This is a genomic window from Propioniciclava flava, from assembly GCF_004126535.1.
Classification (GTDB): domain Bacteria; phylum Actinomycetota; class Actinomycetes; order Propionibacteriales; family Propionibacteriaceae; genus Propioniciclava; species Propioniciclava flava.
In genome coordinates this window covers 1-57,671 of record NZ_PPCV01000001.1, presented here as the reverse complement: position 1 = coordinate 57,671, position 57,671 = coordinate 1, and the positions used below count along the sequence as shown (strand labels likewise).

55 protein-coding genes, 1 tRNA gene, 1 other RNA gene, 3 pseudogenes and 1 riboswitch (1 of these 61 running past the window's edge) are annotated in these 57,671 nt (G+C 66.6%); of the genes and pseudogenes, 11 read left to right on the top strand and 49 right to left on the bottom strand.

Features of this window, described 5'->3' with window-relative positions; genetic code table 11:
• The 8 genes from C1706_RS00300 to C1706_RS00265 form a co-directional block, all read right to left on the bottom strand.
• Positions 1-88: the 5' end (the start) of an alpha/beta hydrolase family protein gene (locus tag C1706_RS00300; protein WP_129457214.1), read on the bottom strand. The gene continues 707 nt to the left of window position 1, outside the view; 88 of the gene's 795 nt are visible here — the first part of the coding sequence; its start codon is at positions 86-88; its stop codon lies off the left edge, out of view.
• Positions 85-930, bottom strand: coding sequence for an MFS transporter (locus C1706_RS00295; protein WP_129457213.1), 846 nt, complete (start codon positions 928-930; stop codon positions 85-87). Before C1706_RS00295 ends, C1706_RS00300 begins: the two co-directional genes overlap by 4 nt.
• 3 nt (positions 931-933) lie before the next feature.
• Positions 934-1,248, bottom strand: coding sequence for an alpha/beta hydrolase family protein (locus C1706_RS14820; protein WP_164987362.1), 315 nt, complete (start codon positions 1,246-1,248; stop codon positions 934-936).
• A gap of 36 nt (positions 1,249-1,284) precedes the next feature.
• On the bottom strand, positions 1,285-1,932 hold the full coding sequence (locus C1706_RS14815) for an alpha/beta hydrolase (RefSeq protein WP_129457211.1): 648 nt from the start codon (positions 1,930-1,932) through the stop codon (positions 1,285-1,287).
• 101 nt (positions 1,933-2,033) lie between these two features.
• Entirely contained in the window at positions 2,034-3,119 is a 1,086-nt protein-coding gene (locus C1706_RS00280) for a LacI family DNA-binding transcriptional regulator (RefSeq protein WP_129457210.1), read from the bottom strand.
• 2 nt (positions 3,120-3,121) lie between these two features.
• The gene (gene ku, locus C1706_RS00275) at positions 3,122-3,925 is read right to left on the bottom strand and encodes a non-homologous end joining protein Ku (protein ID WP_129457209.1); all 804 of its coding nucleotides are present in this window, start codon (positions 3,923-3,925) and stop codon (positions 3,122-3,124) included.
• A gap of 48 nt (positions 3,926-3,973) precedes the next feature.
• Positions 3,974-6,535, bottom strand: a complete 2,562-nt coding sequence (locus tag C1706_RS00270) for a DEAD/DEAH box helicase (protein ID WP_129457208.1) — start codon at positions 6,533-6,535, stop codon at positions 3,974-3,976.
• Positions 6,536-6,538: 3 nt separating this feature from the next.
• The gene (locus C1706_RS00265; RefSeq protein WP_129457207.1) at positions 6,539-6,994 is read right to left on the bottom strand and encodes a DUF6912 family protein; all 456 of its coding nucleotides are present in this window, start codon (positions 6,992-6,994) and stop codon (positions 6,539-6,541) included.
• A gap of 82 nt (positions 6,995-7,076) precedes the next feature.
• Between C1706_RS00265 and C1706_RS00260 the strand changes: the two genes are divergently transcribed.
• Entirely contained in the window at positions 7,077-7,535 is a 459-nt protein-coding gene (locus tag C1706_RS00260; protein WP_129457206.1) for an Rv3235 family protein, read from the top strand.
• A 4-nt stretch (positions 7,536-7,539) separates the two neighbouring features.
• Here C1706_RS00260 and secA read toward each other — a convergent pair whose 3' ends face one another.
• The 3 genes from secA to hpf form a co-directional block, all read right to left on the bottom strand.
• Positions 7,540-10,197: a preprotein translocase subunit SecA gene (secA, locus tag C1706_RS00255; RefSeq protein ID WP_129457650.1), complete on the bottom strand. Its 2,658-nt coding sequence runs from the start codon at positions 10,195-10,197 to the stop codon at positions 7,540-7,542.
• Positions 10,198-10,302: 105 nt separating this feature from the next.
• Entirely contained in the window at positions 10,303-11,502 is a 1,200-nt protein-coding gene (locus tag C1706_RS00250) for a winged helix-turn-helix domain-containing protein (RefSeq protein ID WP_129457205.1), read from the bottom strand.
• 34 nt (positions 11,503-11,536) lie between these two features.
• Positions 11,537-12,142 carry a ribosome hibernation-promoting factor, HPF/YfiA family gene (gene hpf / locus C1706_RS00245; protein WP_129457204.1) on the bottom strand — a complete coding sequence of 202 codons (606 nt, stop codon included), beginning with the start codon at positions 12,140-12,142 and terminating at the stop codon, positions 11,537-11,539.
• Positions 12,143-12,360: 218 nt separating this feature from the next.
• Between hpf and C1706_RS00240 the strand changes: the two genes are divergently transcribed.
• Entirely contained in the window at positions 12,361-13,758 is a 1,398-nt protein-coding gene (locus C1706_RS00240; protein ID WP_241653350.1) for an ammonium transporter, read from the top strand.
• A complete protein-coding gene (locus C1706_RS00235) occupies positions 13,755-14,093 on the top strand; it encodes a P-II family nitrogen regulator (protein ID WP_129457203.1) in 339 nt (112 codons plus the stop codon). The genes C1706_RS00240 and C1706_RS00235 overlap by 4 nt, the downstream gene beginning before the upstream one ends.
• Positions 14,094-14,236: 143 nt before the next feature.
• On the opposite strand, the gene C1706_RS00230 is transcribed toward C1706_RS00235, so the two are convergent.
• The 7 genes from C1706_RS00230 to C1706_RS00200 form a co-directional block, all read right to left on the bottom strand.
• The gene (locus C1706_RS00230) at positions 14,237-14,944 is read right to left on the bottom strand and encodes a ComF family protein (protein ID WP_129457202.1); all 708 of its coding nucleotides are present in this window, start codon (positions 14,942-14,944) and stop codon (positions 14,237-14,239) included.
• Between the two features lie 23 nt (positions 14,945-14,967).
• On the bottom strand, positions 14,968-16,668 hold the full coding sequence (locus tag C1706_RS00225; RefSeq protein ID WP_129457201.1) for an LpqB family beta-propeller domain-containing protein: 1,701 nt from the start codon (positions 16,666-16,668) through the stop codon (positions 14,968-14,970).
• Complete coding sequence (mtrB, locus tag C1706_RS00220) at positions 16,653-18,218, bottom strand: MtrAB system histidine kinase MtrB (RefSeq protein WP_206660913.1); 1,566 nt, start codon at positions 18,216-18,218, stop codon at positions 16,653-16,655. The genes C1706_RS00225 and mtrB overlap by 16 nt, the downstream gene beginning before the upstream one ends.
• Positions 18,215-18,919 (bottom strand): MtrAB system response regulator MtrA, encoded by a 705-nt coding sequence (gene mtrA / locus C1706_RS00215; protein WP_284690538.1) that lies wholly within the window; start codon positions 18,917-18,919, stop codon positions 18,215-18,217. The genes mtrB and mtrA overlap by 4 nt, the downstream gene beginning before the upstream one ends.
• A gap of 9 nt (positions 18,920-18,928) precedes the next feature.
• The gene (locus tag C1706_RS00210; RefSeq protein WP_129457646.1) at positions 18,929-19,474 is read right to left on the bottom strand and encodes a YqgE/AlgH family protein; all 546 of its coding nucleotides are present in this window, start codon (positions 19,472-19,474) and stop codon (positions 18,929-18,931) included.
• 106 nt (positions 19,475-19,580) lie between these two features.
• Positions 19,581-19,951, bottom strand: a transfer-messenger RNA (tmRNA) gene (gene ssrA, locus C1706_RS00205).
• A gap of 66 nt (positions 19,952-20,017) precedes the next feature.
• Positions 20,018-20,599, bottom strand: coding sequence for a DUF1707 and DUF4870 domain-containing protein (locus C1706_RS00200; protein WP_164987361.1), 582 nt, complete (start codon positions 20,597-20,599; stop codon positions 20,018-20,020).
• Positions 20,600-20,677: 78 nt separating this feature from the next.
• Here C1706_RS00200 and C1706_RS00195 point away from each other — a divergent pair, with 78 nt between their 5' ends.
• Entirely contained in the window at positions 20,678-21,046 is a 369-nt protein-coding gene (locus tag C1706_RS00195) for an FKBP-type peptidyl-prolyl cis-trans isomerase (protein ID WP_129457199.1), read from the top strand.
• A gap of 91 nt (positions 21,047-21,137) precedes the next feature.
• Here the strand turns inward: C1706_RS00195 and smpB are convergent, their stop codons facing one another.
• The 16 genes and pseudogenes from smpB to C1706_RS00115 all read right to left on the bottom strand — a co-directional run bounded on the left by smpB (position 21,138) and on the right by C1706_RS00115 (position 35,178).
• Positions 21,138-21,614 carry an SsrA-binding protein SmpB gene (smpB, locus tag C1706_RS00190; RefSeq protein ID WP_129457198.1) on the bottom strand — a complete coding sequence of 159 codons (477 nt, stop codon included), beginning with the start codon at positions 21,612-21,614 and terminating at the stop codon, positions 21,138-21,140.
• A 146-nt stretch (positions 21,615-21,760) separates the two neighbouring features.
• A complete protein-coding gene (locus tag C1706_RS00185) occupies positions 21,761-22,936 on the bottom strand; it encodes a M23 family metallopeptidase (RefSeq protein WP_129457197.1) in 1,176 nt (391 codons plus the stop codon).
• A 322-nt stretch (positions 22,937-23,258) separates the two neighbouring features.
• Entirely contained in the window at positions 23,259-24,161 is a 903-nt protein-coding gene (gene ftsX / locus C1706_RS00180) for a permease-like cell division protein FtsX (protein ID WP_206660911.1), read from the bottom strand.
• Between the two features lie 22 nt (positions 24,162-24,183).
• Positions 24,184-24,870 (bottom strand): cell division ATP-binding protein FtsE, encoded by a 687-nt coding sequence (ftsE, locus tag C1706_RS00175; protein WP_129457196.1) that lies wholly within the window; start codon positions 24,868-24,870, stop codon positions 24,184-24,186.
• Between the two features lie 117 nt (positions 24,871-24,987).
• Entirely contained in the window at positions 24,988-26,100 is a 1,113-nt protein-coding gene (gene prfB, locus C1706_RS00170) for a peptide chain release factor 2 (RefSeq protein WP_129457195.1), read from the bottom strand.
• A gap of 150 nt (positions 26,101-26,250) precedes the next feature.
• Positions 26,251-27,042 (bottom strand): ABC transporter ATP-binding protein, encoded by a 792-nt coding sequence (locus tag C1706_RS00165; RefSeq protein WP_129457194.1) that lies wholly within the window; start codon positions 27,040-27,042, stop codon positions 26,251-26,253.
• Entirely contained in the window at positions 27,039-27,560 is a 522-nt protein-coding gene (locus C1706_RS14725) for an ATP-binding cassette domain-containing protein (RefSeq protein WP_129457193.1), read from the bottom strand. The genes C1706_RS00165 and C1706_RS14725 overlap by 4 nt, the downstream gene beginning before the upstream one ends.
• Positions 27,514-27,828, bottom strand: a pseudogene (locus C1706_RS14890) (ATP-binding cassette domain-containing protein); the annotation flags it as partial. The pseudogene C1706_RS14890 and the gene C1706_RS14725, both read right to left, overlap by 47 nt.
• Positions 27,825-28,400: an ABC transporter permease gene (locus C1706_RS00150; RefSeq protein ID WP_129457192.1), complete on the bottom strand. Its 576-nt coding sequence runs from the start codon at positions 28,398-28,400 to the stop codon at positions 27,825-27,827. The pseudogene C1706_RS14890 and the gene C1706_RS00150, both read right to left, overlap by 4 nt.
• A gap of 5 nt (positions 28,401-28,405) precedes the next feature.
• Complete coding sequence (locus C1706_RS00145) at positions 28,406-28,600, bottom strand: hypothetical protein (protein WP_129457191.1); 195 nt, start codon at positions 28,598-28,600, stop codon at positions 28,406-28,408.
• Positions 28,597-29,159 (bottom strand): annotated as a pseudogene (locus tag C1706_RS00135) (ABC transporter permease subunit). The gene C1706_RS00145 and the pseudogene C1706_RS00135 overlap by 4 nt, the downstream one beginning before the upstream one ends.
• A 178-nt stretch (positions 29,160-29,337) precedes the next feature.
• A pseudogene (locus C1706_RS14885) lies at positions 29,338-29,559 on the bottom strand (hypothetical protein); the annotation flags it as partial.
• A gap of 47 nt (positions 29,560-29,606) precedes the next feature.
• The gene (locus tag C1706_RS00130; RefSeq protein ID WP_129457188.1) at positions 29,607-31,136 is read right to left on the bottom strand and encodes an ABC transporter substrate-binding protein; all 1,530 of its coding nucleotides are present in this window, start codon (positions 31,134-31,136) and stop codon (positions 29,607-29,609) included.
• A 139-nt stretch (positions 31,137-31,275) separates the two neighbouring features.
• Positions 31,276-31,345, bottom strand: a riboswitch (cobalamin riboswitch).
• Between the two features lie 463 nt (positions 31,346-31,808).
• Positions 31,809-32,795, bottom strand: a complete 987-nt coding sequence (locus tag C1706_RS00125; protein WP_241653384.1) for a DUF3644 domain-containing protein — start codon at positions 32,793-32,795, stop codon at positions 31,809-31,811.
• 62 nt (positions 32,796-32,857) lie between these two features.
• Positions 32,858-33,925, bottom strand: a complete 1,068-nt coding sequence (locus tag C1706_RS00120; protein ID WP_129457186.1) for an ApaLI family restriction endonuclease — start codon at positions 33,923-33,925, stop codon at positions 32,858-32,860.
• A gap of 14 nt (positions 33,926-33,939) precedes the next feature.
• Entirely contained in the window at positions 33,940-35,178 is a 1,239-nt protein-coding gene (locus C1706_RS00115) for a DNA cytosine methyltransferase (RefSeq protein ID WP_129457185.1), read from the bottom strand.
• Positions 35,179-35,412: 234 nt separating this feature from the next.
• On the opposite strand from C1706_RS00115, the gene C1706_RS00110 reads away from it, so the two are divergent.
• Together C1706_RS00110 and C1706_RS14880 are read left to right on the top strand one after the other, a co-directional pair.
• Positions 35,413-35,967: a TetR/AcrR family transcriptional regulator gene (locus C1706_RS00110; RefSeq protein ID WP_206660909.1), complete on the top strand. Its 555-nt coding sequence runs from the start codon at positions 35,413-35,415 to the stop codon at positions 35,965-35,967.
• A 275-nt stretch (positions 35,968-36,242) separates the two neighbouring features.
• Positions 36,243-38,042, top strand: coding sequence for a recombinase family protein (locus C1706_RS14880; RefSeq protein ID WP_431830676.1), 1,800 nt, complete (start codon positions 36,243-36,245; stop codon positions 38,040-38,042).
• Here the strand turns inward: C1706_RS14880 and C1706_RS00100 are convergent.
• The 4 genes from C1706_RS00100 to C1706_RS00085 all read right to left on the bottom strand — a co-directional run bounded on the left by C1706_RS00100 (position 38,002) and on the right by C1706_RS00085 (position 42,108).
• A tRNA-Val gene (locus C1706_RS00100) sits at positions 38,002-38,075 on the bottom strand. The genes C1706_RS14880 and C1706_RS00100 overlap by 41 nt on opposite strands.
• A 71-nt stretch (positions 38,076-38,146) precedes the next feature.
• On the bottom strand, positions 38,147-38,551 hold the full coding sequence (locus C1706_RS00095; RefSeq protein ID WP_431830675.1) for a DUF3052 domain-containing protein: 405 nt from the start codon (positions 38,549-38,551) through the stop codon (positions 38,147-38,149).
• A gap of 144 nt (positions 38,552-38,695) precedes the next feature.
• Entirely contained in the window at positions 38,696-41,458 is a 2,763-nt protein-coding gene (gene aceE / locus C1706_RS00090; protein ID WP_129457184.1) for a pyruvate dehydrogenase (acetyl-transferring), homodimeric type, read from the bottom strand.
• A gap of 107 nt (positions 41,459-41,565) precedes the next feature.
• Entirely contained in the window at positions 41,566-42,108 is a 543-nt protein-coding gene (locus tag C1706_RS00085) for a PHP domain-containing protein (RefSeq protein ID WP_241653383.1), read from the bottom strand.
• A gap of 351 nt (positions 42,109-42,459) precedes the next feature.
• Between C1706_RS00085 and C1706_RS00080 the strand changes: the two genes are divergently transcribed.
• From C1706_RS00080 to fabF, 5 genes are all read left to right on the top strand, one after another.
• On the top strand, positions 42,460-43,647 hold the full coding sequence (locus tag C1706_RS00080) for a PucR family transcriptional regulator (RefSeq protein WP_241653348.1): 1,188 nt from the start codon (positions 42,460-42,462) through the stop codon (positions 43,645-43,647).
• 89 nt (positions 43,648-43,736) lie between these two features.
• The gene (locus tag C1706_RS00075; RefSeq protein ID WP_129457183.1) at positions 43,737-44,681 is read left to right on the top strand and encodes an ACP S-malonyltransferase; all 945 of its coding nucleotides are present in this window, start codon (positions 43,737-43,739) and stop codon (positions 44,679-44,681) included.
• Positions 44,682-44,685: 4 nt separating this feature from the next.
• Entirely contained in the window at positions 44,686-45,678 is a 993-nt protein-coding gene (locus C1706_RS00070; protein ID WP_241653347.1) for a beta-ketoacyl-ACP synthase III, read from the top strand.
• 69 nt (positions 45,679-45,747) lie between these two features.
• Entirely contained in the window at positions 45,748-45,990 is a 243-nt protein-coding gene (locus C1706_RS00065; protein WP_129457181.1) for an acyl carrier protein, read from the top strand.
• Between the two features lie 94 nt (positions 45,991-46,084).
• Complete coding sequence (fabF, locus tag C1706_RS00060) at positions 46,085-47,341, top strand: beta-ketoacyl-ACP synthase II (protein ID WP_129457180.1); 1,257 nt, start codon at positions 46,085-46,087, stop codon at positions 47,339-47,341.
• Between the two features lie 76 nt (positions 47,342-47,417).
• Here fabF and C1706_RS00055 read toward each other — a convergent pair whose 3' ends face one another.
• The 11 genes from C1706_RS00055 to C1706_RS13890 all read right to left on the bottom strand — a co-directional run bounded on the left by C1706_RS00055 (position 47,418) and on the right by C1706_RS13890 (position 56,577).
• The gene (locus C1706_RS00055) at positions 47,418-47,915 is read right to left on the bottom strand and encodes a DUF3145 domain-containing protein (RefSeq protein ID WP_164987357.1); all 498 of its coding nucleotides are present in this window, start codon (positions 47,913-47,915) and stop codon (positions 47,418-47,420) included.
• Positions 47,916-48,030: 115 nt separating this feature from the next.
• Entirely contained in the window at positions 48,031-49,713 is a 1,683-nt protein-coding gene (gene recN / locus C1706_RS00050) for a DNA repair protein RecN (RefSeq protein ID WP_129457179.1), read from the bottom strand.
• Entirely contained in the window at positions 49,713-50,648 is a 936-nt protein-coding gene (locus C1706_RS00045) for an NAD kinase (protein ID WP_129457178.1), read from the bottom strand. The genes recN and C1706_RS00045 overlap by 1 nt, the downstream gene beginning before the upstream one ends.
• Positions 50,649-50,657: 9 nt before the next feature.
• Positions 50,658-51,398, bottom strand: a complete 741-nt coding sequence (locus tag C1706_RS00040) for a TlyA family RNA methyltransferase (protein ID WP_129457177.1) — start codon at positions 51,396-51,398, stop codon at positions 50,658-50,660.
• Positions 51,395-51,646, bottom strand: a complete 252-nt coding sequence (locus C1706_RS00035; RefSeq protein ID WP_129457176.1) for a hypothetical protein — start codon at positions 51,644-51,646, stop codon at positions 51,395-51,397. The genes C1706_RS00040 and C1706_RS00035 overlap by 4 nt, the downstream gene beginning before the upstream one ends.
• Before the next feature lie 9 nt (positions 51,647-51,655).
• On the bottom strand, positions 51,656-52,207 hold the full coding sequence (locus tag C1706_RS00030; protein ID WP_164987356.1) for a CbiQ family ECF transporter T component: 552 nt from the start codon (positions 52,205-52,207) through the stop codon (positions 51,656-51,658).
• Between the two features lie 62 nt (positions 52,208-52,269).
• Entirely contained in the window at positions 52,270-52,962 is a 693-nt protein-coding gene (locus C1706_RS00025) for an energy-coupling factor ABC transporter ATP-binding protein (RefSeq protein ID WP_241653346.1), read from the bottom strand.
• Positions 52,963-52,970: 8 nt separating this feature from the next.
• Complete coding sequence (locus C1706_RS00020) at positions 52,971-53,594, bottom strand: biotin transporter BioY (protein WP_129457173.1); 624 nt, start codon at positions 53,592-53,594, stop codon at positions 52,971-52,973.
• A gap of 102 nt (positions 53,595-53,696) precedes the next feature.
• A complete protein-coding gene (locus C1706_RS00015; protein WP_129457172.1) occupies positions 53,697-54,698 on the bottom strand; it encodes an HAD-IIA family hydrolase in 1,002 nt (333 codons plus the stop codon).
• The gene (locus C1706_RS00010; RefSeq protein WP_164987355.1) at positions 54,695-55,414 is read right to left on the bottom strand and encodes a hypothetical protein; all 720 of its coding nucleotides are present in this window, start codon (positions 55,412-55,414) and stop codon (positions 54,695-54,697) included. The genes C1706_RS00015 and C1706_RS00010 overlap by 4 nt, the downstream gene beginning before the upstream one ends.
• Positions 55,411-56,577 carry a hypothetical protein gene (locus C1706_RS13890; protein ID WP_164987354.1) on the bottom strand — a complete coding sequence of 389 codons (1,167 nt, stop codon included), beginning with the start codon at positions 56,575-56,577 and terminating at the stop codon, positions 55,411-55,413. The genes C1706_RS00010 and C1706_RS13890 overlap by 4 nt, the downstream gene beginning before the upstream one ends.
• Between the last annotated feature and the right edge of the window lie 1,094 nt (positions 56,578-57,671).

Sequence of the window (57,671 nt, the reverse complement as noted above, 5' to 3'; positions counted from 1 at the left end):
GGGCGGGCCCCGACACAGCATCGGGCAGGGACAATGTGCCGCGAAGTACCAGATCCTCGACGGTGGTCTCGAACGGGCGAACAATCATCGCTGTCCCTCCTCCATGGCACCCTGAGTGCCGGTCACGAGTCGGGCCGGAGAGGCACCGAGCGGCTCCATTGTCGCCTCCGAGTCGAACTGGTTGGCAGCGCCCTTGCGGAAGCCGACCCAGCCGATCGCAAACCCGGCCGCAGCAAGGACGGCGATGCCGAGGTAGAGGCCCTTAGCGTTGAAGGCCAGCAGCATCGGCGTCACCGCGTTGAGCCCGGCCGCCGCGAACCGCGAGATGCCATAGATGAACCCCTGAGCGGTGCCGCGCATCAGGGTCGGGAAGGATTCCTGCGTCCACACCTTCATGATGGTCTCGAAGCAGAAAGCCCCGGCGACGGTGGCCAGCAGCACCGAGGACAGCACCGTCGCGAAGGTGAATCCGAACAACACGGGGATGAGGTTGGAGAACACGATCAGTTTGCCGCGGTTGTCGTCAGTCGCTGCCTCGGAGATGCTGGCCAAGGCGACGGGAAGGTCCGCCCCCACGCCGAGGCCGATGACCGCGATTCCGAGGAACATGATCCCGAAGTTCAACGAGAGGAACGGGGCGATGGATCCCAGCACGATGAGGACCATCGTCACCAGGAACACGGTGCGGCGTCCGAACCGGTCACCCAGTCGTCCGCCGAGCAACGAGCCGACGGCCACGCCCAGCGCCAGGGCTGCGGTGAGGAATCCGACCTCGTTGGCGCTCAGCCCGGGCTGGCCCGGTTCCATCGACTGGAACAGCACCAGCGCGATGCCGATACCGGTGGTGGCGGCGTCCACGAACGTCGCCATGCCACAGACGAACGCCACCCACCACGGGTGAGGCGTCTTGGCGGTGGACACGACTGACATGGGTTACTCCTTCGTAACGGCCACTGGGGCCTCGGTGTTGGGTTGCGGGAGGTCGCGCAAGGCGTCCTCGAGGAAGGTGAGGGTGGTCTCGACCTGGGGCAAGTCAGCCCCGGGTAGCCAGTTGAGATGCCCGTGCACGACTCCGTCGACGCACAGTTCGCGGACGATGACCCCGGACTCGCGCAGGGTGCGGGCGAGGGTGCTGGTGGAGGCCCGCAGGTCGTCGTACTGACACTCCACTAGTGCGGTGGGCGGCATCTCGATCAGGGGAAGGGCACCCGGATCCAGGGCGTTCGGGTCGTCTAGGTCCTCGCGCACCGTCTGCACCCAGCGCGCATAGGCTGCGGTGTCGAATCAGACGCCAGCGGGCAGATCCGCTAGGGCACGGGCGGTCGTGGGGTCCGGGGCAGAGATGCTTGCGTGATAGAGCCCGTAGAGCCCTAGGAAAGCTGTTGCCGCGGGTGTGCCCGGTGTTCGCTCCGCCACCGACGCGCTCAGGGCCAGGCTGGCGCCCGCGCTCGCGCCCCCGGCTGCAGGGACACCGGCCATGCCCAGCGACTCCCCCGCGCTCGCCAGCCAGGCCCAGGCGCGCCGGGCGTCTCGTAGGGCGTCCGGGTAGGAACTGGTCGCGTAGCCGACGCTCGCGACGATGATTTGCGCGTGCGAGGCCAACTCCAACGCGAGCACATGTGCCTCGCCCCAGTCGAGGGAGCCGTGGGTGAAGCCACCACCGTGGAACCACACGAGTCCCGGAAGGCCTCCCGTGATTCCGCGAGGCCGGTAGAGACGCACCGGGACGGTTCCGGTTGTCGTGTCGGGGAGGTGGAGATGCACCGTGTCGACATCCTGGGGCGGACGCCACCCCTGCTGTGAACGCAGGAAGGTCTCGGGGAGGTGAGGTTGCCCCAGGCCCAGGCGCGCACGCAGGAACGGCGCCAGCAGCACTGGTCCGCCCAGGGGCACTTCAGGCCCCTCGCCCGCTGTGATGCGCTGTTCCACCATCGTTGGCTTCTCTCCTCATCGGCGCCCCACTGCGCCTGCTAAATCGTTATAGCAGGACGATGGTATCTCCCGGGAAGGGGGGTCGCAACTAGGCGGCGTCGTTAGGGAAGCGGCGGCGGCGCGATGGTGCCCGTCCGCCCCAACGGCATGGGCAACAGTTCAACCGTCGGTGAAGGTGCATCCTCCAACACTCGTAGGGCGGCGTGTCGGCCCATGCCCTCCAGGGGCAACGCCAGCGAGGCCAGAGGCGGATCGGTGATGTCGGCCAGTTGGCTCCCATCGAACGACACCAAGGAGAGATCCTCCGGAACGCGCACCCCGTAGCGGCGCAGAGCCCGCATCACACCCAGGGCCAGCCGGTCATTGGCACAGATGATCGCTGACGGCAGCGCTGCACCCACGAGCGTTTCGGCTGCGGCTTGCCCATCGGCGATGTCCCAACCCGTGACGGGAATCGACTCGGCGAGGGCGAGCCCGCTCTCGGCCAGTCGCGCGGTGATCCCCTGAACGCGCAAGTCCAACGCCAGAGGATGCAGGCCTCCCCATTCCTGCCCGCCGCTCATCCCGTCCGGGAAACTACCCAAAAAGGCGATGCGATCACGATGCCCAGCCGTCAGCAGCACCTGCGCTGCGGCCCGCCCCGCCCCCAGTTCGTCCGGGACGACAGCCGTCACGCCCCGATCTGCTACCCCGGCAGGGGGAAGGCAGTTCAACAACACCAGCCGTACTCCGGCAGGCAACTCCGGAATCGCCACATGGCGGGTGAACATGGACGCATAGATCACGCCGTCGATGTGACGATCCACCAGTTGCTCGATCAGCCGACGCTCCATGTCTGCATTGCCCTGCGTTTCGACAGCGAACATGAGCGCGCCATGCGCGTCCAGTTCGCGTAGCGCGCCGCGGACCATGGCGTTGGCGACCGACGTGCTGGAGATGAAGTCCGAGACGAAGGCGTACGCGCCCGAGGTCCCCGTCCGCAAGGTCCGGGCGGTCGCGTTGGGACGATAGCCCAGTTCCTCTGCAGCCCGCCGGACGCGTTCCTTGGTCTCCTCGGGGATCCGCTGGTCGGTCCGTCCATTGAGCACGAAGGACGCCGCTGACGTCGACACCCCCGCCGCAGCCGCCACGTCCGCGAGCCGGACACGTCGGGTCGCCCCTGCCCCGCCTGGTTCCTGAATGTTCACCCTCAGCCTGCCTTCGCGGCAGCCTCCCGCCTCTTCTTCGCGGCCTCCACCGATGCCTTGAGGGCGGCCACGAGGTCCACCACCTCACCGGTGCCCTCACTCGTGGTGGTCGGTTCGGGCACAGGAGTGTCCCCGAGCTTGGCCGCCACCACCTGCTCCAGCGCGTCACGATAAGAGTCGGTGAACTGGCTGGGATCGTAGGGCGCCGTGAGTTGGTCGATGAACATGCTGGCCATGTCGACTTCGGCCGGGCTGGCGGCGACATCCTCGCGGGGCGCCGCGAACTGACCATCACGTAGTTCATCTGGCCACAGCAGTGTCTGCAGCAAGAGCAGATCGCCGTGCGCTCGGATGAGCGCCAGCGACTCACGCGACCGCAGCGCCACCTTCACCACGGCCGCCTTGTGTGAGCGGGCCAGCCCCTCGCGCAGCAAGACGTAGGGCTTCGCGCCGGGGCCGTCGGCTTTGAGGAAGTACGCCTTGTCGTAGGCCGCCGGGTCGATCTCGTCGGCGTCGACGAATTGCACGATCTCCACTTGCTTGGCTGTGGGCAACGGCAGCTCGTTGAAGTCGGACGCCTCCAAGATCACCATGCGCCCATCGGCGGTTTCATAGCCCTTGCCGATCTCGGCGAAGGGGATCTCTTGGCCGCACACCTCGCAGACCCGCTTGTACTTGATGCGCCCGCCGTCGGCTGGGTGCACCTGGCGAAACGAGATGTCCTTCTCCTCGGTTGCCGCATACAACGTGACCGGGATAGTGACCAGGCCAAACGATACGGCGCCTTTCCACGTGCTTCGGGGCATGGCGCCATTCTGGCAGGCGCATCGTCACGCTGTAACCCGGCACAAGGCTCACCACTGCGTCCGGTGTCGCACCGTCAGACCTGCGGCGTCGCCGAACGGCGAAGACCAGCGCAGTGCACGCAGCGCTCCCGCTCCCTCGGGCGATCCCGTGAACAGCACCTCGCCGGGCCCCACATGGCGATGCCAGGACGCGAGAAACGCGTCCACACAGGCCCTGTTCACCCCCAGCACGGCGGGAACCTGATGCCAGATCTCGGTGTCAGGCCGCGGCGACCCGCTTTCGTACCATCGCGGCGCACGATCCTCCCAGCCAGGCCGTGAAACGAGGTAGCGAGGGTGCTCGATGACTCCCAACACCTCGTCGAGGGCCTCAGCGAAGACCTGCGACGCTGCGGCGTCATCGTCGATGCCGGGTGGCACGTCCAGGCGGATGCGTGTCTCACCGTCGGCGGCCACCGACACCGTCACCCCCTCGGCGCCACGGGGCGAGAGACCTCGTTCCTGCAGCGCATCGGCAACGGCCGCGCCGAAGTCGCGCAGCGATGGTCCAGCCACCGCCTTCGCGCGCATCGCGACCGCCCGTCGACGCGTCAGTATCCCCGCGAGCACCGCGCAGATCGTCGTCACGACGAGGGCCGCTGGCCACAGCGACCCGCCCGCCAGGCCACCCACCACCGCAGCAACGACCCCCACCACGAGCACGCTGAGGGGGACCGTGCGGGTCCCCACGGGCGTGAGGACGGGCAACGGGTGCGGCGCACGCCGCCCAGAAACCCTGAGGGTGGCCACCGCGTTCACCCGGTCGGGCGAGACTCGCGCCCACGCCGCGCGGATCCCCTCGGCATCCGCTGAACGCGACAGGGCACGCGCGTTGAGGTTCGGCAGGGATTGTGGCGGCAGGTCCGGGCCCAGCGTCGAGTCCAGGTGGGCAGGGCCCTCCACGACGTCCCCGTACTCGTCCACCGAGAACCAGCCCGCATGCTTGCGTACCAGCCTGCGATAGTCCGCGTCGCCTTGGGGACGCTCGGAGGCCACACAGGTAACGGTCCAATTGACGGCGACCTTGTCCGGGCGTGCTGGATCCGTGCGCAGGGACCGCCCCCGGGTCTGCACGATCGCGGTCGATGTGGTCGCCGATGTCAGATCGATGACGCCGGTGACCGATCGCGCATCCCAGCCCTCCCCCAGGAGGCCCCGAGTCCCGATGAGGACACGGGTCCACCCGGACTCCAGTGCGCGTGTCGCCGCCCGGAGCCAGCCCGCGGAGGTGCCCTCGATCACCACGACCTCCGATCCTGCGCTCGTTCCGGTGAGCCCGGGCAACAGGTGTGCCATAACCTCTGCCTGCGCCCCGATGCTGCTCCCGGTCACGCCCACCGGTCGCGCCCCCGCGATCCTGGGGTCGGCGACGAATGTCTCCAGCAGCCAGCGGACCGACCCGGATTCGGGGGCGAGGACACCGTCCACATCTGCGGGCAAGGCAGCCGCGGACGCATGGTCGGTCAGGACAAGGAGGCGAGCGTCAGGATCCTCGGCCAGCGTCTGGGCCACGATCTCAGCCGCCGCCAGCGTCTTCGCTGCACTACGGGACAGCACACGGTCAACGAGCGGCTGACCTGCGACGATGCCGTGGCGGGTCAGCCGGAACCCCACACCCGGCAGCAGGCCACCCAGGCGACGAGCGCGTTCCCGCTCCGGCTCCGTGCCTTCACGCAACGCCATGAGCCAACCCGAGGCCAGGAGCAGCCAGTCCTCCAGGGTAGGCGGACGCCGGTGCCGCTCCGCCACGTGGGCGTGTTCGGGAAGATCGAGATGCCCGGCCAACGCCAACCGCACCGCCGCATCCGCCGTCTCGCGAGGCAGGTCGCGCCCGTCATGCAGCGCCAGCCAGGTGAGGAGGGGAATGCCTGCGCCATCGGTGCGCAGCAGTTCGGTGACCAGTTCGCTGGCGCGCAGCGCCCGTGCGTCCAGCCATGCGGACTCCGGGGCTGTCGGGGTCGTGAACCAGGCCAACTCGGCGAAGGGGGCCAGGTCACCCTCGGCGACCAGCGCGGGTATGCCCGCCTGATAGGTGATGGACCCAAACAACCGACCGACCCGCTGCGCCTGGACCGGCGTCAGCAGCGCGGGTGGGGTGGCGGTCAGCGCGAGAACCTGTGCGTCGGGCAAACCGCAGACGATGTCGTCGAGGAGGGCGCCCCACACTTGAAGCAGATGATGGCACTCGTCGAGGATCAGGGTGATCGGGCCGGCCTCACGGAGCCGCTCCACCAGCGCGATGCCGTTGGGGTGCAGCCGCGCGGTGCCCTGCACGGCGTCGGATTCTGCGTCGAACACGGCCAACGACTGATACGTCAAGGCGGTGAATCGGGTCGGCAGCGTCCGGTCGGAGCTTGTTGGCCCGCCGGCGACGTCTTCCCACGCCTGACGCCATTGCTCGACGATGGCCAGGTTGGGGCCGAACACGACGACGGGTCTCCCCCACCTCAGGGCCGCCGAGACGCCCACGAGCGTCTTCCCGGCGCCCGGGGGCAGGACGATCCAATGACGCTGATCCTCGCTGGCAGCGATGGCGTCCAGCGCCTCGCGTTGGTGACGCCGTAGCCGCACCGATCAGACCAGGCCTTCCCATTCGGATGGGCCATGCCACAGCAGTTCCGTTGTACGCAGGAGGTCGGTGACCGCCTCGTCCTCCCACGCCGCCTCGAGCGTGCTCTCAGGCAGGATCGCGTGCACAGCGGTGGCCGCCTGTGCCCCGACCGGGTTATCGGCGAAAAGGCTCTCGATGGACTCCCAGGAAACGCCGTCGGCGGCCACGGCTCCGAACTCGGCCGGCTCGATGCCGTCTGCCGCGAACTGTCCCACGGCCACCAGCCGACGGCCGTGACGCAGCAGTCCTTCGATGCCTGCTAGCTCCAGCAAGGTGAGATCCGCGTCCTCGGAATCGGCCACCGGAAGGTCGAAGGTGTCCAGGAAGGACGGCGTCGCGGCGAACCCCGTCACGTCGCGGATGCCCGACTGCGCCCACTGCGCAAGCCCTGCCGGGTCGAGGGGCACGAAGACAAGCATGGGACCAGCATGGCACGTCAGCTTCCACACAGGCGCAGCCGATCGCTGGCTCGGCTGCTCTCCACCGCACCAGACTGCCCGCATGAGTACCCGCCCCCCACTCACCCGGCTCAGCGTTCCGCGCCACCTGATCGACGTGTCGGCACCAGGTGCGGCGGGGCACGACGCGGCCCTCGTGTCGCAAGTTCCCTCAGCCATCACCCACGAGGTCCCCGATCCGGCGCTTGGGCAGATCGCTGCCCGCTTCGCCCGGCTCGTCACCGAGGCGATCACGGGGCGTCGCGCCCCCGCGCAACTGGTGCCGGTGCTGGGTGCACGGTCGGCCGCCGTCCTGCACGGCTTGGGTGCCGTGTCGAGGGATGCCCGCGTGCGCGGCGTCCGGTGGCAAAGCCCCCGCCCCGGTGTCATTGAATCGGCGATCCAACTGGGCTCTCGCAACGGCCTGTGGGCTGTGGCGGTCCGTTTGGAGTATCACCAGGCCAGGTGGCGGGCCGTGGCCCTCGAGGTGGCGCCGCCCGGCGAACGCCACCCCCGTCGATGACGCGTCAGCGACGCTTCTTGGCTCGGCGAGCGGCCCGGTTGGCAGGCTGCTGCGCGCTTCGGCCCGGGGTCGCTTGAGGCGCCTCGTCCTGCTTGTCCACCTCGACGCCCCCGTCATCGCTGGGCCCGGAGTACGTCAACGCTCGCCGAGGAATGTCCTCCGGAGCGCCGGACGCGTCCGTGACGACGCCGACTTGCGGGCCCGTTTGGGTCTGGACTTCGAGATTGAACAAGAACCCGATCGACTCCTCCAAGAAGGCGTCCATCATGGCGTTGAACATGTCCCCGCCCTCGCGCTGGTACTCCACCAGCGGATCGCGCTGGGCCATGGCGCGCAGGCCGATGCCTTCGCGCAGGTAGTCCATCTCGTAGAGGTGCTCGCGCCACTTGCGATCCAGCACCGTCAAGACGATGCGGCGTTCGACCTCACGCATCACCTCGGCCCCCAGCGCCTCTTCTCGTGCGTCGTAGGCGGCATCGGCGTCAGCGACGAAATCGGCGACGAGTTCATCGGCGGTGAGCTGGGTCTCTTCATAGTCGGCGATGTCGAGCCCGACCGGGTACAGCGTCTTGAGTTGCGCCCACAACGCCTCGAGATCCCAATCCTCGCTGAATCCCTCGGTGTGCTGCCGGACGACTTGCTCCACGACGCGGGCCGTGGCAGAGCGCAGTTGCCCATCGACGTTCTCGCCCTCCAGCACGCGGCGGCGGTCCCCGTAGATGGTGTGGCGCTGGCGGTTCATGACGTCGTCGTACTTCAAGACGTTCTTGCGCATCTCGAAGTTCTGGCTCTCGACCATCTCCTGCGCGCTGGCCACGGAGTTGGTCACCTGCTTGTTCTCGATCGGAACGTCGTCGGGGACGTTCAAGATGGTGAGCACGCGGTCGATGAGGTCTGCCTTGAACAACCGCATGAGGTCGTCCTCCAGCGACAGGTAGAACCGCGACTCGCCCGGATCTCCCTGGCGGCCGGAGCGACCACGCAACTGGTTGTCGATGCGCCGGCTCTCGTGGCGCTCCGAACCGACGACGTACAGCCCGCCCAACTCGACGATGTCGGCGTGCTCCAGTTCGGTCTCTTCCTCCAGTTCGGGATACACCCGCGACCAGGCCGCCTCGTATTCGGCGGGGGTTTCTTGCGGGTCAAACCCCTGCGCGCGCACCTGGGCATCGGCGAGGAACTCCGCGTTGCCGCCCAGGATGATGTCGGTACCACGACCGGCCATGTTGGTGGCGACCGTGACGGCCGCCTTGCGCCCGGCCTCGGCGATGATCGCGGCCTCACGGGCGTGGTTCTTCGCGTTCAGCACCTCGTGCTTGACTCCGGCACGGGTGAGGCGCTGGCTCAACAGTTCGGACTTGGCAACCGAAGCCGTACCCAACAGCACGGGCTGCCCCGCCTCGTGACGCTGCACGACATCGTCCACGATGGCGTCGAACTTGGCGCCCTCGGTCCGATAGATGAGGTCAGGCTGGTCCGCGCGGATCATCGGCTTGTTGGTGGCGATCGGCAAGACGGCCAGCCCATAGATCTTTTGGAACTCGCTCTCCTCCGTCTTGGCGGTACCGGTCATCCCGGAGAGCTTGTCGTACATGCGGAAGTAGTTCTGCAACGTGATCGTGGCCAGCGTCTGGAACTCTTCCTTGATCTGCACGTTCTCCTTGGCCTCCAACGCCTGGTGCAGACCCTCGGAGTACCGGCGTCCGGCCAGCGTCCGGCCGGTGAACTCGTCGACGATGACGACCTCGCCCTCGCCGGTCACCATGTAGTCCTTGTCGCGCTTGAACAGTTCCTTGGCGCGGACCGCATTGTTCAGGTAGCTGATCAGTGGAGTGTTGGCCGACTCGTAGAGGTTCTCGATGCCAAGACGGTCTTCCACCAATGCGATGCCGGGTTCCAGGACGGAGACGGTCTTCTTCTTCTCGTCGACCTCGTAGTGCGTGTCGCGGATCATCTTGGTGACCAGGCGAGCAAAGACCGGGTACCAACGATGGTTGTCCTCCGCCGGGCCCGAAATGATCAGGGGCGTGCGCGCCTCGTCCACCAGGATCGAGTCGACTTCGTCCACGATCGCGTAGTGGTGACCCCGCTGCACGCAATCCTCCAGGGACAACGCCATGTTGTCGCGCAGGAAGTCGAAGCCGAACTCGTTGTTGGTCCCGTACGTGATGTCGGCCCCGTAGGCGACGCGCCGCTCAGCGGGCGTCATGTGCTGAAGGATGACGCCGGTCTCCAGGCCGAGGAAGTGATGGATGCGCCCCATCTGATCCGACTGGTACTTGGCGAGGTAGTCGTTGACGGTGACGACGTGCACACCCTTACCGGTCAGCGCATTGAGGTAGCTGGGAAGCGTCGCGACCAGGGTCTTTCCTTCACCGGTTTTCATCTCGGCGATGGTGGCCTGATGCAGGGCGGCCCCGCCCATGATCTGCACGTCATAGTGTCGCTTGCCCAAGACGCGCTTGGCCGTCTCTCGGACGGTCGCGAAGGCCTCGGGCAGCAGCTTGTCGAGATCCTCACCGTTGTCGAGTCGTACGCGGAACCCGGCCGTTTGGCCGCGCAGTTCCTCGTCGTCCATCGCCTCGAAGTCGGGTTCGATGAGATTCACCTGCTTGGCGATCCCCTCGAGGCGCTTGATGGTGCGTCCCTCACCCAGGTGCATCAGCTTGTCGAACAGCCCCACGTTTCCGCGCTTTCCGTCGTCATGTCGCGGACGCCGTGGCTCGGCGTCCCTTGTCCATCGTAGGGGTTGCCTGCTCGGGAATGGTCAAAGGCACTTCGCCAGGGCTGACGACAGCGTGCCGACGGGCTCCACCTGCACACTCCCCAGGCCCAGCCATCCCGCCATCGCCACCAGTTCGTGCGCCAGCATTCGCGCGGTGGGTTCGCCGTTCGACCCAGGCTCCAGCCAGGCTGAGCGCACGCGCAGGACGCCAGCAGCGCGATCCGCCTTGAGGTCCACCCGCGCTGCGGGAGCGTCGCCGGCAAAGAACAGGTAGACGTAATACCCGTAGCGTCGCTGCTGTGCGGGAAGGTAGATCTCAATGCGGTAGCGCGTCCCAAAGAGCTTCTCCAGTCGTTCCCGCTCGAAAACCAGCGAGTCGAAGGGACTCACCAACGCCGCAGCTTCCCACGAACGGGGACGCCGTGCCTCATGCCACAGCCAGTGCGGATCGTTGACACCCGCGATGCTGACGGGTTCCAGTTCTCCCCGGGCCTCCAAGCGCGCGATCGCAGCCCGCACCGCATCCTTCTTGAGGTAAAAGTAGGCGCTCAGCGCTTCCAGGTCGGCCACGCCCAGCGCACGGGCCGCCCGGCCAACCAAGAGGTCGTGCGCCTCGCGATCCTGAAGCCCGGACGCCGCATGAAGGGCGCGCGGCAGGACGCGTTCGCTGCGGTCATAGAGGCGTTCGAAGGCGGTCGTGCGCCCCTCGACAGCCACCTCGCCGATGTCGAAGAGGTACTCCAAGACGTGTTTGGCCTGCGACCAGTTCCACCCCCAGTGCCGCTGCCCGCGCACCTCGTCGCCACTGAGGGCTCGCGGCGTCACCGGACCGTGGGCGTCCGTGTGCGCGAGAATCTGTGACCGCAACTGGGGCCGCTCCGCCATGATCTGCTGGGCCTGACGCCCTGGTCTGCTCTTCAGGCGTTCCATGCGCCAGCGCAGGGCCGGATACAGGCGGGCGTCGATCAGGCTCGCGGCATGACCCCAGTACTCAAACACTCGTCGCGGGCTCGTCTCGCTGGCGCGTCGAAGCAGGTCGACGTCGTAGGCGCCCAGCCGCGTGAAGAGCGGCATGTAGTGGGCACGCACGGCCACATTGACCGAATCGATCTGGAATTGCGCCACGCGATCGATCTCGGTCTGCAGGTGACGCATCGTCACCACCGAGGGCCTCGGTCGACCGACCCCTTGGGCCGCCAGCGCGATGCGCCGGGCCGCCGCGAGCGTGAGTCGGCCGGGCATCAGAAGCACTCCGATGCCCGGCCGACACGGGTGATCATCGCGGCGTGACGTCCAGGTGGATCACGCCATAGTCGTAGGCCTTACGGCGGTAGACGACGCTCGGGGCGGATGTCTCGGCATCAACGTACAAGAAGAAGTCGTGGCCGACCAGTTCCATCTCGTCCAGGGCCTGGGCCAACGTGAGCGGCGACGTCGAGAACACCTTCTCGCGCACGACCAGGGGACCGTCGCCGGTGACTTCCAGGCCCGCGACGCGGCGCACCTCCACGGCCTCCTTGGCGGGCGCACCCTCAGGTGCCGGGAGCGGGGTCTCCAGCGTCTCGGCGAGCCGCAGCCCGCGGTGCACCTTGCGACGGTCGGCTGCCTTGCGCAGTTGCGACTTCATCTTGTCCAGCGCGTGCTCGAAGGCGACGTACTTGTCATCGGCGGACGCCTCGGACCGGATGACCGGCCCCTTTCCGATGAGGGTGATCTCGACACGCATCGCCTGGTCGGGTTGCTTGGTCTGCGTGGCGGATACCTGCACCTCGACCCGTTGCACTCGGTCGCGGAACCGTTCGATCCCTTGGATGCGCTCGGTTGCCTTGCCTCGGAAATCCTCCGAGATAGTGCACCGACGGCCGGTGACGATGACGTCCATGTCAACCTCCTAGTTCGGGTTTGCAGGGGGCACCTCATGCGGGCTGGAGAGCGTTCTCCCCGGTTCCCGATCAGGAGCCTTGCGCAGACCCTAGCGCGTACAGCTGTCACATTCACGTGGTCGGGCGAGCTCGTCTCACCCACGTCGTGAGCCGCACACGCCACGGCACCCCATCGCGCCGACAACATGACCGTAACCTCGGTTAACACTCCTGGAACATGGCGCTCATCGTGACGCAACACTGGTCCGCGAATCTCATCTCCATGACATACGAAATCAGTGCGGGCGATACCGCCTGGGTCCTGACCAGCGCGGCTCTCGTGCTGTTGATGACCCCCGGTCTCGCGTTCTTCTACGGGGGCATGGTCCGCGCCAAAGGCGTGCTGAACATGCTCATGATGAACTTCGTCACCATGGGCACCGTCGGTGTCCTGTGGGTCCTCTACGGCTACTCGATGGCCTTCGGCAACAGCATCGGCGGGGTCGTGGGCAACCCCCTCGACTTCGCCGGCTTGTCCAGCTTGATGAGCGAGGACGCCGTCGTCGGCACCGTCCCGGCTTTGGCCTTCGTGGCCTTCCAGGCCTGCTTCGCCATCATCGCGGTGGCGCTCGTGTCGGGCGCGATCGCCGACCGCGCGACCTTCAGCGGCTGGGTGGTGTTCACCGTCTTGTGGGCCACGTTGGTCTACTTCCCGGCAGCCCACTGGGTTTTCGCCTTCGACGGAACCACCGCTGAGTTCGGTGGCTTCATCGCCAACAGCATCAAGGCGATCGACTTCGCCGGCGGCACGGCGATCCACATCAACGCAGGCGCGGCAGCCCTGGCCTTGGCCATCGTGGTCGGTAAGCGGCTCGAGTTCGGCGTCCGCCCGATGCGTCCGCACAACATGACCCTCGTGATGCTCGGTGCGGCCCTGCTGTGGTTCGGCTGGTTCGGGTTCAACGCCGGCTCAGCGTTGGGCGCCAACACCACCGCTGCGGTGGCCTGGGTCAACACGCTCGCCGCAACCGCCGCAGCCATGCTCGCCTGGCTCGCGGTGGAGAAGATCCGCTACGGCCACCCGACCTCGCTGGGCGCAGCCTCTGGCCTCGTCGCCGGCCTGGTGGGCATCACGCCTGCCGCTGGCTCGGTGAGCCCCCTGGGCGCCGTGGCCATCGGTGTCATCGCCGGTGTCGCTTGCTCCTACGCCATCGGCTTGAAGAACAAGCTCGGCTACGACGATTCGCTCGACGTGGTGGGCGTCCACCTGGTGGGTGGCGTGGTCGGCACCCTGCTGATCGGGTTCCTCGCTGACCCGGGCTCCCCCGCCGGTGTCGCTGGCCTGTTCTATGGCGGCGGCTTCGACCAACTGCTGCGCCAGTTCGCCGGCGCCATCATCGTGCTGGTGTACTCCTTCGTGGTGACCTTGCTGATCGGTTACGCGATCAAGAAGACCATCGGCTTCCGCGTCAGCACCGCCGTCGAACTCGGCGGGATCGACATCGCCGAGCACTCTGAGGTCGGCTACGACCTCTCCCCGGTCTACTACTCGGCCCTGGGAGGCGTCCGACGCAGCCTGCTGGTCGATCCGGCCGAACTACCTGAATCCGAACTCGTCAAGGAGGCGACGAAGTGAAGCTCGTCACAGCCATCATCCAGCCCGTCAGCCTCGACGATGTGCAGCGCGCACTCATCCGCTATGGGGTGAAGGGGATGACCGTCTCGGAGGTCTCCGGGTACGCCCGCCAGCGTGGGCATCGCGAGATGTACCGCGGCGAGGCCATCACGGTGGACTTCATCTTGAAGGTCAAGCTCGAGATCTTGTGTGAGGACTCCGAAGCGGAGTCGTTGCTCACGATCATCGCCGACGCGGCCCGTACCGGCCAGGTCGGGGATGGGAAGGTCTGGGTCACCCCGGTCGACACGGTCGTCCGGGTCCGCACCGGAGAGTTGGGCGTCGCGGCCATCTAGCCACAGACGTACCGCAAGGGCCGGGGTCTCTCCTGAGATCCCGGCCCTTGCGCGTTCCCCCGTCGACCTCCTCGGACGCCAGCCGCGTCGAGTGGCGTTGAGTTCGCTCCCTCGTGACGGGCGACTCGGCCTGCCCCGGGCGCTCAGCCACCGCTTCGGCGCGGTGTGGCGGCCAGCGCGGCACATCCCAAAACGGACGCACGCGCGGCGCGCAGCGCACGTACCGCCTCCCTGATCGAGGCCCCGGTGGTCACGAGGTCATCCACCACCACGACCCGGCGCCCGTGCCAGTCCCCTGCTGCCACGAAGGCGCCGGCCAGGTTCTGCGAACGCCGCTGTGCCCCCAAGCCAGCCTGGTCGCGCACCCCACGGGCGTGGCGTAGCCTCGCCCCCACACCCACCTGCACCCCGACGCCCTGCAGCGTCACAGCGGCGGCTCGTGCCAAACCCCGGGTGGTGTCCCACCCCCGCTCCCTGATGGCGCGCGGAGCTGAGGGAACCGAGACCAGGTACACGCCCGACGCGAGAGCGGGGGCAGCGTGCGCGATCGTCAAGGCCAACACCTCTCCCAGGGGTTGTGCCAGCCACCAGGCGCCCCGCTCCTTGAACGACACCAGGCACTCGCGCCACGGTTCCGCGTAGGTGGTGGCCGCCCACACCGCCACGCCCTGTGGCGCGCCGCCACCCAACTCACCGGCAACGTCGCGTGGAGCGGCGTGTGCCCAAGCCTGTGCGCAACCACGGCACAGCCGTGCGGCGGGTTGCCCGCACCCCGGGCACACCGATCCCCACAGCAGGCAGGCGGCAGCTTCCGTCACCGAGGACAGTTGTTCGTGTATCCCGGGTCTCACGTCGAGACGTTAGGCCCGGGGCGTCAGCCCGGGTACAGGACGCTCGAGGCACCCGACAGGTGCAACGACCACCGGAAGTCGCTGTTGTAGCGCCACACGTCGCCTCCCGCCGTGCGCACCATGGGAGGCACCCCCGGCGCTACAGCGAGTTGCTCGGCGTCCACGACCGCGGTGGGCCCGATCGCAGCGACACTCGAGCCGTCTTGGGCGATCGCGAACACCCCGGTCGTCCGCCCCTCGCCGACGAGGGCGAGCAGCGAGTCGGGTGTTCTCCATCCGACATCGATCACCGACGTGGGCGTCGCCTGGGACGTCGCGACGCTCAGCTCACGCCACGCCCGGACCGCGACCCCCTCGCCCCGGTCGATGCGGGCGACGCCCAGCACATGTTGCCCCGAGGGGCGGGTGATGATGATCGCTACCCGTATGCCATCGGGCGCGATCCGAAACGTCTCAATCTTCCCCTCCCCCAGCGCTGACGTGTCGAGTTGCACCCACGTGTTGTCCGCGATCTGGAGCGACCAGTGTCCTTGGTCGTCGTTGACCCACAAGAAGCCTTGTCGGTCGAAGTCAGGGCGTCGCAGGCCGATGCCGGTCGCGACCGTGCGGGACGCATTCTCCGACAGGGGCGCGACGACGAGCGTCGTACGATCCTGCGTCACGGCGGCCGCCGACACGGCGTCAGAACGTACCGCTGCGGTGACCGCTCCGGTGATGCCGGGGGCGACGACGAGGTTGGCGTTGCCGCCACCCCCCTCCATGGCGCGCACCAAGACGCCGTCGGTGACGGCGAAGAGTTGTCGACTGCCTTGCCGCGGTGCGGGATCGGCATCAGGAAAGGCGGACACGGGAATGGTGCGCCCGTAGGGTGGCAGCGTCCACGGTTCGGGTTCCCCTTCCCACGTCACCTCGATGGCCGTCACGGTTTCGAACTGGGCGAAGGTTCGGGTGAGTTGCGTCAGCAACGTGGTGCGGGCAGCCGCGGCGGGCGGTGCCCCGGCACCCCGTAGCGTGATGGCGGCCATGCCGGTCGAGGACACGGACACATGGCTGAGGCTGGCGCTCACGTCTGTGGGGCGCACAGCGGGTTTCAACCAGTCGGTGGGGCCTTCTAGCACCGCCTGCACGGCCCCTTCATAGGCTTGGGAGCCGCGGGGGTAATAGCGCGGGTCGGGCACCAGCCAGCGTCCCCCTGGTTCGAAGAAGTAGGGCGTGACGCGGGAGAAGGCGCTGGCGAACAGGTACTCGGAGATGGTCAATCCCTCGGGTGGCGTGCTGATGCGCCACCGCCCCTCCGCGTTCTTGACGAGCCCGAAGTCTTGGTCCACGGTGCCGGTGGACTGCCAGTAGGCGCCTGTGGCGTCGACCGTCCCTACCAAAGGCGCCCGGAGGGTGGCGGTCGTGTCGGTCGCGACCACCGGGTTCCCCTCGGCGTAGACCCGGACGCCTGCCTCAGGACGCCAGCGCTGGGCGGCCTCCGTCGTGAGGTAGGCGCGGGCGACGGCGTACTGCGGTTGCCAGGACGCCTGGGCATGCAGGAATCCCTCGACCACCTCGACGGGCGTCGCGTTGGGCCCGGGCGGGGCGGGTGCGATCTCCACGCCGGAGTTCACGTGCCCAGGGTCGGCGGAGACGCGTTCGACGGGGCCAGACGTGGGGACGCCGCTGCATCCGGTCAACAGCAGACAGGCGCCCACCAGCAGTGCGGTCAGCTTCTTGGCCATGAGCCCTCCACGTCCTTGGGGACCGCCGACAGGGGCGAACCGGACAGGGGTTCGCCGGGGGCCAGCGGCAGGGTCAACCGGAACTGGGCGCCGCGCCCTACCCGGCCCCAGGCGTTCAGCCAGCCACCGTGCAGTTGGGCGTCTTCCAGGGCGATGGACAGCCCTAGCCCAGAGCCACCCACGGTCCGCTGACGGGAGGGGTCTGCGCGCCAGAAGCGCTGGAACACTTGATGGGCTTGGACGGCGGAGAATCCGACGCCGTGGTCGCGCACTGTGACGGCGACGGCGTCGTCGCCCATGCGGACGGTGACCACGACATCGTTGCCTTCCCCGTGCTCGATGGCGTTCGACACCAGGTTGCTGATGATGCGGCGAACCCGGCGCGGGTCGGCTTTGATGCGTGCTTGGGCGGGCACGTCCAAGACGACGGTCGTCCGATAGGAGTCCGCCAGGGCGTCTTGTGCCCGGACCTCGGTGGTGACGAGGTCGACCATGTCCACCTCGTCGATCATGAGTTCGGCGGCCCCCGCATCGAACCGGCTGATCTCCAGGAGTTCGGTCAGCAGCGACTCGAACCGGTCGAGTTCACGGTGGAGCAGTTCGGCAGCGCGTGCCGTGACCGGATCGAACGTGGCTCTGGCGTCGTGGAGCAGGTCATCGGCCATGCGGACGGTGGTGAGGGGGGTGCGGAGTTCATGGCTCACGTCGGACACGAACTGACGCTGCACCAAGGAGAGGTTCTCCAACTGCTGGATTTTGCGCCCCAGTTCGTCGGCCATGTGGTTCATCGAGCGCCCCAGGCCGGCCAGGTCGTCGGTTCCGCTGATCGTCATGCGTTCGTCGAGGTTTCCGGCGGCGATCCGTTCTGACGCCTCGCGCGCACCCCGGATGGGACGCAGGGCCTGGAGCGAGATGAGATACATGATCGCGGTAATGAGGGGGACGAAGACGACGGCCGCAGCGAGGGAGGACTGCTGGACGACAGCGAGGGTCTGCTGTTCTTGTTCCATGCTGAAGATGAAGTACACCGGGTAGCGTCCGCTTCCCGATGCCATGAGCGCACCGCCGACGACGAGGCCGGGCTTGGTTTCGCGTCCGTCGGTGAACACCACCGCGGTCGGGGTGGTGTAGAGGTCTTGTCCGCCGTCGCGTACGGCGGCCCGAATGGAGTCGGGCACGGACGCAACGGAGACGCCTGCCGAGGTGATGTCGGAGACGGGGCCGCTGATGACCACCTCGTATTGGTTGCCGACGCTGCCGCGGTTGGCGGCGCCGCGCCCCAGTTCGGTGAGGCGCTCATTGACCGAGGACGTCCGCAGGTCGGCGTCGCGCAGCCCCCCTTGCATGCTTTCGAGGACGGCGGAAGCTTCTGAAACCGATTGGCGAGATTTGGCCTCAAGGATGCCTCGCGACGAGGTGCTGACGAGCAGCCACCCGGTAGCCCCGAAGACAAGGAGGGCCGCCGCCACACTGCTGGTGACGACGCGGATGGACAGCGATCGAGACCACCACCGTTGTGGTGCGCCCAGGAGCCAGCGCAGTCGGCTCACGGCGAGGCCGGTGTCCCTGCGCGGTAGCCAATGCCCCGGACCGTCACGATGATCTCGGGATGCTCCGGGTCGGCTTCGATCTTGCTGCGCAGCCGTTGCACGTGGACGTTGACCAGGCGGGTGTCTCCCGGGTGCCGGTAGCCCCAGACTTCCTGAAGCAGGAGTTCCCGGGTGAAGGCCTGGCGCGGTTTGCGGGCCAGGGCCAGCAACAGGTCGAACTCCAGCGGCGTCAAGGAGATGGGCTCCTCGCCTCGATGCACCGTGTGGGCGTCCACGTCGATGATGATGTCGCCGATCTTCAGGCTGGAGGGGTCCTCGTCGGGGCGGGCGCTGCGGCGAAGGCGGGTCTTGACGCGCGCCAGCAGTTCTTGAGTCTTGAACGGTTTGGGTACGTAGTCGTCAGCGCCCGCCTCCAAGCCGGCGACGACGTCGAGGGTGTCTGACTTGGCCGTCAGCATGACGATGGGCACATTCGACTCTGCGCGCAGGTCTCGGCACACGTCGACGCCGTCGCGCCCGGGCAGCATCAAGTCCAGCAAGACCAGGTCGGGCTTAGTCCGGCGGAACTCCGTCAGGGCTTCGTCTCCGCGGCCTACCCAGTGCGTGTCGAAGCCGGACGCCTGCAAGACGATCTGCAGCATCTCGGCCAGGGCGGTGTCATCATCGACTACCAGGATCCGACCAGCACTCACGGGGCTCACGGCTCCTCCTCAGTTCAGTTCGGGCGTGGGCGTCCACGTCGCCAGCCAGCCTAGTTCCCCACCCTGGCGCCCTAGCACGCGGCGCCACAGCGTTGCGGGATCCGCATCGAACACATCTCCCGCACACAGCGAGACGGCCACCCAGGCGCCACGCGCGACTTCCCCTTGCAATTGATGCGGACCCCAGCCCGCATATCCGGCGAAGATCCGCAGCGCCGAGTAGGCCCCGTCCACCAACTCCAACGGGGTATCGAGGTGCAAGAGCCCAACACGCTCGAACAAGGGACGCCACCCGGGGGGCTCCTCGCGGGGATGCGCCGGGGTTGCGAGGCAGATCGCCCCTTCTTGGGAGACTGGCCCACCATCGAACAGGCAGTGAGGCCAGGTGGTGAGGGGCTCCCAGCCAGGCAGCACTGCGGTCAGCGAAAGATCGCTCACCTCGTTGAGGATGACCCCCAACGCTCCCGACTCATCGACGTCGAGCAGCACGATGACAGAGCCTTCGAACACCCCGTCGGTCGCCTCCGGGCTGGCCACCAGCAGGGTCCCCGGCATGAGGGGCACGGCGTTCACCTGGGGTTCCACGGCTCCATCCTGCCAGGCTGCAACACAGCCCGTGCGCGGCACCCGGGACGGGCGCCGCGCACGGGCTGCCAAAAAGGGGTGGAGGTGGCGGGAATTGAACCCGCGTCCTCACGAGGCGACCCAGGTCTTCTCCGGGCGCAGCCGATGGTGTCGTTCTACTCGGCCCCCGCGCTCGTCATCGGCACGTCGCGGACAGGCCCAGCCCTGGTGAAGTCCCGGTTAGCCGCCAAGGCGTCAGCTAACCAGCAAGCCTCCTAGATGAGGCCAGGAACCGGGCGGAAGGCTACACCCGGGCTGACCCTTCGATCACTGATCAGGCAGCGAGAGCGAAGTCTGCGCGATTGTTGTCGGCAGTTATAGGTTCCCCAGCGTCGTTTACGAGATGTTCTGGGATCCTCGGCCCGCTTCTCCTGGGACTACCGTCCCGAGTCGAAACCAGTCACCCCCCTGTTGAGTTGTCCCCGGATGAACCGGGACGCCCCAGTATACGCGATTCCGCGACCCTGTGCGCACTCAGGGTCGCCGGGATCGCGCCTTCCCCTCGGGGAGGAAACCGATCGTCGGAACCCTCAAGGGACGCCCCGACAAGGCGCGCGCTGCGCTCGTCACCGTGAGCAGCAGCCACACGACCATCTCCACCATGACGAGGATGGCCAGCACCCGCGGTGGGAAGAACAGCATCGTCATGACCATCGTGACGAAAACCACCAGGCCGGAGGTGAGTTGGAGGTTGAAGGCGTGCGCGGCCTCACGGCGCCCCGGCGTCCCCGGCGACGCCACTCCATAACAAACGAGGGGGCCCAAGAACCACGTGAACACGGCGCTGCCATGAGCCAGAAACCCAAGGAGGGTCGCATCAGGCGTGGACACTCGGCGCTGAACGAAGGGCGACGCACGCACCTGGAGCGGCAGCCCCGACAAGGCTGCGGACAGTTCGCGGCGGGTTCGCGCCCGCATCGCCATACCAAGGCGCACATCCAGTTCGCCCTCATTGAGCCGCCCGACGCTGTAGGCCTCCTGCAGCACGGCCTCGGCGTGCGAACGCTCAGCATCACCTACACGAAGGGAAGCAGACGTTCGAGGATCCACCAGCATGGCCCCAGTGTGCCCCCTCTCCCCCGCTAACCCCATCGGGCGCAACCCCCAGCCCACCCCTGCCTCTAGGGTGGCAGCATGGATAAGCCCACAGTAGAGATCCCCGCGACCGACCCGCCCGCCGACCTCCTCATCGAGGACGAAGTGATCGGTACCGGTCCCGAAGCGGTCCCCGGCAAGCAGGTCGCCGTCGACTACGTCGGTGTGGCGTGGTCGGACGGCGCCGAGTTCGACGCCAGCTTCAACCGTGGACAGGCCCTCGTGTTCCCGTTGGGTGCCGGACACGTCATCCGCGGCTGGGACGAAGGCATCGTTGGCATGAAGGTCGGGGGTCGGCGTCGCATCACCATCCCGCCCCACCTGGGATACGGAGCCCGAGGTGCCGCGGGCGTCATCAAGGCCAACGAAACCCTCGTGTTCGTCTGCGACCTCGTCGGGGTGGCGTAAAACCGACGGTGGTGGGGCGGGTCCCCCCGCCCCACCACCGTCGCCGTTCACCCTCATGCCCCGGTCTCATTCCACGGGGCGTACACCGTGGTTAGTGGCGACCCTTGTTGCGCGTGGCGAGGGCACGCTGGGCCTCACGGTTGGCGTCCCGCTCGGCAATGGTCTGGCGCTTGTCCCAGTCCTTCTTACCGGTTCCTACAGCCAACTCGACCTTCGCGTACCCGTCTGAGAAGTAGATGGACAGGGGCACCAGCGTGCGCCCTGAGTTGCCAATCTCGCGCTCCAACTTGTCGATCTGACGACGGTGGAGCAGCAGTTTTCGGTTGCGGATCACGGGATGGTTCGTGTTGGTCCCGAACTTGTATTCGGGGATGTTGACCCCACGGAGCCACACCTCGCCGTCGTCGATCGTCGCGAATCCGTCCGTGAGCGAGGCCCGCCCCGCACGCAGCGACTTCACTTCGGTGCCCACGAGCACCATCCCCGCCTCGACCGTCTCGCCGAGGTGATAGTTGTAGCGCGCCTTCTTATTCTGCGCGACGAGCACGCGCCCTTGTGGTCGTGGCACAACGTCTCCCTCCCCGACTCATGCTGCCCAGACAGCAACACGTCCCACCAGCTTATCGGGCCTCCTCGCCCTTCCCGCCCCACACCCCTCTCACGCGTCGTCGCCGCCCGGATGACCCGGACGGCGACGATGTGCGTGCCTGAAACTCAGGGGATGTAGAGCAACGGGTTCACCGGCGTCCCGTCGAGGCGGACCTCCAGGTGCAAGTGCGGAGTCGTTGACAGGCCGGTACTACCCACGTAGCCAATCAACTGCCCTTGCTCGACTCGCTGCCCCACCCGGGCGACCACCTTCGACATGTGGGCGTACCCGGTGGTGACGTAGCGGCCCTGGGCGTCGTCCCCATGACCAATCATCACGAAGTTGCCGAAGCCGCCGTTCGGGCCAGCCTTCATGACGGTGCCGGCCTTGGCCGCGTAGATCGGCGTCCCCGTCTTCGCACCCCAGTCGTTGCCGTTGTGGTTACGCCAGTACTTCAGGATCGGGTGGAACCGCGGCCCGAACGGTGAGCCTGGGTTTGCGTTGATAGGCCGGATGAATCCACTCGCCGAGAGGGCCTTCCCCGCGCCGCTCGACGATGGTGCAGCGGCCGGTTTGGCCGCCGGGGCGGCAGCCGGAGCCGGAGCACTGGCTGCCTTGGCCGCTGCCTGCCGTGCCGCCGCTGCCCGCTCAGCAGCCGCCTTTTGCTCGGCTGCCCGCTGCGCTGCGGCCTTCTCCGCCGCGACGCGCGCCGCTTCCTCGGCCCGCAACCGGGCGATCTCGCTCTTGATCTCTCCCTGGAGACGCGCCTCGTCGGAGACCAGGGACCGGTAAGCCGACTCGTCGGCATCAAGTTCACCCTGAGCCGCCGCCTGCGCCTGGGCGTTGGCGGTGACGAGTTCCGCGACGGCAGAGCGTTGCTGCTCCTGTTGGCGCTTCAAGCTGGCGACCTGACGCACCACCGCTGCGGCAGCGTCCTTCTCATCGGCGACGCGCGCCTCGGCATCCGCCTGAGCGGCCCGGGCCGCCTCCAACTCGTCCCTCACGGCATCGAGGCGACCCTTGGTGGCTGCCTGGGAGTCGAAGATCGTGGTGTTCCACTGCAGTCGCTGGCTCAGCTCCGCCGGAGTCTGGGAGCCCCAGACCACCGACAGATCACGCAGATCGGACTGCTGCTGGAACGACTCGCGTGCGGCGGAGCCGATCAGCTTGACCTGGGCGTCCACCTCCGCCTGAGCCGTCACAACCCGCGCCTTGGCGGCTTCCAGGTCGGCACGAGCCTGCTTCAACTCCTGCGCCAGTCGCGCATCGTTTTCTTGCGCGGCCGCCAAACGAACTTCCACGTCGGCCAAAGATGCCTGCGCTGCTTGGAGATCATTCTGCGAAGCGATCAAACGATCAGTCGCGGAATTCACTGCCTGGCGCGACTGCGCCACATTCTCTTGGGCAGCACCCTGGCTTTCTTGATTTGCTTTAACTTGATTCTTCAGGCTGTTGAGATCGTCAGCGGCTGCGTGCGGTGCCACCAGACCCGTGAACAGCGCCGTGGCAGCGCATGCGCTGACAACACGGGCTCCCCACGCCCTCCGGACGCCTCCCTGACGGGCGGTCATGTCACTCACTCGTACTCCCTACGGATCCGACGTGTGCGACCGCCCAAGGGACTCAGACCTTCAAGAACCTCCGGGTCGCAACCAACGTCGGGATCATAGAGAGGACGATGGCGACCGCCACAACCCCCACCATGGATATAGCCACGTTATGCCACCCAATCCACGCGAATCCCTGAAGGGCAGGTTTAGCCTTTTCGATGATCGCGAACCGCTGGATCGCCGCCAAGGTGGCGCACGCTAACACCGCTCCGCTGAGGGCCACGGTGAGGCTTTCAAGGAGGCTGGGAAGCATGATGTAGGTCCGCGACGCCCCCACCAGACGCATGATGCCGATCTCGCGGCGGCGGGTGAACGCGGCGACGCGGATGGCGTTGCCGATCTGGAGAGCCGCGGCCAGCAGCAGCAGACCAGATGCCCCCACCGCCATCCAGCGACCCCAGTTCAGCCATTCAAACATCGGGTCCAGCAATGCCTTCAAGTCCTGGACGCTTTGGACGCCCGGCATGACGCTGAGAGAAGACACCACATCCTGATATTCCTCAGGATTCTTCAGCTTGATCCGATACAGGTCCTGCATATCGGTGGCCTTCAGCGTCGACAGGATCGGCGAGTCGGCGTAGGTGACCTTGAACTCCTCGAACACCTCGTCTTGGCTTTGGTAGTAGGTCGCCGCGACCAAGGGGTTGGAGGCGAGTTCAGCCTCGATGGCGTGACGCTCGGCGTCCGTCGTGGCCTGCCCGGGCGTGCACGTACCACCGGTGGTGTCGGCAGTGCACAGGTAGGCGGTCAGCTCGATCTTGTCGTACCAGCGCCCCTTGATCAGGTCGACCTGCTGGGCGACGAGGGTTCCCAGGCCGAAGAGAGTCAAGGAGACCCACATCGTCACCAAGATGGCGACGTTCATACTCGCGTTACGGCGCAGCCCGGAGGCCGTCTCTTTCAGTGTGTGACGCATGTGCTCTTTCCTCCGGTCCAGCTCACTGGTATCCGTAGACGCCCTGCGCCTGATCGCGGACGAGTTCTCCGGAATGGAGCTCAAGCACGCGTCGGCGCATCTGGTCGACGATGGTGGCGTCATGGGTGGCCATGAGGACCGTCGTCCCGTCGCGATGAATACGGTCGAAGACCTTCATGATGCCGACAGACGTGACGGGATCAAGATTGCCGGTCGGCTCGTCGGCCAGGAGGATGCCTGGGCGGTTCACGAAGGCGCGGGCGATCGCCACGCGCTGCTGCTCCCCGCCCGACAACTCCTCGGGGAGGCGGTCACCCTTGTCGGCCAGCCCCACCAACTCCAGCGTCTCGGGGACGAGCGTGCGGATATCGCGCGAGGGGCGTCCGATCACCTGCAGCGTGAAGGCGACGTTCTCGCTCACCGTCTTGCCGGGCAGGAGCCGGAAATCCTGAAAGACGATCCCTACGTTGCGGCGCAGCTTGGGGATGCGCCAGTTGCGCAGCTTCCCCACGTCACGGCCGTTGACCACAACGCTGCCTTCGGTCGCGCGATACTCGCGCAGGACGAGACGCAAGAAGGTCGACTTGCCTGACCCGGAGGGGCCGACCAGAAAGACGAACTCGCCGTCGTCGATGGTGGCCGAGACATCGTGCAATGCCGGCCGCTTTTGGCCGGGGTACGTCTTTGTGACGTGCTCAAACGTGATCACAGGCATCCGTGGCCGGTGTCGACGATGGGGAAGTTTTCTGAGAGCTCTCAGCCGGCCAAGGCCAGCCTAGGTGCTCATGCTCGCCCAGGACGCGGTGGCGGCCCGGCGTGGCGGCCCTCAGGATGCCGCGGATTCTTCGCTCTTGCGCCAGCGGATGCCCGCGTCGATGAAACCGTCGAGATCGCCATCGAAGACCGACTCGGGGTTGCCGACCTCGTAGCCGGTACGTAGATCCTTCACCATCTGGTACGGGTTGAGCACGTAGCTGCGCATCTGGTCGCCCCACGACGCCTTGACGTCACCGGCCAGTTCCTTCTTCTTGGCGTCCTCTTCCTGCTTCTTCAACAGCATGAGGCGCGACTGCAAGACCCGCATGGCGGCTGCCCTGTTCTGGATCTGCGACTTCTCATCCTGCATGGAGACAACCAGGCCGGTCGGGAGGTGGGTGATGCGAACCGCCGAGTCGGTGGTGTTCACCGACTGACCACCGGGGCCCGAGCTACGGAACACGTCGACGCGGATGTCCCCTTCTGGGACGTCGATGTGATCGGTCGACTCGATCAACGGGATCACCTCGACGGCTGCGAACGAGGTCTGGCGGCGTCCTTGGTTGTCGAAGGGGCTGATGCGCACGAGGCGGTGCGTGCCGCCCTCCACCGACAAGGTGCCGTAGGCAAACGGGGCGCTCACCTCGAAGGTCACGGATTTGAGCCCGGCCTCCTCGGCGTAACTCGTGTCCATGAGCTTGACGGCGTAACCATGCCGCTCGGCCCAGCGCAGGTACATGCGCAGCAGCATTTCGGCGAAGTCCGCGGCGTCCACGCCTCCGGCACCCGAACGGATGGTGACCACGGCGTCCCGCTCGTCGTATTCGCCACTGAGCAGCGTGCGCACCTCCAGGGCCGCGATGTCACCGTGCAGTGAACCGAGTTCCTTCTCTGCCTCGGCGAGCGTGTCCGGGTCGCCTTCCTCCTGGGCAAGCTCCACCAGGACGCCGAGGTCATCGAGCCGGGAGCGCAACGAGGTCACGCGATCGAGTTCCGCATTGAGCGCCGAGAGACGCGAGGTCACCTTCTGCGCGTTATCGGGGTCGTCCCACAGATCCGGCGCGGCGACAGCCTGCGACAGGTCAGCGATCTCGGCACGCTTCTTCTCAGGGTCGACCACCACCTCGATGCTCGTCATCGAGCGGTCAAGTTCGGAGATCTCAGTCTGAAAGTCGGTCGCCACGAGGCACAAGCCTACCGTTGATCGCGCGCTCGCCCGCGAAGGGGCCCGCCAGCCTGCTCCCCCTTCTTCCTGCATCCCGGTCTTCCTGCATCCCAGGCTTTCCTAGCTGCGCACTCGCGTTGGCCTGCGGCGGATCGTGAGGCCGCCAGGTCACGGCAGGGTGGGAACGGCCTCCAGCAGTGCCTGGGTTCGCGCATGCTGGGGATGGTTGAGGACCGCACCGGTGGGCCCCGACTCGACGATGACCCCCTCGTCCATGACGGCGATTCGATCGCAGACCAGCGCTACTGCTCCCAGGTCATGCGACACGAACAACACGGCCCGGCCACGCTCGCGGGCCCCTCGACGCACCAAGTGGAGGATCTCTTCGCCGACGCGAAAGTCCAACGCGGAGACGATCTCATCGGCGATCAGCACCTCGGGATCCACCAGCAAGGCCCGGGCCAAGGCCGCCCGTTGAAGCTGTCCACCAGACAACTGCCCGGGAAGCCGGTCCAGGTGTGAGGCCTGGAGCCCGACCGCAACCAGGGCGTCCGCAGCGAGGGAGCGGGCTGCGTCCCCGGTGGCGTGCCCTTGGCGTCGGACGACCGGCACGATGCTGCGCCGCAACGGCAGGGACGGATCGAAGGCTGAGTAGGGATCTTGCACCACCCATTGCAGACGGGGCCGCAGCCGGGCCACTGCGCGCGCAGAACTCGCAGCCAGGTCGGTCCCGTCGCGAAGGATCACGTGTCCGGCATCGGGACGCAACAACCCGACGCCGACCCGTGCGAGCGTCGACTTTCCGCACCCCGACTCCCCCACGAGACCGACCACCTCGCCGGGTGGCAGATCCAGGTCGACGCCGCGCAAGACTTCCTGCCCCACGCGTCGCCCCTGGGCGGCGAAGCTGAGCGTCACCCCCCGCATCCGCAGCGCGGGAACGATGTCGTCACGGGTCATGGCGTGTTCCACTCCCCCCGGCGGCGGCGGGTTCGCTCCACAAGATCGCCCATGCGAGGGTCTGCGAGGACGGTGGCGGTGGGTCCGGCGTCCAGGATTGATCCGTGCTGAAGCACGACGAGGTGATCGCACAGCGAGGCGACGAGGGCGAGGTCGTGGCTGACAAAGATGAGCGTCGTGGAGTCTTCACGGCACAGCCGATCGATCAGCGTGACGCATGCGCGTTGCCGCACCATGTCCAGTGCTGACGTGGGTTCGTCCGCCACGAGGATGGGCTGTCCGCCGCACAGTCCCAGCGCAAGGCTGATGCGCTGACGCATGCCGCCCGACAACTCGTGTGGGTAGCGCTCGAAGATGTCGCGCGGCGGATGCAACCCCACCCGAGCGATCCATTCCAGCGCCTCCTGGTGCGCCTGACGGCGGCTGCGCGCCCCCCCGGAAGAGGAGGGTGTCGCGGATTTGGGTCCCCACCCGGCGGCAGGGGTTGAGGGCCGTGATCGAGTCCTGCCAGATGACAGCGATCGCGGCGCTCACCGCGCGTCGGCGCTCGGTGGGCGTCGCGCGCAGCACGTCGGTTTCGCCCACCGTGACACTCCCCTGGCACTGGAACCGTTGCACGGGGAGGAATCCGGTCATGGCGCGGATGAGCGTGGTCTTTCCCGCCCGGGACTCACCGACCAGCCCCACCCGGCTTCCTTGCTCCACGCCGAGGTTGATGTCGTGGAGCAGCGTCGCCGCGGGCGCATCTCGGGTGGCAACACTGAGATCGCGGATGTCCAAGATCACGGCGTTTCCCCCTCGGCTTCGTCGAACACGGCGTGGGCACTCAGGGCGAGGATGGCGATCCCGAGCGTCGGCCACAACACCAGCAGCGGGTGGTCGCTGAGGTGCACCCGGTAGTCGTACAGCATGGTCCCCCAGTCGGGCAGGGTCGTATCGACGCCGAGGCCGATGAAGGCGAGTCCTGCATACGCCAAGACAGCGTTCGCGGCGGACGCCCCCAGGTACACCGCCAGGGGACGCATGACGGCCGGGGCGATGTGCCGGGCCACGATCACGGGGGTGGGTGTTCCGAGCAGGGTCTCGATCTGGAGGAAGGCCCTCCCCCGCACTGCTTCGGTGAGGGCACAGGCCTGATTGACGTAGGGGCCGATCCCGAAGAGCCCCAGGACGATCCCCGCCGAGACGGGAGTCAGACCGAACAGCGCCGCGAAGATGAGCGCACCGACGAAGGTGGGGACGATCAACACCAGGTCGGTGGCCAGCATGATGAGTGCGCGAGTCGGGCCGCCGAGATAGCCAGCGATCATCCCCAAGAGCCCCCCGGCCAAGGCGCTCAGCCCGGTCGCGAGAATCATGACGGTCAGGGTGCGCGACAATCCGAGGACGACGCGCACCAGACGTCTCGGCCCAGGTTGTCGGTCCCCAGGGGATGCCCCGGACCGGGCGCGAGGAAGGTGGCGGCGAGATCGACGCGATTCGGGTCGCCGTGAGTCATGCACAACAGCACCGCCACCCCCATGACGATGGCAGCTGAAACGACGCGGCGCCGTGTCATGCTCGCGTCCTCGGATCCAGGGCGCGCAGCACCGCGTCGAGGATGAGGTGGGTCACCGTCATCCACACCACCATGAGCATCAGATAGGACTGGATGACGAAGTAGTCACGGTTTTGGATGCTGGTGATCACGTAGAAGCTGATCCCGGGCACCGCGAAGACGTACTCGACAATGGCGGTGCCCCGATCACCCACGACATCTTGGCGATGAGTGCGGCCACCAGCGCATAGAGGACTTGCCTGCGACCATCGCGCCACAAGACGGCGGATAGCTCGAATCCTCGGCCCAGCATCGCGCGGACGAAGGGTTCCTCCCAAAGAGCCAGGGCGGCGTGGGCGACGATCCGGGAGAGTTGGCCCACCGTGTAGAGCGTCACCAAGGCGGCGGGAGCGATCACTTGGGCGACGCCGGTGAGGGTGTAGAAGGACACCCAGCGCAACTGCACGCCGAGCGCGGTGATCACCAGGAGAGCCACCACAAACGAGGGGACGGCTTGCGCGAGCACGGTCAGCCCTCGCGTGACCCATTCGGCGATGCCGCCGCGGGTCGCGGCGAGCATCCCGAGCGGATAGGCCAGCATCGCGGGTCGCGGCGAGCATCCCGAGCGGATAGGCCAGCATCGCGGCTCCGGCGAGACCGCCCAGCCCAATGCCGAGCGACAGCGGGAGTCGCTGCCACAACTCGGCGGCGATGCTGGTCCCCGACAGCAGGGATGTACCCCAGTCGCCCCGCAACAGCCCGCTCACCCAAGTGAAGTATTGCTCGGGCCATGTGCCCTCGAGTCCCCACTGGCGTCGAAGCGCAGCCACGCTTTCGGGGGTGACGGCCGCCCCATGCTGCTGCAGGTAGACCTCCATCGGCGTCTGCGGCAGGGCGCGACTCACCGCAAAGACAGCGACGCTGGCCAGCACAAGGGTGAGCAGGCTGCGTGCAACGATGCGGATGCGTGGCGACGTCATGGGAGCAGGGGTGGGAGCCGCCCAGCGACCCCCACCCCTGGAGCCTCTCAGCTCAATCCAAGTTGCGGGTTGACCACGTAGTAGTCGCCGCAATACGGCTGGTAGTCAGCCAGTCGCTTGGAGACGGCGATGTGCCATTGGGGGTCGACCAGGAGCAGGGCCGCATTGTCGCGGTGGATCTGCTGCTGGATCTCGATCGCCTTGGCGTCGCGCTGGGCGCCTGGAGCCAGGTCACCCAACTCGTCGAGGAGCCCGTCGGTGGTCGCCGAGGAGTAGCCGTTGAGGTTGTTGGCGCCACCGGTACGGAAGAACTGGTTCTGGAAGAACGACGGTTCACCGGTGGGGGCAGTGTGTTGTGCGTACATCGCGAGGTCGTAGGCGCCGCCGGTCATGGCGGTGCGGATGTCGTCAGCGACCGATGTGGTCGCGGCGATACCCAGTTCCCCCAGCTGCGAGACCATGATGTGCATGATGATCCCGAGGTCGGGTCGGGACGCGTAGGTGATCAGGGAGAGGCTCAGCTTCTGACCGTCCTTGACGCGGACGCCGTCAGGGCCAGCCAGCCATCCGGCCTCGTCCAGCAGCGCTTTGGCTGCTGCCGTGTCGGTGACGACCTTTTCCTGGCCTGCGAAGGAGTAGTAGTGGGCGAACAGTCCGTTCGCGACGCTGCCACCTTTGAGTGCTTGGACGAAGGCTGTCCGGTCCAGGCCCAGATCGAGTGCTTTGCGCACCGTGGCGTCGGCGAGCGGTCCTCGTTGCAGGTTCGGTCGGACGAAGTACTGGTAGCCCGCATCGATCGTCTTCACGCTGAGGCCATCGACCCCGGAGAGTTGTTCCGCGACAGTAGGGGGGAGGGTGAAGGCCATGTCGAGGGCCCCGCTTTGGATGGCGAGCTTCATGGCGTCGGCGTCGGCGAACGCCTTGACGGTGACGTGTCCTCGTTTGCTGGCGTCCGGGTAGGAGGGGTTCGGCGCCAAGTCGATGCTGTTGCCGGCGTCCAATCCGGTGACCTGGTAGGGGCCGGTGTAGAGGTACCCGCCCTTGCCGTCAGCCTTGAAGATGACGTTGGAGAACTCCGCCAGGATCGAGGGCAGGACGCGGGTCTTGCGCTGGGTGGTCGCGGTGATGGTGTCGCCCTTGCTGGCAAAGGTGATCACCCCGGCGGACGCATTGGACTGCGGGTTGCCCTGCTGGATGGCGTTGAGCGAATCGGCGATGGCCTGAGCGTCCACCGGTGAACCGTCGGAGAATGTCGCTCCCGTCTTCACCTGCAGGGTCCAGTTCAGGTCATCGTCTTGGGTCGCGGAGGTGAAGAACCGTGAGGATTGGGTTCCGTCGGCGTTGAGCATGTAGGGGTATTCCGCGACCCCGACGGCGGTGAGGATCCAACTCGCCTTGAGCGGGTCCTGGGTTTTGGGAACGCTGGTTTGACCGATAGTGGTCGGTGCGGCCGCGCTGGAGGACGCCTGCGGGGATGCGGCGCAGCCTGTCAGGGCCAGCCCTGCAACCAGCAACGCGGTCCGCCACGTCAGCGCGCGGCGACCGGCGCGAGGCGCCTGTGGGCGGTGGGATCTCATGGACCCTCCTCACGGCTGCGAGCCACTTCGCACCCGAGGTCATGGGCGCAGTGTTTCGCAGGGGGATCATCGTGGAGACGATTCCTGTCCGCGGTAGGTGGCGCGCCTAACCGTTGGCATTTCGTGATGACGCGCAAACGGTTCCTGACTGGCTGACCCGAAGATCAGTTCACAGTGGCGCGACCGTCCCGGATTCTCACCGGGTTCCCTGCCTGAGCGTCGCCTTACCTTACCAGGGGCGATACTCGCCGTCATTCGTCGAGTGCCACGGGGGCTTGTGAGACGCACTTGAGCCCTACGTGGCGGTCCGACCCGCAACGTAGCGGGTCGCCTAGGGCGAAACTGGGTGGACGCAATGGAGCGCTGCGGGAACAGACGACCACGGGTTGAGAGGCTTGTTTCCGCGTGGAATCAAGGCACTCGTCGGGATGCCGAGCCGGAGGGTGAGGCCGACGACCCGGTGATCGGCGCGTCGGCAGAACCAAAGAAACGACCTCGAACACGGCTCACGGACGAGGAAGTGGATGCTATGCGAACAGCCCGCGCGGGTGGCGTAAGCGTGACCGCCCTCACCCGCCAGTTCGGCGTCCATCGCGGCACAGTCTGGGCGCGAACTCGGCGGTCCACCGCGACATAGACTCTTCGTCACCAGGGCTAGCTGCCTTCGCGGGACTACCCTCGCAAGTGCTCCCGATACTCCACGCGAATTGAATCGTACTGGTCATCCGTCATGGCCGCCAAGTAGCTGACTGCGTCGCCCGACCACACGTGTGAAGCGCCGCTGCTGTGCTTCCAGGCGTACTTAGTGTTCTCTCGCAGTGGCTCCTTCCAACAGATCGCCTGGTAGTCATACGTCGTCAGTTTCCGCCCCTCGTGCCTCTCGTTCACCTTGTCCAATAGTTCTGTCATGCTGAACGGGTGAGTCTGGTTTGGGTCTGTCTTACGTAGGACAACCTGGCCATCCGCGGTCGATGAGACGGCAACGACGAGGTCCGCGCTGGTCATCTTCTTCACCGATTGCATGTTGATGTCGTAGACAGTCGCCACGCGAGTCATTTCGCTTCCAGCCGATTCAGCGTCATCCATAAGGCGTCGCAACTCAGCGATAAAGTCCTGCACCTCGGCCACCATTGTTGCATTCTTGTCGACCTTCATGAACTGGACGGCATCGGCCGGCGCCGTCGCGCCTAGCGGCAGCAACTGCCATGTCATCGAGTCGGCTAGGTCCTTCTTGAACTTCGCCAGCATGAAGTCCCGATAGTTCAGGACATTCTGCTGCAGGAACGGATAGATCACCGCGCCCAACCCCTGCGCGTTGTAGAGATGGATCGCCCGGTCACGATACTCGGCCAGTGCCTTGATGTTGGCTGTCACTGCAGGTCCGTCGATACCAACGGGCCAGAGACTATTGGCGGCAACCCTTCCCAAGGCATCATCTAGCCCGACCGAGCGGTAACGTTCGCCACGCTGCTTCGGGTAGAAAATTGAGCGATTCTTCTGCCGCAACGTGGCTTTGAGCGCCAGTTCCCACCCGTTGACGATGAGCATGACAGTGACCTCGTCACGGTAGGTCATCTGCGGCTTATTATAGACCTCAACCGCAGCCAGCATCGCCGCAAGAGAGTTGTCAACCAGGCGCTTGATCGATACGTACGGCATACTCACGGGAGCCCGCCCCCGTTCATCACTTCGGAAAGCTGACAATTGGCGCTGGGAGCCACCTAACGATCCATTCCCGGCAAGAAGTCGCCACCATCATCTGGAATCAAGTCGACGGGCTCGATTGACTCCCCGACGTCATCCCGCTCTATGGTGACTGTTGACTGCCCCACTGTGATGTCAATGGAGCGTATGCGGTCGGTGAGCGATAGCGTCGGCAACGGGTCGCCCTCATCAAGTGCGAGATAGATGTCGTCTAACGGCTCGCGAATGTACTTCTCCAAGAAGACAGCCATCTCCGGCCCGGCCTCCTCCTTGAGATGCCGCCACGCCTCCTCGCCGATGTACGCGGCACCACCGCTGGCCTCGAACGCTCGGATCAACTCGCTGAGCTTTGGGTTCGGCGTTGGATCGAGGACAACAAGTACCGGAACAAGGCCTGCAGCCTGAGCCTCAGACGGGAACTGCAGCTCCTCACCCCATCGACCTTGACCGCTTGCGGCTATGGTGATGCGCAGCTTAATCTCGTAGGCGTGCTGTCCCTTGAGGCAATCGACTTGGCGTCCACCCTTGCCAGATGCACGCCTCACCGGGCTCTTCGTCGCCGAGTAGGGCACGCCCCCGATCGCTCCAGCAATCACGGGCTCAAACAAATATCCCGTGTCCTGGGCGGCCCTATTGTCGAGGTCATAGAGCCACTTTCGCCAGACGAGCAAGGCAGCCAGCGGGTGGGCATCCATCTGCCCGTATTGAAGCAGACCCCTGGGAGCGACCTGATCCATCGACGCTAGCGGCTGGCTGGCCAGAACGCGCTGGTACTTGAGACGCGCCTTATGGATGGCAGCGGCGCATGCGATGAACGTCTCCGCTTCTGGGTTCGCATGAGTCACTCTCTCGTACAAGACACGCGGATCTTCGCCGTCCAATGTGAAGTCCAGCGAGAACGAAGGGTCGTACAGTCCTGGAACACCAACTGTCGGCACATCGACTGCGCTGTCGAGTCCTAGATCACGTGCCGCGATAGAAACCAGTGCTCGTAGGGCGCTATCAGACAGCGCAACTGCCTGGCCCGAAGAAGAAGTCTGCCGCAACTTCGTGTACGCAGCGGACTGCGCCGTCGTCAATGCCATTCTTGTTCTGCTTTCTAGAAGAGTGCCGGTACCGAGTTGGCAACTCCATAGCGTTGCTCTACCAGTTGAGTTACGCGGGCGAGTGCGGGGCTCATTGCTTCGGCGTTCGTGCTTCGAAAATCAACCACCCCTGGCTCTGAAAAGTCCGGTGGCATCGCCAATGTGGCGTGAACTGCTGAAGCCAGTTCAGCAGCGAACTTCGGCGGAATCGCATTTCCAATCATCGTGGCGATGTCTGCCCTTGATCCGACGAACTCGAATGTGTCGGGGAAGGTCTGAAGTGCGGCAGCCTCACGGAGCGTCAACGTCCGGTGCTCGGTGGGATGGATAAACTCCCTGGTAGCGGCTCCGGTGATGGCCTTTGATGGTTCGTCTGCACGCAACCGGCGAAGGCCGATTGGTGCGCCGCCACGGCGCTCGGTCGGCATACCATCGCGAACACGGCGGTTTGCTCGCGTCATCCAGCTCTTGTGCTGCAAGTGGGGCGGGAGGTCTCTCATTGTCTTGCCCTGCTCAAGCGCCTGAATCCGTGCCATCTCCAAGTCTCCGGGCGTCCGCGTGAGAGACAACGGGTCTCTCTCGCTCGCCGACACCTTGGAGAGAGCCTCCGCCGCGCTTACTGTAGGTGGTAGCCCAGAGCCGACCCTCCACACACCGGGAGCGCCGGACGCGCTGTTAGTCGGGACAAGTCGTTGCGGGGTACGGTCCAACGCGGCGATGACGATCACACGCTTGCGAAGCTGGGGAACACCAAAGTTGGCGACGTTGAGCTTTTCAAGTCGCACGACGTAGCCAGCCTCGATGAGCGGGTCAAAAAGGTCCACGACATACTTGCCGTTTGAGGCTGTAAGGAATCCCTCGACGTTCTCGAAGACAATCACAGGCGGCCGGACCTCGGCAGCGAGCCGCGAGTACCATCCAACGAGCGTGTTGCGCTCATCGTCCATCGCGCGAGCGCCTGCCGAGGAGAACCCCTGGCATGGCGGCCCCCCCGCGACCAAGTCGGGTGGGGTGCCACCGCTTGCTTCGAGGATGTCTGATGCAGTCAGATCGCGGATATCAATCTGCTCGAAGCGATGATCGGGGAAGTTCGCTCTGTAAGTATCAGCAGCTGGCTTCCAAATGTCAGACCCAAGACGGACGTCGAACCCTCGGCTCGTCAGCCCGCACGCTAGCCCGCCTGCGCCGCAGAACAGGTCGATCGACCTGAGTGGGGCAAGCGCGTCCTGGTGCTGACCGGCTTCGTGGACCATGCCCCAACTCTAGCGAAGACGGCTGACACTGCCTCTGGCTGTCATCAGCGTTTCCAGCTCCGCCAGAAGCGGCGCCTTGACGGGACACGCGTCTTGCAGGTCAAGGTCCGTACTACTCTGTATGGAATTGATTGGTGTCGCCAGAGGCGCCGCTCGGCGGCGAGGAGCGTGGTGAGGGTGGTGGAGAAGCGGCGGGGCCGGGGGCGTCCAGCGTATGACTCGAAGCAGAAGCTCGTGGCCGCGACATGCAAGCTGCTGTCAGAACGCGGGTTCGAGGCGACGAGCCCGGTGATGATCCAGCAACGCTCCGGCATCGGGCAGGGCAGCATGTACCACCACTTCCCCGGCAAGGGGAAGGAAGGCCTCGCATTGGATGCGATCAGTCACATGCGGGCGAGTACGCTCGCGTTCCTCGACGGCACCCCCGCACCTCGTGGTGCCGAGGTCGAGGCTGTGCGTGAGCACATCGTCGCCGCGCTCGACCGTCTGTTCGACCGTCGCGAAGGTCAGGCGCTGATCCGGCTCATGGCGGACGGGGTTGCCGGGGCGATCAGACCGCTCGCGCAGGCGACCCAGGATTGGTGTGACGACATCCGCGCGGTGATCGTGGTGATGCTCCGCGCCGACGATCCTGCCGAAGGCCCTGAGGTGGCTGACGCGGCCGCCAGATTCCTCGCTCCCGAGTTCGAGCACCTCGCCGAGGAGCTGTTCACAGCTGCGCTCGGGCGCGGGCTGGTCAGATTGCCGAAGATCGCGTTCTACCTGTTCCCGGACCGCGAAGAAGCGTAGTCTGACCTCAAGACAATTCCATACGGAGTAGTACGGTCCTCGACCTGCAAGAGGTGTGTCATCTGGATCAGGGCCCCGGCGGAGGGCAGAAATTGTCTCCGGTACTCACGTTCTGGGAAGTGTTGCGCACCTACATGGCATGAGGACTGAAGATCAGCACTTACGGCTTCGGGTGGCGAGGCAAAACACGCCTGATCTGAGCAAGCTGGTCGAGTGGGTGCTGAACATCGCCGAGGAGCGGCACCGTGCCTGGCGGGACGGCAAGCCAGACCCCTATGGGCTCCCCCCGCCCGAAAGCATCCGAGCAGAACAGCCGGGTCATCTCGACGGTGGCGCAAAATTTGCACCACCGTCACACCGCATCCAATAGCAACGGCAAAGCGAGCTCCGATGAGGAGGACATCATGAGAACCACCGCCCTCGATGCCACGGCGTCCGAGCACACCGAGGAGGCACCAGTTCTGCTGGCCGTCTCCTACCTGCGCGTGTCCACGCGGGAGCAGGCAGAGCGCGGCGGCACCGACGAAGGCTTCTCCATCCCCGCGCAACGCGAGGCGAACGCGAGGAAGGCCGACGAACTCGGGGTGCGGATCGTGCGGGAGTTCATCGACGCCGGTGAGTCCGCACGCTCGGCGGATCGTGATGGGTTGCAGGACATGCTGGCGTTCCTCATCGCGTCGCGGGTGCAGTTCTGCATTGTCCACAAGCTCGACCGGCTCGCCCGCAACCGGGCTGATGACGTGAAGATTCATCAAGCCCTCATCAGCGCCGGGGTCACGCTCGTCTCCGCCACCGAGTCCATCGACCAGACCCCTTCCGGGATGCTCGTCCACGGCATCATGTCGAGCATTGCCGAGTTCTACAGCCGCAACCTCGCCACCGAGGTCACCAAGGGGCTCACGCAGAAAGTCGCCCAGGGCGGCACTCCAGGGCGCGCCCCCATCGGCTACTTGAACGTTCGCCGAACGGACGAGCAGGGCCGCGAGGCACGCACCGTCGAGGTTGATACCGAACGTGCGCCGTTCATCGCGTGGGCGTTCGAGCGTTACGCCACCGGCGAGACCTCCGTGACTGCGCTATTGCGCGACCTCACCGCACGCGGGCTTCTGTCCGTGCCGTCGCCGAAGCGGCCATCCATGCCGCTGGGGAAGAACGCCCTCTACCGCGTGCTGACGAACCCGTACTACGCCGGAGTGATCCGCTACAAGGGCGCGCTGCATCCCGGCGCGCATGAGCCCATCGTGGAGCCCGTGCTCTTCGATCAGGTGCAATCGCTGTTGAAGGCGCGCAACGCGCATGCAACCCGGCACGTCCAGCATGCCCACCACCTGAAAGGCCTGCTGCACTGCGGAACCTGCGGGTCGAGGATGCTGCTCGACTTCGCGACCAACCCGAGAGGCACGACCTACGCCTACTTCGTCTGCTCGGGCAGGGCATCGAAGAAGACCACCTGCACCCGACGGGCTGTGCCCGTGCAGGTCGCGGAACGGCTGGTCGAGGACTCCTACGCGAGCATCACGATCAGCGAAGCCGACTACCGCCACCTCGCCTCCGAGGTTGATGCCCTGTTCGACAAGCGCGGAGCGGGACGCGATCAGGAGTTCGCCGACCTCACCGCGAACCGGGTGCGCTTGGAAGCTGAGAGTGACAAGCTCCTCGCCGCGCACTTCGCTGACGCCATCGACCTTCCCACGCTCAAGCGGCACCAAGACCGAGTCCGCGCCGGGCTTGCTGACATCGAGCAGCGCTTGCGTGAGCACGACGAGCAACACGTCGGCGGCCGAGCGTTCCTCCACGACAGCCTGCGGCTGCTTACCGACGCGCACCTTGCCTACGCTCACTCGGACGACGGGAGCAGGAGGCTAGCGAACCACGCGTTCTACACGCGGTTGGAAATCACCGAGGACGAGCAGTTACGCCCGCGCCTCGCAGAACCGTTCGCGACCATCGTCAGCCAGACCACCGGAGACAAAGAAGCCGAACGGGAACACTCCACATCTTCCGATGTCGCGTGTTCCCGTAAGACACTTTGGGTGGGCGCAGAGGGACTCGAACCCCCGACCCCCTGCTTGTAAGGCAGGTGCTCTAACCAACTGAGCTATGCGCCCCGGCGCACGATCCTACCTGAGGAGTCGGACTCGGTTGTCCGCTCCCCCGGCTGGCACGGCGCGAGGACCGCTCAGCGACGGCCACCCTTGGGGCGCACGATGCGTTGTGCCTGCCACTGGCTCGACACCGTAGCGGGGTTGGCGAGTACGAGCCCCGCCGCCAACGTCGCTTCGGCAATGTCCGTGGGGTCGACGTGACCGTCGTGGCCGATCTTCGGCGTGAACAACCAGATGTGCCCCTCTTGGGACAAGTCGCGTAGCGCATCGACCAAGCCGTCGGCGACGTCTCCGTCGTCCTCGCGCCACCACAACACCACCGAGTCCACTGCTTCGAGCGGATCCTCGATCATGTCGGCGTCGATCGCCTCCATGATCGAATCCCGCAGCGTCTCATCGACGTCCTCGTCCCAACCGAGTTCCTGGACCACCTGCCCCGGTTCGAACCCGAGGGCCGTCACTGCGGGCGTGCCACCCAGCGCCTCGGGCGTCTTGCCCACCGGGGATTCCCCTTCCTTGGTGCGAATCACCCCACCATCGTAGAGCGAATCCACCCAAAGACGCGCGCGGGGCGCCACGAAAGGGTGGCACCCCGCGCGCGTCGGGTAGAGAAGTGACGCCGGTTAGGCGTCGCCGCCCGCGTTGCCCGACGCCCCCGCAGTGACCTCAAGCAGCTTGTACTTGTCGGCTGCCTGAGCGGGCCAAGAGCGGTCGATCTCGCCGTTCTTGGCCAGCATCTGCAGCGCCTTGACCACCATGGACGGGCCATCGATGTGGAAGAACCGACGCGCCGCAGCGCGGGTATCGGAGAACCCGAACCCATCGGCACCCAGCGACGCGAAGTCGCCGGGCACCCACTGCGCGATCTGGTCTTGGACCTGACGCATGTAGTCCGAGGTCGCGATGACCGGGCCGGGAGCGTCGGCGAGCTTTTGGACGATCCACGGATCGTCCACCTCCACCTCGGGGTGCAGGAAGCGGCTCGAATCCACGGCCATGGCGTCGCGTCGCAGTTCGGTCCACGAGGTGACCGACCACACGTCCGCAATCACACCCCAGTCGTCGCGCAGCAACTGCTGGGCTTCCAGCGCGAACGCCACCCCGACGCCGGAGGCCAGCAACTGCACATGCTTGGCGTCGGCGGCCAACCCCTCCGCGTTGCCCTTCGAGATCAGGTGCATGCCGCGCAGGATGCCCTCGGCGTCGACATCGTCGGGCTCCTTGGGCTGGATGATCGGCTCGTTGTAGACGGTCAGGTAGTAGATGACGTCTTCGGGCTTGTCGCCGTACATGCGTCGCAGGCCGTCCTGCATGATGTGGGCGATTTCGTAGCCGTAGGCCGGGTCGTACTGCACGACAGCCGGGTTGGTGGCGGCCAGCACGGGGCTGTGCCCGTCCATGTGCTGGGTGCCCTCGCCGGTCAGCGTGGTGCGACCCGCCGTGGCGCCAATGAGGAAGCCCCGGACCAACTGGTCGGACGCCGCCCAGATGGCGTCAGCGGTGCGCTGGAACCCGAACATCGAATAGAAGATGTAGACAGGCACCATCGGGATGCCGTGCGTGGCATAGCTGGAGCCAACCGCGGTGAACGACGCCACCGACCCGGCCTCGTTGATGCCGGTGTGGATGATCTGACCGTCCTTGGCCTCGCGGTAGGACAGCATCAGGTCGTGATCCACCGGGGTGTAGTTCTGCCCGTGCGGGTTGTAGATCTTGATCGTCGGGAACAGCGAGTCCATGCCGAACGTGCGCGCCTCGTCGGGGATGATCGGCACGACATGGGCGCCGAACTCCTTGTCACGCAGCAGGTCCTTCAGCAACCGCACCCAGGCCATCGTCGTGGCGATCTGCTGATGCCCCGAGCCCTTCTTGACCGAGGCGTACGCCTTGTCGTCGGGCAGCTTGAGCGCCTGCGGCTTATTGCGGCGCTCCGGGACGGGCCCGCCCAGGGCACGACGGCGCTCCAGAGCGTAGGCGACCCGCGGGTCGGACTCATCGGGCCGGATGTACGGCGGCAGGTAGGGGTTCTCCTCGAGTTGCGCGTCGGTGACGGGCATGTCGAGGCGATCGCGGAACTGCTTCAGATCGTCCAGCGCCATCTTCTTCATCTGGTGCGTGGCATTGCGTCCGGCGAAGTGCTGACCAAGGAAGTAGCCCTTGATCGTGTGCGCCAAGATGACGGTCGGCGCGCCGGTGAACTTGGTGGCCGCATCGTAGGCCGCGTACACCTTCTGGTAGTCGTGCCCGCCTCGGGTGAGGTTCCAGATGCGGTCGTTGTCCCAGTCGTCCACCATCTTCGCAGTGCGGGGATCGCGCCCGAAGAAGTGGTCGCGCACGTAGCCGCCGTCGTTGGCCTTGAACGTCTGGTAGTCACCATCGGACGTGCTGTTCATCAGGTTGACCAGCGCGCCGTCCTTGTCGGCGGCCAGCAGCGGATCCCAGCCGTGACCCCACACGACCTTGATCACATTCCAGCCGGCGCCACGGAAGAAGGACTCCAGTTCCTGCATGATCTTGCCGTTGCCGCGCACCGGGCCATCGAGCCGCTGCAGGTTGCAGTTGATCACGAAGGTGAGGTTGTCCAGTTCCTCGTAGGCAGCGGTCTGGAGAGCGCCGCGGCTTTCGACCTCGTCCATCTCGCCGTCACCCAGGAACGCCCACACGTGCTGCTGGCTGGTGTCCTTCAAGCCACGATTGTGCAGGTACTTGTTGAACTGGGCCTGCCAGATCGCGTTGATGGGGCCGATGCCCATCGACACGGTGGGGAACTCCCAGAAGTTCGGCATCTGACGCGGGTGCGGGTAGCTGGGCAACGCGCGGATCTTGCCGTCGACGATGTGGCTCTTCTCCTGGCGGAAGCCGTCCATGTCGGCTTCTTGCAGGCGGCCCTCCAAGAAGGCACGGGCGTACATGCCGGGGCTGGCGTGCCCCTGGAAGAACACCTGGTCCCCGCCACCGGGGTGATCCTTCCCGCGGAAGAAGTGGTTCATGCCCACTTCGTAGAGCGTCGCCGAGGACGCGAACGTGGAGATATGGCCGCCGACGCCTACGCCAGGACGCTGAGCGCGGTGCACCATGACCGCCGAGTTCCAGCGCAGGAGGCGCCGGAACTGACGCTCGAGATCCTTGTCGCCGGGATACCACGGCTCGGCCTCTGCCGGGATGGTGTTGACGTAATCGGTGGCCGTCAGTGAGGGGACGCCGAGGTGCCGCTCGCGGGAGCGCTCGAGCAGCTTGAGCATGATGTAACGCGCCCGGTTCCGGCCCTGCTCATCGATCATTCCGTCGAGGGAATCCAGCCACTCCGCTGTTTCCTCCGCGTCGATATCAGGCAGGTTGGTGGGCAGGCCGTTGAGGATGGGGCCCGCGTTGTCGCGAGGTGCCACTGATGTGTCCTTTCTCACAGCGGACGTCGGCGGGTCAATGGTCCCCGCCGGGACTCGTTGCCACCCTATCTCTCCGAACCGAGAGATTCACGACGAGACGGTTCCGCTCACCACGCCTGTAAGCGCGGGAGTTCCCAGCACGTCAGGATGCGCTCCGGTGGGATGCCTGCGGCGGCTGCGCGGGCGGCGCCGTACTCGCTGAACCCCAGTTGCCCTGGAGCATGGGCATCGGTGTCGATGCTGAACAGGCAGCCACTGTCTCGGGCCAGGGCCAGGAGATCGTCGGGTGGATCGCAGCGTTCGGGGCGGCTGTTGATTTCGACCGCGACGCCGAAACGCCGACAGGCTTCGAAGACGACCTCGGCGTCGAACGCGCTGGGCGGCCGGGTGCCACGCTCACCGGCGATCAGCCGCCCCGTGACATGGCCGAGGATGTCGGTGCGGGGGTGGGCGATGGCCCCCACCAACCGTGCCGTCATGGCGTCCGGTGGCATGGCCAGCTTGCTGTGCACGCTCGCCACCACGATGTCGAGTCGGCCTAACGTGTCGGGATCGTGGTCGAGGCTGCCGTCATCCAGGATGTCCACTTCGGCGCCCGCCAGCACTGTCACTCCCGTGAGCACGGCGTTGAGGTCGGCGATCTGTTCCAGCTGGGCGAGCCTGCGCGTGCGATCCAGCCCTCGCGCGACGCGCAGCCGTGGGCTGCGCGTCGGTCATGGCGAGGTAACGCCTGCCCAGCCGTGACGCCTCGACGGCCATCTCCACGATCGAGCTGGCCCCATCAGACCAGTCGCTGTGGACGTGGAGGTCTCCGCGCAGCGACGCGATGACGTCGTTGACGGGAGCGAGTGGCCCGTCGGCACGCTGCCCGCCCTGTCGTTCCAGCAGGCGCGCGATCTCCCGAAGGTCGAGTTGCGGATCACGCCTGTCCAGCGCGCCATCGTTCCATGGCCGCACGCGGGTCGCCGCGCGGGTAGTGTTCTGGCCTTGAAGGAGGGCGCATGCGCGATCAGGTGCGGGAGTGGATGCCGACCGGCCGGACGCGTGCCGCCATGTCGAAGCGGCTCGCCGCCGCGGCGGCGTCCATGACGACGGCTGCCTTGACCCAGATCACCGACCGTTACCCCTGGTTCAGTGAACTGGACGCCAACAATCGGGCGTCGGTGACGCTGGTCGTTCGTGCTGGCGTCGATGGTTTCTTGGACTGGTTCCGGGGTGGCGCTGGCAGTGTCGAGCAGCCCAACATTTTCGCTTCCGCGCCGCGATCGCTGATGCGGCAGCTCACGTTGCAGCAGACGGTCGACCTCATTCGCACCACAGTCGAGACGGTCGAGGAGCAGATCTCCTCTCAACTCCCCCGCTCGGATCGCCCCACGCTCACCATGGCGGTCCTGCACTACAGCCGTGAGATCGCCTTCGACGCCGCCGAGGTGTACGCCCGGGCCGCCGAGACGCGTGGCGCGTGGGATGCGCGGCTCGAAGCGCTCGTTATGGACGCGGTCGTGCGGGGTGATGCCGACGAGTCGGTCGTCTCGCGGGCTTCGACGTTGGGCTGGCATTCGCCCAGGGGCCTGGCCGTCGTCCTCGGCGACCTTCCCGCCCGGGACGCGTCCCTGCGAGATTTGCGCGGTGCCGCGGCCCGCCGAGGTCTGGATATTCTGGCGGCCGGACAGGGTCCTCGCCTGGTCGTTCTTTTGGGCGGTGACTTCACCACGGAGGAGGAGGCCTTGGCTCACGCGTCGGGGCTGACGTCCTACTTCGGGGCCGGTCCCGTCGTGGTGGGGACGGTCGTTCCTGATCTGGTCGAGGCCGTGGTGAGTGCCCGCGCCGCGACCTCGGGGCGGCGGGCAGCGTCGGCGTGGGTGGATGCGCCGCGCCCCGTGTCGGCCCGGGCGCTGCTCCCCGAGCGCGCCTTGGCAGGCGATGGTCATGCTCGTCGGGAGTTGGCCCACGACATCTACCTGCCACTGGCCCAGCACACGGGCGACCTCATGCGCACGCTCGATGCGTATTGGGCGACGGGCACCTCCATCGAGGCAACGGCCCGCCGGTTGTTCATCCACGCCAACACGGTGCGCTATCGCTTGGGCCGAGTGGAGGATCTGACGGGCTACGCCCCCTCCGATCCACGCGGTGGATACGTCCTTCGGCTGGCAGGGACACTCGGCCGTCTCCTGACCGAGCCGTAGGCTGACTAGAGGATTCCCACAAAGCCCATCCAGAAAGACTGTGCGTCTCTCGTCATGGAGAGACCACTGGGCCCGGGAGGATAGTCCTCGTGCTTGCGATCGTCGCGCCCGGACAGGGCGCCCAAACCCCCGGATTCCTCGCCCCCTGGCTCACCGGCCCCGCCACCGACACCCTGGACGGCTTCTCTCAGGCCGCTGGTATCGACCTGGCGTTCTACGGGACGCAGGCCGACGCTGAGACCATCCGGGACACCGCCATCGCCCAACCGTTGCTGGTCGCGGCGGGCCTCCTGGCGGCGGAGGCGCTGACCGGGGACGCGCAGGTTCCCTTCCGCGGCGCCGACATTGCCGCCGGACACAGCGTGGGTGAGTTCACCGCGGCCGCTGGCGTCGGAGTGTTGTCTCCGCTCGACGCCTTGGCGCTCGTCCGTGAACGGGCCTTGGGCATGGCCGAGGCGTCGGCGCTGCGCCCCACGACGATGGCCGCCGTCCTGCGCGGTGACGCCGAGGCGGTAGTCGCCGCGATCGAGGCACTGGGCGCGACCGCGGCCAACCACAACGGCACCGGTCAGATCGTCGCGGCGGGCACTGCGGAGCAGATTGCTGAACTCAAGGCGAACCCGCCTGCGGGCAGCCGTGTCGTTCCCTTGTCGGTCGCCGGGGCCTTCCACACTGCGCACATGGAGCCCGGACGGGTACGACTCGCCGCTGCGGCCGCCACCCTCACAGCCTCCGACCCGGCCGTGACGCTGCTCAGCAATGCCGACGGAACCGCCATCGCCCACGGCGCCGAATACCTCAGCCGCCTGGTCAGCCAGGTCACCTCGCCCGTGCGCTGGGATCTGTGCATGGCGGCCATGGCTGACCTGGGTGTCACCGGCATCCTCGAACTCCCCCCGGCGGGCACCCTCACGGGCATCGCCAAGCGCAACCTCCCCGGCGTTGCGCTGTTCAACCTCAACACACCCGATCAACTCGATGACGCCCGCGCCTTTGTGGCCGAGCATGCATCGACATCCAGCCAGGAGGCCTAAGAACGTGCCCATCACTGCCAGCAAGGGGTCGCCGTACGCCCGCATCGAGGGGTTGGGCGCCGCAGTCCCGAGCCGCGTCGTCGATAACGCCGAGATGTGCACCTACATCGATTCCTCCGACGAGTGGATCCAGCAGCGCACCGGCATCATCGAGCGTCGCTGGGTCGGTCCGGGCGAGGACGTGCGGACCTTGTCGCTCGCCGCGGCACGCCAGGCCATCGAACGCGCCGGCCTCACCCCCGCTGACGTTGACGCGGTGATCATCTCCACCGTCAGTCACCTCGTTCAGACGCCTTCTTTGGCCGCCATCGTGGCTGCCGAGTTGGGTTGCCAGGATGCGGCCGCGTTCGACATCTCCGCAGCGTGTGCCGGGTTCTGCTATGGCATCGGCATGGCGGAGTCGTTGGTGCGCTCCGGCGCTGCCACGCATGTCCTCGCTATCGGCGCCGAGACCCTGTCGGAGATGACCGACTTGTCGGATCGCTCCACGGCATTCCTGTTCGCCGACGGTGCTGGCGCCGCTGTCGTTGGCCCCTCCGACGTCGCCACCATGGGCCCCATCGTGTGGGGATCTGACGGCGACCAGGCCACCGTGATCGAGATGAACCGAACCTGGCCCGAAGCGGTGGCGTCCGGCCAGCCATCCCAGATCATGATGGATGGCCGCCCCGTGTTCCGCTGGGCTACCACCTTCATCGCGGAGGCGGCGCACCGCGCGCTGGCCGCCGCAGGCCTGGCACCCGAAGATCTGGACGTGTTCGTCCCTCACCAGGCCAACAACCGCATCACCGACGCCATGCTGAGACACCTGAAGCTCCCCGACAGCGTCAAGGTCGCGCGTACCATCAAGCACTACGGCAACAACTCCGCCGCCTCCATCGGCGTCGCCCTCGACGCGATGATCGCCAGCGGCGAAGCCAAGAGCGGCGACACCTGCCTCATCATCGGGTTCGGGGCCGGACTGGTGTACGCCGGCCAGGTCATCACGATCCCCTGAATCACCCTTCACGTCCGGCCGACCCGGCCGGTGCAAGTCCTGCACATCAACAACACAAGGAGAAGCCCCATGGCCACCACTGAAGAGATCCGCTCGCAGCTCGCCGAACTCGTCAACGAGGTCGCTGGCGTCCCGGTCGAGGATGTTCAGCTCGACAAGTCTTTCGTCGATGACCTCGACGTGGACAGCCTCGCGATGGTGGAGATCATCGTCGGCTGCGAGGACAAGTTCGGCGTCACCATTCCCGACGAGGAGAGCAAGAACCTCAAGACCGTCGGCGACGCCGTCGCCTACGTCGAGCAGCACAGCTGACATCGTCGCGGGTGCCCGGTGGTTCCGGGCACCCTTTTTCCTCGGACGCCCCACGTCCGGGTAGCTCAGCCTCCAGCAATAAGGAACCGAAACGATGAAACAGATCGTCATCACCGGCCTAGGGGCCACCACGCCGTTGGGCGGCGATGTGGCATCCACGTGGTCCGCCATGCTGGCCAGCCAGTCGGGGGTCCGTGCCCTCACCGAACCGTGGGCCGAGGATCTCTCGGTCCGTATCGCCGGGCACGTCTCACAAGATCCCAGCGAGAAGATCGACCGCGTCCAAGCACGCCGGTTGGATCGCAACACCCAACTCGCGCTGATCGCCGCTCAGGAGGCCTGGTTGGACGCCGGACTGGGCTTGGGCGAGGCGAACACGATCGATCCGGAGCGGTTGGCGGTGTGCCTGGGCACCGGGATCGGCGGGCTCCACACCCTCTTGGGTAACTGGGACGTCTACAAAGACAAGGGGCCACGCCGCGTCAGCCCCTTCACCATCCCCATGCTCATGGCGAACGCCTCGGCGGCGAACGTCGGCCTGCTGGTGAACGCTGCGGCAGCCGTGCACGCTCCGGTGTCGGCGTGTGCGTCGTCGAACGAGGCCCTGTCCCTCGCGGTGGACCAGATCCGCCTGGGACGCGCTGACATCATCGTCGCGGGCGGGACGGAAGCCACCATCCATCCCTTGCCGATCGGCGCGTTCGCGCAGATGCAGGCCTTGTCCAAGCGCAACGACGATCCTGCGGGCGCCTCGCGTCCGTGGGACAAGGGCCGCGATGGATTTGTGCTGAGTGAAGGGTCGGCCGTGCTGGTCCTGGAGTCCCTCGAGCACGCTCGGGCTCGTGGCGCGAAGATCTATGGAACTTTGGCCGGTGCCGGGATCTCCGACGACAATCACGACATCGTGCAGCCGGAACCCTCAGGCCACGGCCAAGCGCAGGCCATGATCAAGGCGCTGCGTGAAAGTGGGCTGTCGGCCTCCGACATCCGCCACGTCAACGCGCACGGGACGTCCACGCCGCAAGGCGATGTGACCGAGGCGCACTCCATCCGGCTCGCCTTGGGCGCTGCGACCGATCAGGTGGTCGTCACCTCGACGAAGTCCATGACCGGGCACCTGCTGGGTGCGGCCGGGGCGCTGGAGACCCTGGCAACCGTGCTCGCGCTGCGCGATCGCGTCGTTCCGCCGACGATCAACTTGTCCGATCCCGAAGAGGGGTTGGATCTCGACATCGCCGCGAATGAACCGCGCCCGCTACCCGAAGGGGACCTGGCCGCATTGAACAACTCGTTCGGCTTCGGCGGCCACAACGTTGCCGTCGCGGTCACGAACGAGAACGTCACTGCGTGATCAGCACCACACTTATGCGAGAGGGCCCCGCGAGCACTGTGCTCGCGGGGCCCTCTCGCATAAGTGTGGTCGAGGTTCAGCCGACCTCGTGCAACCAGCGCAACGACTCCCCTTCGCCGGCCTGGCGGAACACATCGAGTTCCTCGTCCCAGGCTGAGCCCAGCAGCGCCTCAAGTTCCTCCTGCAAGGCCTCGGCGTCGCCACGTGCGCTCAGCATCGCGCCGCGTAGTTGATCCTCACGGATGACGACGTCCCCGTTCAGGGTCGTCATCGCGTGGAACACACCCAGGGTGGGCGTGTAGGAATACCGCTCGGGCTCGGCGGTCGCACTGCCCGCGTCGGACGCCTCGAAACGCAGGCGAGGCCACCGCTTGAGGGCGCTGACGATGCGTGCCGTCATCCCCGGGGCACCCGTCCAGCTGAACTCGCTGCGATAGCTGCCGCGCTCGGCAGGTTGAGGCCGCCAGTCCAAGGAGATGGGCATGCCAAGAACCCCGCCGAGGGCCCATTCAACGTGCGGGCACAGCGGGGACGGTGCGGACATGATGGTCAACATCCCGCGGGTGGTGGTCACGACGCTCTCCTTCGGCTTGGGTGCTGCCTTCCCCTGCCTCACCTACACCGGATTCGTGCGTCTGAGTTTATTGTGCCGGGCGTGTCAAGCCGACGCACCCGCAGTGTGTGAAATCTCAGCGCCGTGCCTCGGCGAGCAACTCGGTCGCATGCTCGCGGGCGGCTTTGGTCGTGTCCACGCCTGCCATCATGCGCGCCAACTCGTCGACGCGGGCCTCCTCCTTCACCTCGGCGATACCCGATGTGGTCACCTGCCCGTCGTTGGCTTTATGCACCACAAAGTGACGGTCAGCGAAGGCGGCTACTTGGGCGAGGTGGGTGACGACGATCACCTGGCTACTGGCCGCCAAACGCTTCAGCCTGCGGCCGATCTCCAAGGCAACCGTGCCCCCGACTCCGGCGTCCACTTCGTCGAAGACGAACGTGTGTCCTGTGGTCGCACCGGCCAAGACCACTTCCAGTGCGAGCCGGACGCGCGACAACTCACCCCCCGACGCCACCTTCGCCAACGGCGCTGGCGAGGAGCCGGGATTGGCAGCGAACAGCAGCGTCACCTGGTCGGCGCCGTACGGCCCCAGATCAGGCAGCGCCGCCACCGCGAACGACAACCGGGCGTGAGGCATCGCCAGGGCCGTCAATTCGGCCTCGACGCGCTCAGCCAACTCCCCCGCCGCGCGCCGACGCCCTTCACTGATCGAAGCGGCGAGGGCCTCCAATGCGCTGCGCTGCCGGGAAACGGCATCCTCCAAAGCCGCGATCCGCTCATCGGATCCCTGGAGACGGTCCACCGTCGTGGCCGCGTCGCGGGCCCACGCGAGCACGTCGGCCATGGTTGAGCCGTACTTGCGTCCCAACCCTTGCAGCGCAGCCAGGCGTCCGGCGATCCACTCCAGTCGGGCCGGGTCGGCCTCCAGGCCTGCCAGGTAGGAGGCCACGTCCGTGGCCGCATCACTCAACAGAAACGACGCCTCCGCGAGGCGCCCCGCCAGGCTGGCTGCCGCCGGATCGTCCTCGGCAGCGGCCTCCAGGGCCTTGCGTGCGGCCGCGACCAGGCCAAGCGCGGTCGGCTGGTCATCGAACGCGTCATCGTCACCGGCTAACGCCACGGTCGCCGCCCGGGCGGCCTGCCGCAGGTCATCCACGGCTTGCAACGAGCGCGCCTCAGCCTGCAAGGTGACGTCCTCGTCGACCTGCGGAGCCACCTTGGCGATCTCGGCGAGCCCAAACTCCAACAAGGCCAGTTCGCGGGCGCGTTCCTGGGCCTGGGCACGCAGCCCGACCAACTCGTCCGCGTCCGCACGATGGGTCGCCCACAACGACCGGTACTTCGCCAGGTCGGCGTCCAGTTCGGGGCCGCCGAAGGCGTCCAGCACCTCTCGTTGCCTCTCAGCCGTGCCGAGGCGAAGTTGCTCGCTTTGCCCGTGGATGGTGATCTGTTCCCCCACCACATCCAGCAGGCCTGGAACGGTCACCTGGGCGCCACCGACCAGCGCACGGGATCGCGACGGCGTCAGGACACGCGAGATCAGCACCTCGCCTTCTTCCACCTCACCACCGTGCTCGGCGACCCTGCCCGCGAGGTCGTCATCGACGCCGAGGCGACCCTCGACCAGAGCCCGCGATCCGCCGTGCCGGATCAACCGGCTTTCCGCCTTCTCACCGGTGAGCAGTCCGAGCCCCGTCACGATCATCGTCTTGCCCGCACCCGTTTCGCCGGTCACCGCCGTGAAGCCCGGCCCAAGATCGATGGCCGCATCGTCGATGACACCCAGCCCGGCGATCCGCAGTTCAGTGAGCATTAGCGCGCGTCTCCACTCGTGCCTCGGTCGCGCTCGGCCGCGCCGCGCCAGCCGTAGACGGGAAGATCGAATTTCCGCACCAGGCGTTGCACGAACGGCTGCTCGGAGGTCCGTGCCAGTTTGAGTGTGTGGGGGCTCCGGCGCACCGTCACGTGGTTGTAGGGGGCGACGGAGACGCTGCGGCGTCCATCGCACCACAGCACTCCCCCCGTGGGCGGATTCTCCAACATGGTGATGTCCACGACTGACCGCGGGCTCAAGACGAGCGGGCGAGCGAACAATGCGTGCGCCAGCAAAGGAACGACCAGGATCGCTTCCAGGTCCGGCCACAAGACGGGGCCTTGCGCGGAGAACGCGTAGGCCGTGGAGCCGGTCGGGGTGGACACCAAGACGCCGTCGGTGCCCCAGCGCGAGAGCGGGTGTCCGTCAATGTCGACGACGACTTCGATCATGCGCTCGCGGGCGGCTTTCTCCAGCGACACTTCGTTGATGGCAAAGCTCGACCAGATGACATCCCCGTCGCGGCTGGAGCGCAACGTGACCTCGAGGCAGAGTCGCTCCTCCACGCGGTAGTCCCGATTCACGACGCGCCCCACCAGGGAGTGCGCTTGGCTAGGTTCGAGTTCTGCCAGGAACCCCACATGCCCCAGGTTGACACCCAAGACCGGGTAGCCGAGCGGCACAGCCCACTCGGCGGCTCGCAGGATCGTCCCATCGCCACCGAACACGACCACCAACTCGGGTTCCTGATCGGGGCGATCCTGGAAAGGACGCACGTCCGCATCACCGATGCGATCCGACAGCAGTGGGTAGGTGGACGACTTCACCCAGCACACGAAACCGTGAGGTCGGAGCCGCTCGATGAAATCGCAGGCAGCATCGACGGCCTCGGGACGCTGGTCATGCACGCCCAGGGCGATGTGTCGTGGACTCACCGCGCCAGCCTAACGCGCCCCGCCGAGAGGGCCAGCGACCAGGTGCAGGAAGAACTCGTGATTGCCGTGCTCGCCGGGCAGGGGACTCTCTCCGCGCCACCGTTCGCGCCAGCCCGCCGCCTCGGCCGCTTGCGCCACGGCGTCGACGGTCTCGCGGGCACGGCGTTCGTCGGCGACCACGCCGCGCGAGTCCAGCCCCCCACGTCCGACTTCGAACTGTGGCTTGACCATCAGGAGCGCGTCGCCGCCCTGACGCGCCACGGCGCGCAGCGGCCCCACGAGCAGCCGCAGCGAAATGAACGACACATCGGCTACGACAATGTCCACCGGGACGCCGCCCACATCGTTCAGGGTCAGGGAACGCAGGTTCAGCCCCTCGTGGTTGGTGACGCGCTCATCGTCGCGGATGAGAGGGGAAAGCTGGCCATGCCCGACGTCCACGGCGTGCACGTGCTGGGCCCCCTTGGCAAGGAGCACCTGGGTGAAGCCTCCCGTCGAGGCTCCCGCATCCACAGCGGTGGCTCCAGCCACGCTGAGCCCGGTAGCGTCCAGCGCGCCCACCAGCTTGTGTGCGGCCCGGCTCACCCATGGATCCTGATGCGCCTCCAGGCGGTCGGTCTCCCGCACGGGGAAGGACGCCTTGCGAACGACGTCACCGTTCACCCGGACAAGCCCGGCGAGGATGACGTCGCGGGCCTGCCCGCGGGAACGCGCCAGCCCCCGGGCGACCAGTGCGGCGTCGATCCTCATGGGGTGGGGCGAGGTCCGGCCTCGCCAGGGTTGAGGGCGCGTTGTACTGCGTCGATGGCCGCGGCGAGCGCGTCGTGGTGGGTGTGGACGTCTTGACCAAGCTGAAGGCGCTGGAGAGCCTCGTCGATCTCGCGGTTGCCGGTGTGCGGAGGGATGACCTGTTCCTCGGCTTCGGGCCCGCCGTCGTCCCCTGGTCCGTGCGTGTTCATGTCGGGTGCGTTGTCCGCGTCCAGGTGTGCAGGCTCCACGCCAGCAGCCTAGTCGTCACCCAGGCCGCGCGCCGTCAAGGCATCCCCAGTTCGGCGGGCGTAGGCCACGGCAGACACCACGACGGGAGTGAGTGCCGTGGTCAGATTGCGGTCCAATCCTCGCGCTCGTGACGCCGCACGCACGTCGCCGAAGGCCCCCGCCACGTAGGGCACGGAACGAATGAGGATGGCAACAGCCAGGCCGAATCGTTCGGGGCGAGCCCCCAGCCGCGTGAAGGGACGCGCAGCAGACACCAACGCGTCGACCAGGGTGGGCAAAGGGGTAGTGAACAGGATGAGACGGCTGGCGTAGAGCGCCACCAGCGTGGTTCCGACGACCGTGATCCCCGTCGCCAGCGAACCGGTGAAGCCGTGATACCCCGCTAGCACCACCAGTAGCACGGCCAGCGTCCAGGGGACGCCGATCGACAACCGGACAGGCACGCCTAGCCTCAACAAAGGGATAGCTGCCACGACGACCAGCGCCACGACGAGTGCGGGGTCGCGCACGATCAGCGCAGGAAGCAGGAGCAGCGCGAACCAGAGGTACTTCGGCCCCATCCCCAGACGGTGCCAGAATGTGGTCCCAGGCACGTACTCGCCTAGGAGAGCGCGCGTCGCGTTCATCGCTGGCTGGCCTCGTAAAAGACGATGGATTCTTGTGGGCTGCCATCGGCCACGATTCTGCCGCCCGCTACCACCAAGACTCGGTCAGCGCTCGCGGCTAGGTCGAGGTCGTGGGTTGATACGACAACCTGCTGCGGCAGGGCGTCGAGGAGTGCCCGCAACCGCAGGCGGTTGCCCAAGTCGAGCAGGGTGGTGGGTTCATCGGCGACGAGGATTCCCGGGTTCACCGCGAGAACAGCCGTCAACGCGACCAACTGCCGTTCGCCCCCCGACAGGTCGTAAATGCTCTGCTCGGCGACCCTGTCGAGGCCACGCTCGGCGAGCAGTTCCAGCGCGCGGGCGCGTCGTTGCTCGCGTTGGGGGACAACGCGTCGAAGTGAGAGCTCGACGTCCTCGATGGGTGTGGGCATGAGCAGTTGGCTCAGCGGGTCGGTGAACACGAAGCCCACGTGGGCCCTCACCGCCTTGCCGTTGGTGGCTGGATCCAGGCCGTCCACCTCGACCCGTCCGCCGGTGACGGGCATGAGCCCATTAAGGAGCCGCAGGAGTGTCGACTTGCCCGAACCGTTCGCGCCGATGAACGCAATGCGGCGCTCGGGGAGTTCGCACGTGACGTCCTGCAGCAGTGTCTTGCTCGTCCACCGTCCCCCAGTGGGGGCAGGCACCGGGACGTCGACGCGGACGTCCACCAAACGAATCATCCGATGTGCGCGGAGGTGCGCTCGCTGTCGACAACCGGTGCAACCGGAGCGAACAAGTCAGGGAAGGCGCGATGGACAGCGACGGCAACGAGCGCAGCAATCACGGTCTTGATAACGTCGCCGGGCCAGTAGGCCAAATCGAGCACCGCTGCGGCTTGGAGTGGCATGGCGCCGTTGATGCTCATGCCCAGGATCCCGAGCGGATGGATGACGAGGATGGATCCTGCCAAGCCCGCCACAACGAACAGGCCCCAGCGCCGACCCGCGGTGCCAAAGCGCAGCACGAACCGCCGAGCCAGGAATCCGATCACCAGCGCCGCGATGGGGAAGGCGAGCAGGTACCCGGCCGAGGGGCGGACGAGGACACCGATCCCCGCAGCCCCGCCTGCGAACACGGGCAGGCCAACGAAACCGAGGAGGAGGTAGAGGCAGGTGGCCGCGAAGCCACGCCAGGGCCCCAAGATCATGGCGGTCAGTGCCACCGCCAACGTCTGCAAGGTGATGGGGACCATCAACGCCCCGACGGGAATGGCCGGAGCCAGGGAGAACGCAGCGATAAGGCCGGCGAAGACGGCCACGAGGGCCAGGTCGGTCAGCGTCGACGGCTTGCGGTGGGTCATGTCGAGTACTCCTGATTCGGCGGTACGGTCACCGTCACTGTACGGCAGGGCGACGTGTCCAGTCGGCGGTTCCCAGAGCGAGCCTGACGTCCGGGATCGCCGTCACGCAGGAAGGAGTGTGAACCTCCTCCTCACCTCGGGGCCCACCTCTCCCCCACCGTTCCATTGATGAACGGCCAACGCCCAAAGCGCATCGAGTTGCTCTTCGACGCTATCGGTGGGTCCCTCCACCACGGTGCAGCCACCGTCGTCGGTGCGAACGTGGGCGTTCCCGCATCGGGTGACGCCCTCCTCTACGGTCGCGACGCGGGCCGGGTGGAACAGTGACATCACGTTCCAGCCGATTGCTGTCGGTCGCCCGTGAACGGGGGCGCTCAAGAGATCACCGACGCCGCTGGCACCGGTGAGCACCATGAAGGAGTCGAGCCCCGCCGCGTGAGCCCCCATGATGTCGGTGTCGATACGGTCACCGACGAACACGGGGCGTTGGGCGCCGCTGCGAGCCAGGGCGGCGTCCATGAGGGGGCGGTAGGGCTTACCGACGATAACTTCCGGGTCGTCACTGACGGCGGCACGCACGGCGTCGACCTGCGTTCCGGCTCCCGGCACGATGCCATCGGCTTCGGGACGCGTCGAGTCGGTGTTGGTCACGAACCAGCGAGCTCCGCGTTGCAGGGCGATGGCGCCTTGGTCCAGCCGCGGCCAACTCATCGCCGGGTCGTAGCCTTGGACGACAGCGACCGGTTCGTCCCGGAAACTGTCGACGGGCACGAGCCCCGCCGCCTCAACCTGGTCGACCAAGTTGGGTGTCCCCAAGACGATGACCTTCGCGCCGTTGGGGAGGCGCTCCTGGAGAAGGGCGCCCATCGCTTGCGCGCTGGAGACCACGTCGGGCTCCTGTGCTTCAAAGCCGAGCCGGCTCAGGTGATCGGCGACCGTCTGGGTGCTCCGCGCGGCGTTGTTGGTGACGTACATGGTGCGTAACCCTCGCGCATGCAGTCGCCCCACCCCTTCTACCGCGCCCGGGATGGCCCCCGGGCCGCGGTAGAGCACACCGTCAAGGTCGAAGAAGACGGCATCGTAGTCGTCGATGAATGCGCTCACGCGTGGTGTTCTTCCTCGGCTCCGTCGCTCGCCTCCTGAGGATCGAGAGGATCCTCATCGTCGGCGTCGGCCAGGGCTTGGACATCGGCGGCGTCCTCGAGAGCTGCCTCCACCTCACGCGTGGGGATGTCCTCCTCAAGCTCGTCGGGCTCGCCCTCGGGGTCCGTGGAGGACTGTTCTTCCTCGTCCATCCCCAACGGCTCGGAGTCCTCACCCAGCAACGCCTCTTCGTCGACGTCCAGGACCAGTCCTTGGAGCTTGGAGACGCGGTCGGCGGCGTCCGTGATCCCTTCCTCGTCCAGGGCTGCGGCGGCGCTGAACCAGCGCTCGGCGCCGTCCGCGTCTCCGGTGTGCTCCAGCAGATCCGCATAGCCGTAGCGCAAGGTGGCGCGGGCTCCCCGTGATCCCTTGCCTGCAGAGGCCTCGATTTCATGCTTCAGGAGGCGTAGCGCTTCCGCTTCTTGCCCAAGGTCCAGCCGTGCCCCGGCCTCAACGAGGCGGAGTTCGACGCGCTGGCGGAACTCCGGTTGCGCGGCGAGTCCCTCCTTGATGAGTTTGAGCGCCTTGTCGGGATGCCCCAAGGCACGCTCGCAGTCGGCCATGACGGCCAGGAACTCGTTGCCACCGTTCATGCGACGCAAAGCGCGCAACTCGGCCAACGCAACCTGATATTCCCCTGCCGCATACGCGGCCTCGGCGGTCGCTTCGCGCGTCACCGAGAGGCGCGCAGCGCGTCGACGAGCGGCTTCCGCGTGTGCATAGGCCAGTTGAGGATCGCTGTCGATGAGTTCGCCCGCCTTGAGGAGGTGCGCGCCGACGATCTGCGCGATCTCAGGGCTGAGGCCCCGCAGTTCAGCACGGACGCCTCGCGGCAGGTCCCGGAGGTCCATGTCTTGAGGAGTGTCAGGTTCGTCGGGCTTGCGCGCCAGCCCCGGACGCGGCACATACGGCTCCCGGTCGTCGTCGCGCCGTTGATCACGGGGACCGCGAGCAGCGCCTCCCTGCGTGTCGCGGGAGGAACTCCGCCGGTCATCCCGACGCGCGGGACCTCGGGAGTCACGTTGATCGCGTCGCGGCCCACGGTCGCTTCGCTCCCCGAAACCTCGGCCCTGTCGAGTGTCGCCGGCGGCGTCTTGACGGGGACGATATCCCTCGCGGCCACCTTCTCGGTTGCCACGGTAGGGGCGGCTTGCGTCATCGGTTCGCCCTGCCCGCTGGGAGTCGCGGCCTGGACGCCATTCGCCCTGCTGTCCACGACGGTCACCGCGCGCATCATCGCCACGCCGCGCAAACCCGTCAGGGCCCTCGCTGCGGCCACGGCCATAAGAGCCTCGCGTGTCCGAGTTCCGGTCGGGGTTGCGGCCCCAGTTACCGTCGCGGTCACGTCGATCATCGCGCCGACCGTCGAAGCTGCGCCCTTCGCCACCACGGCCACCGCGATCATCACGACGCCCCTGGAAGCTGCGCCCATCGCCACCACGACCGCCACGATCATCACGACGCCCATCAAAACTGCGCCCCTGACCACCACGATCATCACGACGCCCATCAAAACTGCGCCCCTGACCACCACGATCATCACGACGGAAGCCATCGTCGCGGCGTTGGTAGCCGCGGCTCTCACCGTCGCGAGCCGAGGAGTAGCGGGGGCGTCGATCGTCGTCGCGTTCACCGCGGTAGGGGCGTCGTTCCTGCCCGTCGCGGCGCTGCCACGAGCCGTCACCACTCCCGCGGCCTTGCTCGCTCCTGTAGCCCCGGCCCTCAGAGCGCGCATCATCGTTGCGACGCGGACCCGTGCCTCGACCTGCCGGGCGGGCACCTCCGTGACGAGGCCGATCATTCTGATCGCCGCGCCAAGGCCCACGTTCGTTGTTCTCACCGCGGGAGGGTCCTGCACCTCCGCGTTGGCCGGATGCCGAGCGGGAGTCGTCGAAGCGTCCGACCCGCGAACCGCCCTGTGCGTCCTTGGACGAGCGCCAGCCGCCTTGACTCCGTCCCCCGTCACTACCGGGGCGGCGCGAGCCTGCCCCTTGTTCACGGTTCGGCCGTCGTTCGCCGCCGGAACCTCCACGCTCAGAGGGTCCCCGACGCTCGTTCTTTTCATTCACCGTCCTAGTTTGCCGTCATCTCCCCCTGTCGGGCAAAGAAGGTGCAGCGAACGGCGACAGATCCCAACCCAGTGGTTCCTGCAGTTCAGCCCTCGCGGGGTAGACGAGCGCTGCCGGGAGTCGGGACGCCACCCGCAGGCGTACCGAACGGGCGCATCGCCCACCGAGGCTAAGCGGCCGCGCGTCGGTGCCTGCTCACCATCCACTCCACCGAGACAGGCCCTCGAGGTGAGCCCCCAGAAAGACTGCTCCACAAAGTCCCCTTGTACGCTCAGTCCCGGCTTCGGACTGCCCCAGCTCGAGAATCCATGCGCCTCCGCGAGCTGATCCCAGGTAGGGCTCCAACGGCTACCTTGGAGCCCGAGGGCACCGAAGCGATCTTCTCCCTCTCACCCGGGTGATCTCCATCGCTCGAACGCTGAGGTCAACCGCAATCGTATCGGTGACACACGTACCCCGATGATGGGAGGAGGCTTGGCGCCCTCTGGCAATCGACCCCTGGAGGTCTCCCTCTACAGGTTCGCGTTTCGGCAATCTTCATCGACCTGAGGCTCGACCCACAGGACGCTCTGCCCTTGACGCCGCTCGAACAACCGGAAGGATGCCCGCCGGACATCCCTCGACTGGCCCCATCCTGACGGGCCCTTGCACCTCTCCTCGACACCATCGAAAGAGGAGTGCTCGAGCAGGCGTCTGGACTAAGGGAGTGGGCGACTGGCTTCCGTCTTCAAGTACGCCGCTGGGGCTGGGGGGCTGGTTTGTCGTGGTTGGGTCTACCCCTGTCGGTAGCGTGTACCGGTTCGGGAGGCGTGGTCCACCGTTTCCCGGGCCATTCAACCAGCCTTGGGGGCGCATGTTCACTCTC

Excerpts from the sequence above, each read along its gene's own strand:
- C1706_RS00295 (WP_129457213.1), bottom strand. The coding sequence starts at position 930 with ATGTCAGTCGTGTCCACCGCCAAGACGCCTCACCCGTGGTGGGTGGCG.
- C1706_RS14815 (WP_129457211.1), bottom strand. The coding sequence starts at position 1,932 with ATGGTGGAACAGCGCATCACAGCGGGCGAGGGGCCTGAAGTGCCCCTG.
- ku (WP_129457209.1), bottom strand. The coding sequence starts at position 3,925 with ATGCCCCGAAGCACGTGGAAAGGCGCCGTATCGTTTGGCCTGGTCACT.
- C1706_RS00265 (WP_129457207.1), bottom strand. The coding sequence starts at position 6,994 with ATGCTTGTCTTCGTGCCCCTCGACCCGGCAGGGCTTGCGCAGTGGGCG.
- C1706_RS00260 (WP_129457206.1), top strand. The coding sequence starts at position 7,077 with ATGAGTACCCGCCCCCCACTCACCCGGCTCAGCGTTCCGCGCCACCTG.
- secA (WP_129457650.1), bottom strand. The coding sequence starts at position 10,197 with ATGCACCTGGGTGAGGGACGCACCATCAAGCGCCTCGAGGGGATCGCC.
- C1706_RS00250 (WP_129457205.1), bottom strand. The coding sequence starts at position 11,502 with ATGCCCGGCCGACTCACGCTCGCGGCGGCCCGGCGCATCGCGCTGGCG.
- hpf (WP_129457204.1), bottom strand. The coding sequence starts at position 12,142 with ATGGACGTCATCGTCACCGGCCGTCGGTGCACTATCTCGGAGGATTTC.
- C1706_RS00240 (WP_241653350.1), top strand. The coding sequence starts at position 12,361 with ATGGCGCTCATCGTGACGCAACACTGGTCCGCGAATCTCATCTCCATG.
- C1706_RS00225 (WP_129457201.1), bottom strand. The coding sequence starts at position 16,668 with ATGGCCAAGAAGCTGACCGCACTGCTGGTGGGCGCCTGTCTGCTGTTG.
- C1706_RS00210 (WP_129457646.1), bottom strand. The coding sequence starts at position 19,474 with ATGCCGGGGACCCTGCTGGTGGCCAGCCCGGAGGCGACCGACGGGGTG.
- C1706_RS00200 (WP_164987361.1), bottom strand. The coding sequence starts at position 20,599 with ATGCTGGTGGATCCTCGAACGTCTGCTTCCCTTCGTGTAGGTGATGCT.
- C1706_RS00195 (WP_129457199.1), top strand. The coding sequence starts at position 20,678 with ATGGATAAGCCCACAGTAGAGATCCCCGCGACCGACCCGCCCGCCGAC.
- ftsX (WP_206660911.1), bottom strand. The coding sequence starts at position 24,161 with ATGCGTCACACACTGAAAGAGACGGCCTCCGGGCTGCGCCGTAACGCG.
- C1706_RS00165 (WP_129457194.1), bottom strand. The coding sequence starts at position 27,042 with ATGACCCGTGACGACATCGTTCCCGCGCTGCGGATGCGGGGGGTGACG.
- C1706_RS00150 (WP_129457192.1), bottom strand. The coding sequence starts at position 28,400 with ATGATTCTCGCGACCGGGCTGAGCGCCTTGGCCGGGGGGCTCTTGGGG.
- C1706_RS00145 (WP_129457191.1), bottom strand. The coding sequence starts at position 28,600 with ATGACACGGCGCCGCGTCGTTTCAGCTGCCATCGTCATGGGGGTGGCG.
- C1706_RS00130 (WP_129457188.1), bottom strand. The coding sequence starts at position 31,136 with ATGAGATCCCACCGCCCACAGGCGCCTCGCGCCGGTCGCCGCGCGCTG.
- C1706_RS00125 (WP_241653384.1), bottom strand. The coding sequence starts at position 32,795 with ATGCCGTACGTATCGATCAAGCGCCTGGTTGACAACTCTCTTGCGGCG.
- C1706_RS00120 (WP_129457186.1), bottom strand. The coding sequence starts at position 33,925 with ATGGCATTGACGACGGCGCAGTCCGCTGCGTACACGAAGTTGCGGCAG.
- C1706_RS00115 (WP_129457185.1), bottom strand. The coding sequence starts at position 35,178 with ATGGTCCACGAAGCCGGTCAGCACCAGGACGCGCTTGCCCCACTCAGG.
- C1706_RS14880 (WP_431830676.1), top strand. The coding sequence starts at position 36,243 with ATGGGCTCCCCCCGCCCGAAAGCATCCGAGCAGAACAGCCGGGTCATC.
- C1706_RS00080 (WP_241653348.1), top strand. The coding sequence starts at position 42,460 with ATGCGCGATCAGGTGCGGGAGTGGATGCCGACCGGCCGGACGCGTGCC.
- C1706_RS00065 (WP_129457181.1), top strand. The coding sequence starts at position 45,748 with ATGGCCACCACTGAAGAGATCCGCTCGCAGCTCGCCGAACTCGTCAAC.
- fabF (WP_129457180.1), top strand. The coding sequence starts at position 46,085 with ATGAAACAGATCGTCATCACCGGCCTAGGGGCCACCACGCCGTTGGGC.
- recN (WP_129457179.1), bottom strand. The coding sequence starts at position 49,713 with ATGCTCACTGAACTGCGGATCGCCGGGCTGGGTGTCATCGACGATGCG.
- C1706_RS00040 (WP_129457177.1), bottom strand. The coding sequence starts at position 51,398 with ATGAGGATCGACGCCGCACTGGTCGCCCGGGGGCTGGCGCGTTCCCGC.
- C1706_RS00030 (WP_164987356.1), bottom strand. The coding sequence starts at position 52,207 with ATGGGGCCGAAGTACCTCTGGTTCGCGCTGCTCCTGCTTCCTGCGCTG.
- C1706_RS00020 (WP_129457173.1), bottom strand. The coding sequence starts at position 53,594 with ATGACCCACCGCAAGCCGTCGACGCTGACCGACCTGGCCCTCGTGGCC.